The organism is Paenimyroides ummariense (assembly GCF_900115115.1).
GTDB classification, from domain to species: Bacteria; Bacteroidota; Bacteroidia; order Flavobacteriales; family Flavobacteriaceae; genus Flavobacterium; species Flavobacterium ummariense.
Genome location: NZ_FOVI01000021.1, coordinates 1 through 54492 on the forward strand (window position 1 = coordinate 1; position 54492 = coordinate 54492).

The following is a 54492-nucleotide window of genomic DNA, read 5'->3' on the forward strand; positions in this document are numbered from 1 at the left end:
ATAAGCATTGACCTGATGGTTTCTGCCGACCTGCGTAAAATTCCGCTGAAGGAAATTATGGAACTGCCGGACAACCGCATACTGCTGCCTGTTAAGGTGGATCATAATGGAGAGAATATTATTGAGATCATTCCACATAAGGCATCAATGGGATACTTGAGCGGTTATGCAGATCCCGAATATATTGAAAACCTACAAACCATTTCCCTGCCCTTTCTGGGATCGGGTACCTACCGTGCTTTTCCCGTTGAAGGAGATTCAATGCCACCGTACAAGGATGGAGCATTTATTATTGGAAAATATCTTGAAAAACCAAACGAACTGAAAAAAGGAAAAAGCTATCTGTTTGTTACCCGAAGCGAAGGTATTACCTATAAAAGACTGGTAAAAACGGAAGAAGAAACCATTACCGTAGCCGCAGACAATCTTTTTTACGAGCCTTATAGCATACCGCTAGCAGATATTTTTGAGATATGGGAGTATGCCTGCAGTATTTCGACAGAAGAGTTTACAAAAGAGGATTTTAATACGGATCAGCAACAGATTATAGAGTTACTTAAGGAACTGAAAACAGAGATTAAAGGATTGAAATATAAACAGTAAAAAAATTTACCTTTCTTTAAACGTTATATTTATTTAGGATTATTTCAAATACAATTTCCAAAAATAAATTTATATTTTTCATTAATCTTTAACAACGACTTAAAATGTCATTATGAATAGTTTATTTTGATATCAAAGAGTAAATACATTTTACGTTATTAACTAAGAATACTAAAAAAGTAATTTTAACTTCAATTTGATTTCTTTTATTATTTAACATTTAATATATTTACAGCTAAACACTATTAACTTATACCAACAAAATATACACTTTAAGACTCTTAGTATTCAAGATATCTATTTTGTATATCATTGTTATTAAAGACAAAATCTGACTATGGAAGATGAAAAAGTTTTTAAGATACTATCAATCGATGGTGGTGGAATAAAAGGTCTTTACTCAGCTAGAATACTAAGTAAATTTGAAGAAAAATTCAAATGTAGGACATCAGATCATTTCGATATGATTTGCGGTACTTCTACAGGTGGTCTAATTGCTCTTGCATTAACAAGTTTAATTTCTGCTGATGATATTTGTAATTTTTATGAGCAAAAAGGTGAAATTATTTTTCCAAAACATAAAACCATAAAATTCCCTTTTATTGGTAAAATAGATCAAGGTTTTTTAAAGCAAATTGCATTTGGAGGTAAGTTCTCAAGTACTGGTTTAAAAAATTCATTAAATGAGATTTTTGGAAATAGAATAATTGGAGATGCAAATAATCTATTATGCATACCGAGTTACTCTGTAACGGAAGCTAAACCGAAGGTATTTAAGTACGATCACCAAGAAGGTATTTTATCCCGTGACAATAAAGCGAAAATGGTTGATATAGCCTTAGCGACCTCTGCAGCACCTACATACTTTCCAATGGCTGAGTTACAATATTACAATAATGAACAATTTATTGATGGAGGAGTTTGGGCTAACAACCCAACCTTAGTTGGTCTTCTAGAAGCATTAAATTTTTTTGTTGGAAAGAATCAAAAATACAATAGCATTAAAATTCTTTCTTTAAGCAGTTTAAGTATTACAGGTGGCAATACCACTGGTCTAAAAAATGAAAGATCATTTAAAGATTGGGGCTCTGATTTGTTTGAAACATCGATGAATGGTCAGGCTTTTTTCACTGATTTTTTTCTTTCAAAAGTCAAGGAAATTTCTGATATAAATATTGATTATACTCGAATTCCATCGGCGGCCATTTCGAAAGAGCAAGAAAGCATAATACAGCTTGATGTCGCGAATCAGAAAGCTTATAATTTAATGAAGATAAAGGCAGACGATCAAGCACTTTTATTTGAAAAAACAAAAGAAATAGAATATTTTTTTACAACCCCTAAAACATATATAACAAATGGCTGATTTGCATTCCACTTTTACTGAGTTCGACGGAATAATTAAATTAAATTCCACTAAGAAATCATCATTAAGAACCTCAAGAAACTCTATCCGTGAAGATATAAGAAAATATTTTGACGAAAAAAGAGAGGATCATTCAGTAAGTTTCAAAGGTCAAGGCTCTTTTATGATGAACACAACTATTAAGCCAATTTCCAACGAATTTGATTTGGATGATGGAGTTTATATTTTTGGTAAAGAAGAAGACAGACCAACACCCCAAACTGCACACAACTGGATATATGACGCTGTAAAAAATAGAACAAGTTCTGAATCATTAGATAAAAACACATGCGTAAGAGTAATTTATAAAAGTGATTATCATATCGACTTACCTATATATTATAAAGTAGATAAATCTAAAGATGAATATACTTTAGATGATGAAGTTCCTGAATTAGCGCATTTATCTAAAGGTTGGATCAAAAGTGATCCATATGCATTTAAAAAATGGTTTGATGGAGAAGCAAAAAATAAACCTCAGTTAAAAAGAATTGTACGTTACTTGAAATCCTGGTCTGATAAAAAACAAACTGACAATTCAAAATTAATATTCCCAAGTGGAATGATATTTACAATATTAGCTTCAAATTGTTTCATCGAAGATGAAAGAGATGATATTTCTTTATTAGAAACTTTAAAAGCTATTCAAGAAGAAATAGATGATACAAGATTCGACGACGCATACTATGAATGCTATCGCCCAACAGTTGATGAAACAGAGGATTTATTGAACAAATATGCTGCCAAAACAACTAAAGAAAACTTTTTAAATGCTTTAGATTCTTTTATTAAATCTGGAAATCAAGCAATAGAATTAGAATCAAAAAAAGACGCATGTGCTAAGTGGCAGAAGCATCTAGGAGATAGATTCCCATGCTCAACAATAAAAGAAGAATCATCAGATACATCAGCTAGAGTTTTTTCTAATCCTGACCAAATTGGATTTGATCACAAATCTGCGTAAAAGATGATTAAAGAAATACTTAAACTGATTTCCAAAACTGAAGATGCAAAAATCTTAAAAACTGAGAATATTAGTGGCAATAGTTCTATTAAAAGGTACGAGCAGGTTATTTCGGTTGAAACAGAATTATCTTTAAATGATGGTTTAAAAATAATTCTGTTATATATAACTTTAAAAGAACCTTATTCTGTTCATTTGCCAAAGATTTATATCGACGAAAAATCATACGATGAATTAAAATTCATACCTCATATCAACGAGGATTTAAGTATCTGTATTTATGATACAGATACTAATTTTTATTTTGAGCAGAAAAATCTTCCCGAGATCGTAGTTGATTTAATAGCTAAGTCAAAGATCATTTTACGAGGAAAAAACGACGCAAGCTATTTAAAGGAAGAATTTGAAAGAGAGTTTTTAGCTTATTGGAATATTAAATATTCAAACAGAGAAAAGACTTCAGAAACCGGTATATGTTTAATTGATTCTCAACATTTTCAGAATTTAAAAGCAATTAAATTTATAAACAAATTTGGTTTATATGAATACTTAGTATATAACAATGAGAATCATTTTAAGTTATTGGAAAAATATTTAAAAATAAAAGGTGTAAAATATGCTGAAATTCCAGCTTTTGCAGCAACTTTTAAAGAATTAGAACCACCTTACAGTATTACATTCTCAAAATCAGTAAAATATTTAAATGATTTAAATGACTTTAAGTCTAAAATTAATAAACTAAAATTTGGAGAATTTTTAGTAGTTTTTAAGAATGAATATGATGAATTGTTTGGATGGACTTATCCATTTGTAAAAAAGCATATCAATGGTTTTAGAGAATTGTCAAATTGGCAATTTTTGAATTCTAATTTCGGAAAAAATTATTTAGTTAACAGATTGAGCTTTTCCAGTATTTCTCCTAAGAGATTAGATATTCGCACTAGCGGTATAGAAGTGAATCGAGAATTGAAAATTGCTTTGATTGGTATAGGTAGTGTAGGATCAAATCTACTTCATTATTTGACAAAGTATCCTATTTCAAAATATTGCTTGATTGATCCTGATATATTAAAAGTTGAAAATGTATTTAGAAATAAGTTTGGTTTTAATTACATAACTGAATTTAAAGTTGACATAGGAGAGTATGAAATTTTATCAAAGAATCCTTTTACTGAAGTATTAAGTTTTAGAAGAGACATCTGTGCGGTAATAGAAAATGAACCAGATGTCATAGAAGACTATGATTTTAGATTTATTGTATTAGGAATATTAAGAATTGAAAAATATATTCTTCAACATTTAATAAATTTAAAATCAGTGAAACCGATTATATTAATTTGGGTAGAACCATACTTAGCAAGCGGTCAACTAGTATATTTAAAACCTGAAGATTTTGATAAAGGAATTAATCTTATTAGTAATTATCCCTTTCACGTAATTAAAAGCGGTCAAAATATTTCAAAAAAAGAAGGCTCTTGTCAAACAGGATACATGCCATACTCAGATATGCGTCTAAACCTATTTTTAAGCAGCATTAACTCTATATTATATGAAATTTTAGTTGAAAATAATTATAATAAATCTAAAGTTATTTCATGGATTGGTGATACTGAAGAATTAAAAAAAATCAACATTGAAATAAATGATAAATATGATGGAATTAATAAATTTACAATTATAGAAAATGAATTTTAAAAATTATAAAACAATATCTTTAATATCTTTTATTTCGATACTAGCTATAATCTGTAATTTTCTATATTTATGGTTCGATGAATACATATCTAATTTTCCCGAATTAAAAGAAATTTCAAATTATATAGGATTTTTATCAATATTGGGTTTGATGACACTATTTATAGAATTAATAGATAAGTACCTTTGGAAACAATCATTGACAAATGTTATTATTGAAATTCCTAATTTGAATGGTCGCTACAAGGGAACAATGACTTCTTCGTACATTGACCCTTCAACCAATGCTCCAATTGTATTAGATTGTGTAATGGAAATATCACAAACAGCATCATCAATACAAGTACATACCTATATTGGTAAAGATGGTAAACAAACTTCCACATCGGAAACAATATGTGAGGTTTTAAAAAAGAAATCTAATAATTTCTATACCCTTTACTATAATTACGGAAATGTTTCTAATTTGAATGTCGAATTAAATGATCATAAAGGGACAGCATATTTAGATTATTTCAAAGATATTAAATCTCTGAAGGGCAATTACTTTAATGAGAGAAGAAATAGTGGGACAATTATAGTAAAATTTGTCTCTAATGTACTAATAGGAAGGTTTAATGAAGAACTATAAGCTTACAGAAGTTATTGATTTAGTTATTACCGCAAATACTCCTAATTTCACTGGATTAGGTTTAATTATTTACAAAAAATCAGATTGCTTGCCCATAGAATCTATTAATGACGATTGTTTATTGGAAAATAGTCTAGTAGGCATAGAGGATATTGGTAAAAAGTTAATTGAAGTAAGTAAAAAAGATAACATTTGTCATGATGGTTTCCATTTACTAAATGAAAGGTTCGAGCTAACAGCTCTTTGCCATTATTTTTCCACACCCATTTCACAGATAGTTAAACCACTTCGTAAAAAAGGAAGTCGATACAGAACTGCTTTTTATGGATCTTTGCTAGATAATGTATTATGTACAGTCTCTATAAGTTCTTATTTTGAAGTATTTATTTTTATTAATGGTAAGGAATATACACTAGATGAATATAAGATGTTATAATTTTAACTTGAGCATATCACAATCTGTTCTAAAAATTTTTAATAGATATGTTCAGATCCATCCGAAATCACCCGAATCGGGAGGAATATTAACGGGTGAAATATATGATAATATAATAAACCTTTTGAACTGTTCTGAACCTTCCGATTTAGATCAGAGATCAAGATATAATTTTAGTCGTTCGTTTATTGCCGCACAAAAATTTATTAATGAAAAATTTAAGATTTCTAGGGGCAGAGAAATATATTTGGGCGAATGGCACACCCACCCAGAGGATCATCCCTCACCTTCAAACACCGATAGAAAAAACTTTTTAAAAACTATAAAAAATAATCATTTAAATTCAAATGTACATTTTATGATTATTATAGGAAGGTTATCTATTTATATAGAAATTTATATTGATAAAAAATTTGATGAAAAAATAATTGTTACTAGATCTGACCTGTAAGATAAGTACTCAAAACAAAAAGATAATTCAATATCTACAAATTAATAAAATTACAACCTTTTTGGTAAAATGTAAGTAGTGGAATTTGTGAAGCGGTACATTTTGGCAAAGGGGTTGTACCGATTAGACGCAAAAAAGCGTTTCCGACCGCAGGAAGGAATTGCATTTTTGCCGCACGATTTTTCGGATCAGACGACTTTTAAGGGCTGGGATTGAAAATTCTTCAGATTAAGAAAAAAGCCCCTGTTTTCGGTCATTCCATAGCGAAACATAGACCACAATAGTGAACAACCCATTTGAGCTAATGTTGCATTGATATACAAATCCTGTTTTTCCAATGCTTCCGCCAAACTGCAACTTGGCGTATCGTCCGTTTTTTCGGACTGTTTAAGCAGTTCGCCAAATTCATCTGTAACCATTGGCAGGATTGCCACCGGTTCGTACTTCTCGGAGTTTGGTTGTTTGATTTCTCCTATAGTAGATAGTATAACCTGTCCTATCTGTTGGCTATTACCAAAGTCTAACCAATACTTCGGTTCATCTCGGTTGGCTCTGCGTTTGCTCATCGATTTGAGCATTTCAGCAATGTTAAACCTTGCCTGTACATTGTCCACACAAGTGATGTAAATCGTTGCCCTTGCATTTTCGGGTAGTCCACCAAATGCATTGCGTTCAAACTTTTGATTTTCTGCTTTCCAATTTGTACCCATAAACCGATTTACACGGTTTATCAAGGCTACCGATTTATACAATCCTGTTTCACTCGGTGCAAAACGCTGTCTGCCCAAATTGGCTTCCGTAATAATATCATCATCCCACAAACGCACCTGCAACCCTGCGTGTTCCAATTCTGTTAGGCTGTGGCTCATTTCCATTAAGGCGGTCAGCACCTTTGAGCCTGTGCCACCTGCACCAATTAAATTGACTTCAATCGGATTGGTAGGACTTATTAAATAGTTGTCCGTAAAATGAACGGCTGTTTTTACTGTTTCCATTACAATAGATTTTTAAGGGTTTTGTTGTTTGGTTTCAATACTTCTTTTGGAAAGGGTGTCACCGTGTTTACAAGGTCTTTCCATAGGTTTACGCAATTGCCTTTCATCGGGTTATGATTGCCTAACAGATGGCTGAAATAGGAATTAAAAAAGTAATACTCCCAAGCCTGTATAAATTCTTCCACCGAAGTGGATTTTTTAATATCAACACTTACCGTTCCCATACATACTTTACCATCTTCATAGATATTGAAATAAGGCATATGATACAGTTTTGTCTTTTCCGTTGGTCTTCTATCACTTGAAAGAGCAAATACGCTCAAACCGTTTTTACTGGCTTTCCAAAGCATTGACGGTACTTGTGCCTTTCCGTTTGGAATTTGCAGATTATCCACAAAATACATCTGCCTTTTCTGTGCTTTGGTGTACCAAATTACCACACCCTTATCCGCATTAGGATTGATATGTAAAACGTTGGTCGGCAAAATCCCGTTTGATTTCAGAAAGGCTTTGTTATTTTCCTGTTCGGTATTGAGTGCCTTTGCCAATACATTTGCTTCTTTTACCGTCAAAGGGTGGGCATTGATAGGATTACCGTTTTTGTCCATATCAAAATGTTCTACATATACATCGGTATTGCTTCCTTTGGTTTCATAGAATACCAAAGCCGATTTTGGGTGGTACAATGTGCCGAAGTCCTGTGTTATATCGTTAATCGTTTCCATAGTTCCAATTTTTAAAAGGTGTGTAAAATGTCGCTTAGGCTGTGCAGTAATGTAAACAGTCGGTTTTCAAAACAAAGGTTGTTGGCGGTTATATCCCTGCCGTCAAACATTTTTTGGATAATGGGTTCTTCCATTTGTCCGTACTCCTGCATTTCGGTGTTGACCGATTCTATAAGGGTTTCATTGAGCCAACCTTTGTGGTCTGCGTAAAAGGAAATGTACTTTTCCATACCAATAATGTTTTCCATATCTTCTTCAAATGCTTCTCCGTTGGGTTTGGCATTGCGGAATACGTTTTCATTCGGATAGGTCTGATAAAGGACAAAGGCTTCTTTTGCTACGGTCAAGCACTCATTATCAAAATCGTCTTTAGCTTTAAAGCTGTTGATACGCTGTTCAAATACGGTCAGATTAATGCGGTTGTAAATCCGTTGCTCTATATAATCCCCGATATATTCGGCTTGTTTTATCTCGGCAAGATAAACGGCTGTTTGTTCGGTTTGGTCATCCATTTCCACCCAATCGTTCATCATTTCGTACATCCAATACAGATAACTTGCTTCCTGTCTGTAATACGGAATGTCGGCTATGTGATACAGATAAGCACATACGGACAATAGTAAATGGGCGTTTCTTTTCCGTTTATAGTTGTGCAACATTCGGTAAAGCGAAGCAACGGGAATATAAAAAAGGTTTGAGCCTGTATTGTAGCGTTCTTCACTTAGGAAATAGGTATTTTTACTATCCTGTACCAAACGAATTTCTTCCCAATCCAAAACCTTTTGTTTCAATTTTTCTTCCATATCCGACATTGCCAATGCCATATTGTAGGGATAGGGAAATTGTTTGCTCTGCATCGGCTCAATTTGGTAATGCTCTGCCAATTTGGAAAGGGACTGATAAAAATCCCTTTCCGTTTTATCTGATTTCCTGCAAGCCTGTACGATTTTGGTTTCTTTCAGTTTTGGCAGAAAAGTACATTTTAGAAAACCATTGGCAACATTGCTGTTGGTACTGATTTGCGTTTGTCTTTGCGTACTTCGTTCGCGTCTTTTGGCTTTTGCATCCAATTTGCGAACTCGTTTAGTTGGCGGTGTAATTGCCTTTGTCGTTGCTGTTCGGGTATTGTGATAGTTCCCGATAAAATATGTTTGTGCATAGTTCATTGTTTTAAATATTTGGTTTAACCTTTTGTACCCATTACACTCTCAAATTTGTACTCTACTGCATCATCTTTGATTTGAGGTGCAGATACTTTTGCCGTTGTGAGTATCGGGTACATATTGGCGTAAAAATTCATTACGGCTTCCACGCTCCAACGTGGTTCGGGGTCGGTAAGTCTTATTTCCTGTCCTTTATCTTTGAGTATAAACACTCGTTCTAATTGTGTTGCTAATAACATAATGCTTGTTTTAATCGTTAATACTCTGTTTCTTCTTCGGCTGTTTCATCTATGGGATAATCGGCTGTAACTTCTTCCTCCTGGCTCGGTTCGGGTTGTGGTTCTTCCGCTTCCCCGAAAAGACTTGGTGTTTCGAATTTTGCAGACAATGTGGTTTTGCGTTTACGTATCTCGTCCGCTTTTTCGGGGAACTCGGTGATGTCGGGTACTTTCATCCACGCTTCACGGAATTTGCCCTCTTTTTCGAGTTCCTCAACCTTTGCCATTCCCTCTTTAAACTTCTTGTCTTTGGTTTCTTTTTCCTTTTTGGCTTTTTCGGTTTTTTCTTTCTCCATTGCCGATTGCTTTTTGACTTCTTCCATTTGTTTTAGGAATTTTTCCATATCCACCATTACACCCGAAACGGTTTGGATCGGTGCTTTTATCTGCTCAAAAAATCCCTCGTCAAACTCCTGTGGCGTAGCGTTAAATGTCAATGGGGGAATAAGGTTTTTGGCATTATCTCCGCATTGTTCGTTGTTGAGCATTACCGATACAATTAGGTTATTTTCTGCTGCTTTGGAAATGTTCAGTTGTAATACACCTATAAAGTCCAAAGCTTGTATCTGATTGAAAAAATTGGTATTCATCGTCCTGAAATTTTAATTGTTATCTGTTCGTTTTTTGATTGCGGTAAGTTTCTCGTGTATGTCTGTCCAATAGGCTTTTAGTCTTTTGTCGAACTCTGAAAAACTCTTGTCCTCGTGGTGGTATCCTGTATTGCGTTTGGCTACCTTGATAGCCTCTTGTAGGTTAGTTATTTCAATTTCATAACCGTTCAAATCTGTTACTTTCATAGTATCGCCAATTTTCGGGTTAATAGCATTTCCAAAATTTCGCTGTCGCTCTCGTATTCTTCGCCCTCAAAATGGTAATGGTCTGTTTCCTCATTATAGTGGAATTGTTCCAAATCTTCATCGGTCAATGCGGTATCATGCAAAATGCCCTCTGAATAAATGGTTTTTCCGTAAATACCGTTTCCCATTTCTTCATATTCCTGTGTAAACTCCACTCCGTAACGGTCTGCAATCAGCCGTACGGCTTCTGTATTGGGCGACCATTTCGTTTCGTACTGAAAAACACCCTCATCGCCCTCGTTCCAATAAATATTGAAGAAATAACCGCCATTGTCTTCGGTAATAAAGTCGGGCAATTGTCCCTGTTCGCTCGTTTCTTCCTTGTTTTTCATCATTTGAAAAACTTCCTGTATTGCTGTGATTGCTTCGGGTTTCCCCTCGAATACAACCATATTACTACACCAATTTGCCATAATGAATATTTTTAGTAGGCTAACACCGACAAAGGCGGTAGCCTGTGGTTACTTAATTAAGGTTTAGGATTTCCGCACCGTCCAAAGCAAAAGCGGTACATAGTTCAAATGCTTTTTGAGATTTCAATTGAGCTGTTCCACCCATTACAATGCTCTGCAATTTGGCTTCGTCATTTTTGTAATTTCTTACATTCTGATAGTAGCCTGTCACAGCGTTGTACGCTCCGAACAATGTGCCTTTGGTGGTGTCCATTTGTTGGGTATCGCTTAACATCGCATATCGAAAAGCATCGTCAACCACATTTTTGAACACGGTCGAAACTTCATCTTCAGCACCTTTTTTGAGTAGGTCAAGCGTTTCCTTGTTCGGGCAAAGTGCCAATTGGATTAGCTTTTTGACCTCTTGGTCTGTTACTCTTACTTTCGACCAATTATTAAAGATGTTCTCTAATTGGTTGCTCAATGTGTTGGCAAGTCCCATAATCTTGTGGGCATTTTCAATACGCTGTTTTGCTCCCGAAGTATGTTTGATACGGACAACGTTGGTCATACTTCTTAATGAAGCATTGAGCGTGTTTTGGCATACGATACGGATAGGTGTAAAAGCAGCTGTAATACTTCCACTACCATCGTGCGAAGTGGTAAGGAAAATATACTTTTCCGTTACATCATCGCCATTACCTACACGGATATAGTCGGGCAGTTTGGCTGTAATAAAAATGCGTTCTCCGTTGCCCAATGCTCCTGCGGTTTCGTATAGGATGCCCTCACCACCACCTACAATAGCATCAAAGAAATTAAAGGCTTCTCTATTTTGTACTATATGGTAATCCTTACCAACCACGCCCAATACGGCATTGTTATCGGTGCGTATGTTGGCGAAATAGTTAGGTACTTCCAATTCGCTACTGCCTATCTCAATACCGTTAGTGGTTTCGATAATACCCGAACCTTTGGTAAACAAAGGAGATTTTACTACCTCATAATCTAACCCTGCGTGTTTGATAGCTTCTTCGCTTGTCGGGTATTGCTCTACGATTTGCCCTAAACTGTGCCACACTTTTTGTTGCACTGAAAAGAAACTGTGCTTTCCTGTTCTCTCGTTGAAATGAATGTTATGTGCCATTTTGATAAAATTTTGATGTTAAAAAAGAATGAATGATTGTTGTTAAAATGGTAGGTCGTCCTCTGAACCTTGCCCTGCTGTACTGTGGTTTCCTGTTTGTGCTGTAGCCTGTACAGTTTCGGTTCTCTTGCCACCTCCATACAGTTTGATGTTTGAGGTATGGAAATTCAAACCTGCTTTTGGCTCTCCATCCTTCCCTATCCACGCTCTTGTACTTACCCTACCTAAAAGTTCAACTAAAGTTCCTTTTGTAAGTAGACTTGCAACTTTTGCTGAAATCCAATAAGAGCAATCGAAATAAGTTGTCTGCTCTATGTATTCGCCCTGTTTGTTCTTGTAGCTTTGGTTTGTTGCTACTGAAAAATTAACTACTTGTTTGTCCTGTGACGTTGTGCGTACTTCCGCATCTCTTGTCAGTCTTCCGATAATGTTCATAATCGTCCTGTTTTAAAAGTTTTACATTTTGTTATGTTCGCTTTTCTCGTTTTCTGCTTCCTGTTGTGGTTTGCTCGGCTTCGCTTCGCATAATTTTTTCCAAAAGAAAAACCGGAAAAAAGAAAGCAGACTATCAAGGTGGTCAAAGGGAAAGCCAAAAGGAAACGGAATAATTGGAGGGTACCTTTAGGGAGGAAACCGTTTATGCCGTAGTCTTTTGGCAGGATTTAAGCGTGGGATGACCACCATACTTTGGCTGCCTTTTTATCGGTTGACTATGGAAAATAGGAACTTCTGTATTTTCATATAATCGTAGGACTTTGAAGTCCTTATATAAAAACTTTGAAAAAGAAGTTTGGAAGTATTGAGAAACTCTTTTTTAATGTTTTATAAAGATAAAACCTAAAGATCTTTTACACAGAATGATCTTGAGAATGACGGTAAATGTGCTGTGGTTTTTATCCAACTTAAATTTATGTCATCGGACTTTCAAGCCATGAAAGGTAAATTACCGCACAGCACTTCCACTTATCTTCTTTCAGCACCATATTGGAATAAATTGTATTGTAGAATTGATTTAAAATGGAAGAGCATATAACAAAAGAAGATTTGAGACAGTTTCGATTACTCTTGTTGAACGATATAGAAAATTTGATTGCAAGTAAAAAACAAGGATATACATCCAAGATAGAAGAGGATCCGGAATGGATACGCAGTAAATCAATCCGTCAAATTTTGAATATATCTCCGGCAACTTTACAAAACCTGAGAATCAGTGGAAAAATAGAATTTAGAAAAGTATTGGGTTCCTACTATTATAAAAAGGAAGATGTACTTACGCTTTTTAATAAGTAAGGATATGATCGTAAAAAATTACAACCATATTTTTGAATTTATGGAGAAAGATATTAGGATTAACGTCTGGCATCTCGCATTAATTCTTGCAATAGTGCGTTTAGCAGATCTACAAGAAAATTTTACTAACATACGGGTAAGTAGATCTGTGCTTATGAGATTATCACACATTCGGACGTTCCCTACCTATCACAAATATTTAAAAGAATTACAGGACTTCGGGTATATAACCTACTCCCCTTCTTACCATCCAGGATTCAGAAGTACTATTACACTAAACATTGGAAAATAAACAATCTATTTAAGTGGGAAAATAAATAAATCTTGTTCTTGATCAACATTGATTAATTGCTTTTGAAATAAAAAAGCAATTTAAAGATGATAACAGTAAAAAAAACTTCAATTTCAACTATCTGATTATTAAACAAAAGAAAGAAAACTTCACTTTTTTTAAAAAAAAACGTTCTAAAAGCTTGGTTCGTTTTAAAAAGCCTCCTATATTTGCACCGTTGAAAATAACAAAAGCATAAGCTTTAAAGGTTCAACAAAAGTAATTAATTAAGAATTAAAATACAATATCTTAATTATAAGTTCTAAAATATTTTGCAGATATTAAATAGAAATTTTCAAATCTATTCCGTATTCAAGAATATAAATGATATTTCGGATTTTAAAGTATAAATTATTTTGTGGCAAATTCGTGGCAATCTTAATTTAAAAACTTCAAAACCCTTACAATATATAATACTAAAGGAGAGAGTTCAAATACCTCTTTCTCCGCTACAATGGCCAGGGGAGATACTCAAGCGGCCAACGAGGACGGACTGTAAATCCGTTGGGAAACCTTCGCAGGTTCGAATCCTGCTCTCCCCACAAAAAGCTATCTATTTTAGATAGCTTTTTTTATTGTATCTAGTTTTATAATAAAACCAAACTCCGACAAACAATATAATTAAATAATAAACTTGGAATCATAAATAAAGGATATACTCCCCTTAATTACTGAACTTCTTGAACACTGCTCCAAATAATATTTACCTCACTTAAAGTAGCCATTACTGGCAAAATATATCTAATTATAAACGACTGAATTTTTTTATACCTTATTTTATCGTACGAACTAAATTCATCTACATTTCTTGATACAGGTGAATATTGAAAAAAGTAGTGAAAAATTAATATTGAAGAAGACAGGAATGGAAAAATAAAAGTTCTATTTTTAAATTCCTTATCATTAAAAAGTGAATCACCCAAAGAAGACACAATGCCTATTAAAAATAAATCAGACATTTTTTATTTTCTTTTACAATAAGTGCATTAAAAAAATGTAATATCTTGATTGTATTATATAAAAAAAGCAACTCAAATGAGTTGCTTTTGTGACGATGGCAGGATTCAAACCTGCAACCTTCTGAGCCGTAATCAGATGCGCTATTCAGTTGCGCCACATCGCCATGATGTTAAAAATTATTTTTTTTGTGACGATGGCAGGATTCAAACCTGCAACCTTCTGAGCCGTAATCAGATGCGCTATTCAGTTGCGCCACATCGCCTTGTTATTTTTATAACGGTGCAAATATAGTGGGTTTTTAATACACAAACCAAACATTTTAATGCTTTTTTTGAATAAAATAAGATTGCGGTTTATAAGTTATTTGTTTTTAATAACTTGTGATTATTAAAAAATTAGTTTGCCTGCGTTTAAAACTTAAAATATCTTTGAGGTTTAATTATATCAACAGAATAAAGTGTTTTCATATCTGCAATTTTTAGTAAAATCTACCAATCAGCATGGGGTTCATTCTCCTTTTGTCTATAACTATATTACTAAAGGATTGTACAATGCAAAAAAAAATCTGCAAGTATCAAACAAAACAAATCAATGGTTACTACACTCAATACAATACTTTCAACCAAATGCTGTTTATATTTCAGATAATGCATTGTTAGATGGTATCAAAGATGTATCAGTAGAAACAACTGTTGCCTTATCAAACGCAGATTTAATTTTAGATCACTACACATTAGAAAATCACGCACGAATAGTTCAAACAATAAACAGCATGAACAATTCACAACTTTTATTGATTGCTTCGTACAAAAAATATCCTAAATCTTTTTTTAATGAATTAAGAAAGAATCCTGAAATTACATTGGTTGTCGATTTTTACTATGGTTGTTTAATATCAAAACGTACCGAACAGCCAAAACAAAACTTCTTTATACGCTATTAAAAGTAGGTTCGTTTATTCATACGTGCATCAATACTGTTATCGCCCGGACCAACAATAAGCAAAAACACAAAACCAATCAAATATAAAAAGCCTAATTCGGCATCACCAAAAATCTGCCATCCGTGAGTGCCTATAGCTACCAACATGGTTACTATTAACGGAATTAAAGCAACGCGGGTATATAAGCCAAATATTAGTAATATCGAACATAAAATCTCTACAGTAATTGCTAAAATTAAAGATATTTGCGAACCTAAACCTAAAAAATCATAAAACTGCGTCTTTAATACTTCTAAATTAACAATCTTAATCCATCCGTGGTTTGCAATCATCAATCCGCCTAAACATAAACGAAACAACAACAGCCCAAAACTTAAGGTTTTAGGTGATATTTTCGTAGTACTTAATTTCATAATTTATCTTTTCTTTTTAATAACAATTACCAATTTAGCTAATTAATATTAAACGCACAACTTATTTTTTTAGTGTATATTTACGGAAACATTATTTATGAAGGTTTATACTAAAACAGGCGATAAAGGTACCACCGCATTATTTGGAGGATCGCGCGTACCAAAATATCATATTCGTATTGAAAGCTACGGAACGGTAGACGAGTTGAATTCGTACATTGGTTTAATTCGCGACCAGGAAATCAATACTATATATAAAGATCAATTAATTCGTATTCAGGACAGATTGTTCACTTTAGGTGCCATTTTGGCTACCGATCCTGAAAAAGCAATTTTAAAAAACGGTAAAGAACGATTGAATATCCCTAAAATTACCGAAGAAGATGTTGCCTTTTTAGAGAAAGCTATTGATGAAATGGAAACAAATCTGCCGCAAATGACGCATTTTGTTTTGCCTGGCGGACATACAACCGTGTCATATTGTCATATTGCACGCTGTGTTTGTCGTAGAGCTGAGCGCTTATCTACCCATTTAAATGACATAGAACCTACCGATGAAATGGTTTTGAAGTATTTAAACCGACTTTCTGACTATTTATTTGTGTTGGCACGAAAGTTGACTTTTGATTTGAACGCCGAAGAGGTAAAATGGATACCCGAAAAACAATAATAAGGTATCTTAACATAACAAACGTTCTTTATTTAGAAAGATTTAATGAAAAAAAAATTGCTTTTTTCATTATAAAATTTATTTTTGCACATAATTACTAAAAATATCAAAGATGTATTGGACATTAGAATTAGCATCGTATTTAAGTGATGCCCCATGGCCAGCTACCAAAGATGAGCTTATAGATTACGCCATCAGAACTGGTGCACCTTTAGAAGTTGTAGAAAACTTACAATCGATCGAAGATGAAGGTGAGATCTATGAATCAATGGAAGAAATTTGGCCAGATTATCCTTCAGATGAAGACTATCTTTGGAACGAGGATGAATATTAGAAATACATAGCAAAAAAAGTCTCGGTTAACAAGAGGCTTTTTTTTGTAACCACATATCACGGAATATTAATTTAAAATCAAACTTATTTATGAGTATCATAAATAGTATCTTAAAGGCGTTTGTGGGCGATAAATCACAGAAAGACGTAAAGTCCATCCGCCCTATTGTAGATAAAATCAACCAGTATTACAGTTCATTCGAGAATTTATCGAACGATGAGTTAAGAGAAAAAACTATTTCTTTTAAAGAAAAAATAAAGCAGGCACGTTTTGGTCAGGATTCTAAAATTGCTTCGTACCGCGAAGAATTAGAGAAAACTACTGACATTGACAAACGCGAAACAATTTATGCTTCTATCGATACTTTAGAGAAAGAGGCTTATACCCTATCGGAAAAAGCTTTGTTCGATATTTTACCAGAAGCTTTTGCAGTGGTTAAAGAAACCGCACGTCGTTTCACAAACAACAATGAATTGGTGGTTACTGCTACAGAACAAGACAAATTGTTTGCACAAACTAAAGGTCACGTTCGTATCGAAGGCGATAAAGCAATCTGGTCTAACACATGGGAAGTTGCCGGCAAAATGTTAAGCTGGAACATGGTTCATTATGATGTGCAGATGATTGGTGGAACAGTAATTCACCAAGGAAAAATTGCCGAAATGCAAACGGGTGAAGGTAAAACATTGGTATCAACCTCTCCTATTTATCTTAACGCATTGGCTGGAAACGGCGTACACGTTGTAACGGTGAACGACTACCTTGCAAAACGTGACTGCCAGTGGAATGCCCCTTTGTTTGAATTCCACGGATTAACTGTTGATTGTATCGATAATCACCAACCAAACTCATCGGGTCGTCGTGATGCGTATCAGGCAGATATTACTTACGGAACAAACAACGAATTCGGTTTTGATTATTTGCGTGATAACATGGCACATACGCCGGAAGAATTGGTTCAACGCAAGCACAATTTCGCAATTGTAGATGAGGTGGATTCTGTTTTGGTTGATGATGCTCGTACACCATTAATTATCTCAGGTCCGGTTCCAATGGGCGATCGTCATGAATTTTTAGAATTAAAACCTAAAGTAGATTCATTGGTAGCACAACAGCGCCAGTTATCAAATCAGTTTTTAACCGAAGCCAAACGTTTAATAAAAGCGGGTGACACCAAACAAGGTGGTTTCAATTTACTAAGATCATACCGTGCATTGCCTAAAAATAAAGCGTTAATCAAGTTTTTGTCTGAAGAAGGTGTAAAACAAATTCTTCAAAAAACCGAAAATCATTTTATGCAGGACAACAACCGCGAAATGAAAAAGGTAGACGAAGGCTTATTGTTCGTAATTAACGAAAAAAACAATCAGGTAGAATTAACAGATAACGGTATCAAAGCATTATCGCAAGGAATGGATGAAAATTTCTTTATTCTACCAGATATCGGAACAGAAATTGCCAAAATTGAAAAATTAAACATTTCTGCAGAAGAAATGTCAGAGAAAAAAGAAATTTTATTCCAAGATTTCGGAGTAAAATCAGAACGTATCCACACATTAACCCAGTTATTAAAAGCATACGCGTTGTTTGAAAAAGATTCGGAATACGTTGTGGTTGATAACAAAGTAATGATTGTTGACGAGCAAACCGGTCGTATTATGGATGGTCGTCGTTATTCAGACGGATTACACCAAGCGATCGAAGCGAAAGAAAACGTAAAAATCGAAGCTGCTACCCAAACATTTGCAACCGTTACCCTACAGAATTATTTCCGTATGTACAGCAAATTGGCAGGTATGACAGGTACTGCCATTACAGAAGCAGGCGAATTTTGGGAAATTTATAAATTAGATGTTGTTGAAATTCCAACCAACCGCCCAATGGCACGCGAAGACCGTGAAGATAAAATTTATCGTTCAATCCGTGAAAAATTCAATGCGGTTATTGATGATGTTGTGGAATTATCACAAGCTGGTCGTCCGGTATTAATTGGTACAACATCGGTAGAAAACTCAGAATTATTAAGCCGTATGTTAAAAATGCGCGGAATAAAACACAACGTTTTAAATGCAAAACTACACAAACAAGAGGCACAAATTGTAGAAGAAGCAGGAAATCCGGGGGTTGTTACCATTGCAACAAACATGGCTGGTCGTGGTACCGATATCAAGTTAACCCAAGAAGTTAAAGATGCAGGTGGTTTGGCAATTATTGGTACAGAACGCCACGATTCTCGTCGAGTTGACCGTCAGTTACGTGGTCGTGCAGGTCGTCAAGGAGATGTTGGGTCTTCGCAATTCTATGTTTCTTTAGAAGATAATTTAATGCGTTTGTTTGGGTCAGAGCGTGTTGCGAAGATTATGGACGGTATGGGCTTAAAAGAAGGTGAAGTAATTCAGCACCCTTGGATGACCAAATCGATCGAACGAGCACAAAAACGAGTAGAAGAAAACAACTTTGGTGTACGTAAACGTTTGTTGGAATATGATGATGTTATGAATGCACAACGTGAAGTTGTTTACAAACGCCGCCGTCACGCATTACACGGAGATCGTTTAAAAGTAGATATCGCCAACATGATGTTCGATTTATGTGATTATTTGGTTGAAGGAAACAAAATAGGAAACGATTTTAAAAATTTCGAATACGATTTAATTAAAATATTCGGAATGGAATCTCCTATTACAGTTGATGAATTCAACAAATTAAGTGATGCCGAACTTACAGATAAATTGTACGAAGCCGCTTATAAAAAATACGTTGCCAAATGCGATGAAAGTGCCGTTGAAGCATTTAAAGTAATTAAAAACGTACACGAAAATGGTGGTTACGAGCGTATGGTTGTTCCGTTTACCGATGGAATTAAAACCATAAACGTAGTTACCGATTTAAACAAAGCGTTTGAAACAGAAGGAAAAACGTTAATTAACGATTTCGAGAAAAACATTGTTCTTTCTATTGTTGACGAAGCTTGGAAAAAGCACTTACGCAAAATGGACGAATTAAAACAATCTGTTCAGTTAGCCGTACACGAACAAAAAGATCCTTTATTGGTTTATAAGTTCGAAGCTTTTAACTTGTTTAAAGATACTATGCAAAGCATTAATAAAGATGTAATTTCGTTCTTAATGAAAGGTGACTTACCAAAACAACCTGAACAAGAACAAAACAATGAACCACAAATTAGAACAAACGGTTCGTTTACAATCTAAATAAAAAAGTAAAAACTCCAACTTAACGGTTGGAGTTTTTTAATTTAAATAAATATCACTAAACAATTTTTTATTATTAATCTCTTTAAAATAATTATCAAAAAACAGATCTAAAATTTCTTTTCTAATTATTTCTAAATTCTCATATTTCAGTAAAACAGATGTTTGAAAAAGAAATTCATTTAGCTTTGTTTCTTCATTAATATTATAAAATATCAATCTTCCATATTTATAATTTTCATCTTCTTTAACTACTTCTATTGCAATAGATAATTCATTAATCAGCTTAGTTTTTAAGTTTGTTTCAAGAAATTTATAGCTGTAATAGTAGCTTAAAGATTTATCATTTATAATAAGAAATTCTTTACCATAACAATTCCAAATTAAATATCTTACAGGAAAAACTATTAATACAAATGTGAATATAATTGCAGCAGTAATAAACTCTGAATTGTTATTTTCATCTTTTGAACTACTAATTGTTAAATAAAAAATTACAATAAAACATAACAATATAAATAAAGACAAAACCAATTTTCCAATTAGTTTTGTCTTTACAGTAAATTCTAAATACAAATTTACGCCATCATATCTTTTAGAAAAGATGTTTTGCATTTCATATTTAATTTTTACCTAGTTACCGCTAAAGTATCCGTTACAGGTGTATCAATAATAGGAATTACTGTTTCGTTTACCGGAATGATAAACTCCGTAATCCATTCATTTGATTTTTGTGTGGTTAAAATCGATGTTTTATAGATTGATATCGGTTTGATATCGGCACGTTGCGTTAAATTTTTAGCTGCAATTTCTTTTTTAACTTCTGTCCAAGCTTTATCGCTGTGCATATAATCACCGGTTAAAACCGTTTTGTAGCCGTGAAAAGCTGGTAGTTTTTCGCAAACAATGTCGCTACCTTCTGCTGTGCTGAAAAAGTTTTTAATAGGTAAGCAAACCGAATAACGCACGTTTCCTGAAAGCACATTAATATTTTCAAACACTGTAAACGGAGATCCGTAAGGTTCTAATTCAAAGTTTTTGGCAAAATTACTCATGTGTTCCATGCTCTGGAAAATTTTATCACCTAAATTTTCAATGTTCGATTCTACTGTCTGTTTTATATAGAACATCTCCGAAATCATTGTGATACCTTCATTCTTAATCGAGAATTTTTTAAGACTTTCTGTAATGTTTTTATCAATCTTGGTTAGACCTTCTTCAAAAGTTGGAGCGATCATACTTTCTGGTGTTCCCTGAAAAAATAATTTGAATTTTTCACTGAAAGATAAATTTCCTTTTACTTTCCAACCAATCGTTGTTTTTCCGTTTACTTCATCAAAATACATCTTGGTATCATAATTGTTACCCGAAATATTCATTTTTAAGAAAACGGTATCGTTAGGAATTGATTTTGTAATAAAAGCTTCGTTTCCGTTCCATGTAACTTTTGCGTCTTTTCCTTTATAAATAGAATCTAATTTAAATGCGCTTGCGTTATCGTTCCACGGATTCCAATCACCAAAATTCTGTAAATTATCAACATATCTAAACAATCGCTGGTTAGATAATTCTGTTTTTTTACTTACACTAAATTCATATTCACTTTTACCGGTTGCAATATAAACGGTTAAAAAAACTATTGCCAACGCAGCAATAATGAAGATGTACTTTAAAATTTTCATAGAATTTTAATCTTTTAAGGTGACTTTAATTACGAACAGCAATGCTATAAACAATAAAAAAGTAAACAAAACCCATAAACTGCCTTTGTAATAAACTTTGTGCATTTTTAAATCTTTGCGATACATAATAATCATTATTATTACAAAAACTATTACAAATAAAAGTGCAAAGATAAGCTGGCCTTGTGAAAACATACTTTTTTATACAAATATAACCAAATTAAGTGCATAAAAAAAGCTTGCAAACGCAAGCTTCTTCATTATATTTTAACAGTCCAGTTAAATGGATCGTCTGCTAATTTATTCTGTAGTTTTGTTAAAGCATTTTTAAGCTGTAAGGCATAGGATTCTTCATCTGCCATTTCTGGTAACTGATAGTATTGATCTTTGTAAGAAAAACCTTCGATCTGGTTAACAACAGCTGCTGTTCCTGCTCCGAAAATTTCTTTCAACGTACCATTTTTAGCAGCGTTTAATATAGTGTCAACCTGTACAGATTCAATTTTAATATCGTACCCTAAAGATTCACCCAACTGAATCAAACTTTTACGGGTAACACCGTCTAAAATACGATCCGATGTTGGCGCAGTGAACAACGTATCGTTAATTCTAAAGAAAACGTTCATTGTACCGGCTTCTTCTAAATGCGTATGGTTAGAATCTGTCCAGATTACTTGATTAAAACCTGCTTCTTGAGCTAATTTTGTAGGATAAAACTGTGCTGAATAGTTACCTGCAGCTTTTGCAGCACCAATACCGCCATTTGCGGCACGACTGTAATAATCGGCAATTTGAACTTTAATTTTACCCGCATAATAAGATTTTGCAGGTGATAAAAGAATACAGAATAAAAATTCGTTCGATGGGCTTGCAATCACACCGCTTTCAGTAGCAATCATAAACGGACGGATATATAAAGAATTTCCTAAACCTTTACGCACCCACTCTTTTTCAACTTTAATCAATTCTTTTAAACCACCAATAAAACGGGTTTCATCAATTGCTGGCATTGCCAAACGGATCGCCGATTTATTAAAACGTTCAAAATTTTGATCCGGTCTAAACATCCAAATATCGTTGTTCTCTTCTTTATAAGCTTTCATTCCTTCAAAAATTGCTTGTCCGTAATGAAAAACTCTTGCCGAAGGATCTAACGTAATTGGTGCATAAGGCTTAATTTCCAAAGTACCCCATTCACCGTTTTTATACTCACAAACTAACATATGGTCTGTAAACTTTTCTCCAAATTTCACATTTTCAAAATCAAAAGTATCGATTTTAGAAGCAGCTACTTTAGTTAGTTTTAAGTTGTTTAAAATGTTTGAATCCATTTTTACTTTTACTATTTAAAATTTGTTATGTTGTTTTAAACTTTACAAATTTAGAAAAAAAAATTCGTTACAAATAGTTTGAATTATGTAATTTACAACAAAAACCCATTATTACTATAAATATTTTAATTTTATTAAGTTTTGATAAATTAGCTGAAATAAAGTTAATTAGCCTGTTTTTAGTTTACTATTTTTATATTTGTAAAAATTTATTTTAAAGCATGAAAAAAATAGTATTTGTTTTCGCAGCGGCATCGTTAATGATTGCCTGCAATAAGAAAGAAACCGTAACTACAGATAAAGTTGAAAATACAACTGAAACCGCAATGAACTATCAAGTTTTTGGTGACAGTATTACTAAAGACAACGCAATTACAAAAGAGGAAATGTTGGCTAAATACGAAAGTATGAAACCAACTGATACCTTGGATGTTAAGTTTACATCTGAAATTAAAAATACCTGCAAGAAAAAAGGTTGTTGGATGACTTTAAATTTAGCTAATGAAAAAGAAGTTTTTGTAAAGTTTAAAGATTATGCATTCTTTGTGCCTAAAGAAGGTGCAGAAAACCATACGGCAATTGTTTCTGGTAAAGCGTTTATCGAAGAAACATCGGTAGATCAGTTAAAGCACGAAGCAAAAGATGCGGGTAAAACACAAGCCGAAATCGATCAAATTACAAAGCCATCTAAAAACTATCGTTTCATGGCAGACGGTGTTTTAATTGCAGCTGCTAAATAATGAAAAAAGTACTGTTAATTTTTTTAACCGTTGCTTTTGCCACAAGTTGTCAGCAAAAAAATGATACGAACAAAGCTGTAACAGTTAAAGACACTGTTGCTGATGCTAAATTTCAAATGTACGAAATGTCTGAAATGGCGGCTTTAATGGAACAAATGTATGCTTACAATACGCAGCTTAAAGAACGTATTAAAACAAATCAGGATTTAGGCAGTTATCCTGTGGCTTTTGATAAATTGCATACTGCTGTTTTAACAGAAGCTTCGGATCGTGATCCATTTTTTAACGATCAGGCAATAAAATTTATCGAAGCTCAAAAAGCTATATATACCGACCCTGTTCAAGCAAAAGACAATTTCAATAAAATGGTGAACCAGTGTTTAGAATGTCATTCTAAAAAATGTGGCGGACCTATTCCAAGAATCAAAAAACTGATCATTCCGTAAATGGATCGTGAAATTATAGTTACCGAAGACGGTTCGCATTCTTTATTTGTTAAAGATATGGGTGAAACTTTTCATTCCAAACACGGAGCCGTTCAGGAATCTGCCCACGTTTACATTAAAAACGGTATTGAATTAATCAACAAAGAAACCATTCATGTTTTAGAATATGGTTTTGGCACCGGATTGAATACTTTGCTTACGTTAGAATTTGCGGTAAACCATAATAAAAAAATTGTTTACGAAAGTATTGAAGCTTATCCGCTCACTGCAAATGAATTTAATTTATTGAATTATAATGATTTTGTAAAAACACCGGTTACGCTTCAACAATTGCATGAAATTCCAGTTGATACAAACGAAAAGGTAACCGAACATTTTAGTCTGCTGAAACATTTCTGTAAGATCGAAAATTTCACAACAAATAATAAATTTGATATTGTTTATTTTGATGTTTTCGGATTTGATTATCAAAGCGAATTATGGTCGGCAGAAATTTTACAAAAAGCCTATGATTTTTTAAATACAGACGGAATTTTTGTAACCTACGCCTGTAAAGGGATAGTTAATAGAAGACTAAAAGAAATAGGCTTCAAAGTTCACAAAACCGCCGGACCACCTGGAAAACGTGAGATGATTATTGCTGTTAAAAAAATCTAAAATTTTAATAAAACTAATTGCTTTTGGTTTATATTTATATAAAATTACAGATTATGACAGAACGATTAAATCACACCATAAAAATTTTAGAAAAAGTAAGTTTCAGTAAAGATTTGTTTCTAAAAGAGATTACCAAAGCAATTGAATTTCTGCTTCCGTTTGAAATTGACAAATTAAAAGAATGGATTGCAGATTTCACTAAAAACAAAAGCGATTTAGAAGACATTATAGTAATCTTATAAAACAAAAAGGATGGAGTAATTTCCATCCTTTTCTTTTTTCTATCTATTTAATTTTGGACTTATAATTGCAATATCCTGAAAAGCAATCGCTCCTTTTACAACTCCTGAAATTGTTTGACGTAACGCATCAACAATATGAATTTTTAATTCGTTTTTAGGAAAAATCAAACTAACCTCGCGTGATGGTTTCGGATCGGCAAATTCAATGATATTCTTTTTATCGTTTTCGCTTAAATTCAACGTGTGCAGATAAGGCAACAACGTTACCCCTAACCCTTCGTTAGCCAAACCAATCAAGGTTTCAAAACTACCCGAAGTCAATTCAAAATTCTGTGATTGATCCAATTTTGAAGCCTTGCAAATGTTTAAAATTCCGTTGGTAAAGCAATGTCCGTCCTGCAAAAGCAAAATATCGTTTACGTTTAAATCATTCGGAGATAATTCGGTCAATCCATTTCTGAATTCAGCAGGAAAATACCCCACAAAAGGTTCATAATAAAGCACAATTTCCTTTAAATCACTTTCATTTAAAGGTGTTGCGGCAATAGCAGCATCTAACTGTCCTTTCTGTAACCTGTTGATAATTTCGTCTGTAGTATGTTCTTCAACAATTAAATTTATTTTCGGATATTTTCTAATGAAATTCTTTAGAAACATGGGCAGCAACGTAGGCATAATGGTTGGAATGATTCCAATTTTAAAATCGCCCCCAATAAAACCTTTCTGCTGTTCAACGATATCTTTAATTCTGTCGGCTTCGTTAACAATGCTCTTTGCCTGCTCAACAATTTTTTTACCAACTTCGGTTAACTGAATCGGTTTTTTATTGCGATCAAAAATTCTAATTTCCAATTCTTCCTCAAGTTTCTGAATCTGCATACTTAACGTAGGCTGTGTAACAAAACACTTTTCTGCCGCAATGGTAAAATTTAAATGCTCTGCAACGGCAAGCACATAATTTAGTTGGGTAATGGTCATTTTTAAAAGATTTTAACTATTGAAAAATTGATACTATCAATAGAACTTATACAAATATCGGTTAATTATTTGTAAATTTGATAGTAGAATTTTAAAAATAAGGTTATGAATATTTTAGGCTTACCACAGAAACAGACAAAAGAAAATATTGAATTGTTGAATGTTTTATTGTCGAACTTTCAAGTTTATTATCAAAATTTACGCGGCTTGCATTGGAACATCCGCGGGAAACGTTTTTTTGAACTTCATGTAAAATTTGAAGAATTGTACAATCAGGCACAGTTAAGAATTGATGAAATCGCCGAGCGTGTTTTAACTTTAGGCGGAACTCCTTTTCATACATTCGACGATTACTTGAAAAACAATTCGTTGAAAGTTGCAAAAGATATTACTAATGATGAAGAAGCGGTTGAAGTGATTGTAAAATCGTTAGCTTCTTTATTGACTATAGAACGTGAAATTTTGGAAAAAGCCGGCGAAATTAACGATGAAGGAACCAATTCTATGATGAGCGATTTAATTACCGAACAAGAAAAAGACATCTGGATGATGCAGGCTTTTTTGGGATAATTTGAGTATAAAAAAAGCTGAACAAATGTTCAGCTTTTTGTGTATTTAGAATAAACAATTACTTCTTAATTATTCAACATTACCGGCATAACAAGCATTGTAACTGTTTCACCTTCGTCTAAACCATCGATCGGAGTTAAAATTCCGGCGCGGTTTGGTAACGACATTTCCAATTGTATTTCGTCTGACTGTAGGTTGGTTAACATTTCACTTAAAAAACGTGAATTAAAACCAATTTGCATATCATCACCTTTATAATCACATGTTAAACGCTCGTCTGCTTTGTTTGAGTAGTCAATATCTTCTGCTGAAATGTTTAATTCAGTTCCTGCAATTTTTAAACGAATCTGGTGCGTTGTTTTGTTAGCGTAAATAGCCACACGACGAACCGAGCTTAAAAACTGTGTACGAGAAATAATCAGTTTGTTTGGGTTTTCTTTTGGAATTACCGCTTCGTAATTTGGATATTTTCCATCGATCAATCTACAGATCAACGTATAATTATCAAAACTAAACATTGCGTTAGAATCGTTGTATTCAATAGAAACCGCAGCATCTGATGTCGCTAAAATATTCTTTAAAATATTCAACGGTTTTTTAGGCATAATAAAGTTTGCTTCTGCAGAACTTGTAACATCGGTTCTTGAATATTTAACCAATTTATGCGCATCGGTTGCAACAAAAATCACTCCTGTTGGTGCAAACTGAAAATAAACACCAGACATTACCGGACGCAAATCATCGTTACCGGCAGCAAAAATGGTTTTACTGATTGCGGTATGTAATATTTCGGCACCAATTTCAGCTTTCGACGGATCTTCTAACATTTCTGCCTTTGGAAATTCCTCGCCTGGTAAATATGCTAAAACGTATTTTCCTAAATCAGAACTAATTTCAATAGTACTGTTGTCTTTCACTGTGAAAGTTAACGGTTGTTCAGGAAACGTTTTTAAGGTTTCTAATAACAAACGTGCCGGAACTGCAATAGATCCTTCACTGGTTGATTCAATCTCTAAAGCAGCCGTCATGGTTGTTTCCAAATCAGACGCAGATACTTTTAATTGATTTTGATCAAGTTCAAATAAGAAATTATCAAGAATATGTAAGGTGTTGTTACTGTTGATAACGCTTCCTAAAACTTGTAATTGTTTCAATAGATACGAGCTCGATACAATAAATTTCATCCGTTTATTTTTATTTATGCCTTCTTGGCAGGTTTTTACAAATATATTTCTTTTAAAGCGAAAAATAAAACTTTATTTTAAGCAACTATTTTGTGTATTTCTTTTTGCGTAAAAAAGTAAAAACAAAACCGAAAACAGCCAATACAGCCAATGGTAAAACCACAATTATTATTTGTATGTAGTTGTAATCGGTGTACACTTTTTCTTTGTCAAGCAAGGCTAATTTTACTTCTTTGGTTCTTAAATTAATCAATCCGTTATCGTCTAACAGATAATTGACAGCATTTACAAGAAATTCTTTGTTTCCGTACAAAGTGTTTGTCCATTTATCGTAACCTAATTCCATTGGCTGAAAACCCTGATCTAATTGGTTTCTAACGATATCACCATCAGAAATTACAATCATTTTTGTCGGTTTTCCTTCGGTAAGATAATTGTCTGTTTTAAATGGAACGATTCTGTTTTTAAATACCGATGTAAAATTTCCTTCTAACAAAACAGCCAGCGGAAACGATTGCATTTTTACGGTTTTAGGATCAATTTTTTCCTGAATAGTTTTAGATAAACTCACAATACTTGGCGTTCCCACCTTAACAGAATAAGGCGATGACGATAATAATACCGTTTTTTTGATGTTGTTTTTCAACGTATCGATACTATTTGCAAAATCGAATTTTACTACATCGATATTATTGACGATTGGATGGGTTGATCCGCTAACAACATACGGAGCGAATTTCCAGTTGAACGTTTCATAAACGGTTTCGCTGCCTTGCTGACCAACTGCCAGTTTTATTGGCGATCCCATTTCATCTTTAACCAAATCGGGATTTACACGCACGCCGTATTTAAACAACATTTCGCCTAAACTTTGATCTTTTGGATACGCCAGCATTTCACTGGTTGAGTTGTACAAACTGTCCATATCTGCCTGAACCTGATCCAACATCCAAATTGATTTTCCGCCGTTCATAACAAACTGATCCAACACCTGAATTTGATTTTCGTTGAATTCTTTTGTAGGTTTTGCAATGATAGCCAAATCGTATGCCTGCAAATCTTTTAAGGTTTTCTGAGGATTTGTCGCAACGCTGTCTAACGTAAAAGGTGCTATGAAATAACTGTCTTTTAAGGTGCGGAGAAAGTCGGCAATGTAAACATCATTTGGTTCGCCAATTCCTTTTATAATCGCTATTTTTTTAGATTTTTCGGTATTAACCTTATGAATTGCTTCGGTAATCGCGTATTCTAAATGTTGAACAGACGATGCAATTTTATCTTCGGTTGTAGCCGTCATGGCATTTTTAAGCAACTGAATTTTCGCACGATTTTCGCCTTTTATAGCAACTGCCCACGGAAAAACCATTTCTTGTGACTGCTTGCCTTTATCATTTACCGAAATATTGATCGGTTTCATTCCGTTTACAAAAAGATTTTCAGCCATTTTTGCAGCTTCGTTTTCAGCTGATAACGGATCAATAAATAAGAAATTAACATTGCTGTTATACGCATTAAATTCTTCTAACAACTGTTTGCTTTCGGTTTGTAATTTGCGTAATTCGGCAGGAAAATTTCCTTCTAAATAAACATCAATAAAAATAGGTTCGGTTACGTTGCCCAATACATTTTTGGTAGCTTCTGAAAGCGTATATCTTTTATCTGAAGTTAGATCAAACCTATGAAAAACATAGCTTCCAACAATATTCAAAACAATTAATACTGCTGCAATGCCTAAAAACGATTGTATACTTTTTTGCTTTTTCATTATTTACGCACGTTTTTTAGGTTAAACACAGTTGCTATTAAAAAGAAAACGGTTAACGAAATAAAATAGATTAAATCTCGGGTATCAATAACACCGCGACTTATACTTTTAAAATGATAACTTATTCCAAATTTTTCTATGATTGTTGCCGATGATTTGAACAATTCTGCCAATTGATCGAACCCTAAATAAAGTACAAAACAGATAATTACCGCTAAAATAAACGCCACAATTTGATTGTCTGATAACGACGAACAGAAAATTCCGATGCTGGTGTAAGCTGCAATTAAGAATAGCAAGCCCAAGTACGAACCTAATGTGCTGCCTAAATCCATATTGCCAGCCGGCATTCCGTACGGATTTAAAATGATTATGTATAAAACCGTTGGTAAAATTGCCAGCACAACCAATAAAAACGCGCCTAAAAATTTACCGGTAACAATTTGGTTTAAACTCAATGGTTTGGTTACCAATAGTTCAATAGTTCCTTGTTTACGCTCGTCTGAAATACTTTTCATAGTAATTGCAGGAATTAACAAAAGCAAAACCAAAGGTGCCAATTGAAAAAACGGAGTTAAATCGTTATAACCGCTTTGTAAAATATTGTATTGCCCGTCTACAATCCAAAGGAAAATTCCATTTAAAATTAAGAAGACAGCAATAACCAGATAACCTGTTAACGAACCAAAAAACGATTTGATTTCTCGTAGTAATATTGCTTTCATATTATGGTAACGATTCTAATTTATCAACACTCCACGCTTGGGGTTTATCATTAAAAAAGGCTTTTGTGTATGCCCAAACACTTTTAAAAAGATCCGAATTTCGGTAAGTTTCCAAATCGCTTTCTTCGTTCCAAACAGAATATGTGAAAAAGATACTTGGATTGTTTTTATCTTGATAAAGCTCTAAAAAATTGTTTCCGGGAAAATTTCTTATATCGTTTTTAACACTATGAAAGTTATCTAAAAACAACGGAATTTTCTCTTCATGAAAACTCATTTTAACTATTCTAATAAACATATATCTTAAAGTATTATTCGGTAAATTCTATAATAACAGTGTCTCGGTACGATACACCAAAAAGGGTTTTCGCATTTCCTACATTCTCATAATCAGATTTGTAGATAGACATTTGTAAAAAATCTAAATCATTAAAAATAAACAACATATCGCCTTCGTATTCGCGCAGCGTTTTACTTTCAGTATTAAAATCAGCGTAAAACTCATTTATCCTATTAATGCGATATTTTACGGCATTAATCACGTATTTTCGACCGTTTCTAACGCGTTCAAACAATTCCTTCGAAATATTGGTAACGGCATTTCCGTAGTGATCCATATAAATAACAGATCCCCGAATCGAATTTTCGTCATCGGCAATTTTCGGACGTAATTCCACCAAAAGCTCGCAATCGTTATAGTTAATTTTTGTACCTAAACTGCTGCAAGATACATTTTTAAACAATTCATTAGCAACATAAGTGTATAATGAAACCGTATCGTTACAAAAATCAGGAATTTTTAAATCAACAATTTCCGTTTCGTCGTCGGCAGTTGCTAATAAAGTGATGGTGCCGTTGTTTGCTGTTAAAAAAAAGTGATCGTTAAATTTAGTAAGTAAAAATGAGGTTTGGTCGAACATTTCGGCCTCTACCAAAACCATGTGCAAACTACCTTTAGGAAAATTGCTGTAAGCCCCAAATAAAACGTAACTGGCATTGGCTATATTGTATAAATCAATGCAATGCGAAACATCAACTATTTGCGCCTGCGGTATTTCGGTTAATATTTTACCTTTTACCGAAGCAACAAAATGATCTTTAATACCGTAATCTGTAGTTAACGTAATTATTGACATTAATTTATTTTATTAGTGTTCTTTTTTAATGTTTTTTTGATTAGATTTGAGATATACAAAACTAATTTTTTTTAATTAAATCTAATAGCTTTTGAACGAAAGAATCATAGAACTAGAACATATTACACCAAAAGATTTTTGGGGTGCACAAGATATTCATTTAGAAACCATTAAAAAACTGTATCCAAAGTTAAAAATTGTGGCTCGTGGAACTACCATGAAAATTTTTGGAGAGGCTGAAATATTAGACCAGTTTCAATCGCGTTTTGAACGTATCTTAAAGTATTACGAAAAATACAACCAACTAAACGAAAACATTATTGAACGATTGATTTTAGACGATGTTCCGCAACGAATGGACAAATCTGACGAAATTTTGGTGCACGGTTTAGGTGGAAAATTAATTAAAGCAACCACACCCAACCAGCAAAAGTTGGTCGATTTAGTTTTTAAAAACGATATGGTTTTTGCCATTGGTCCCGCAGGAACTGGTAAAACCTACACCGGTGTTGCATTAGCTGTTAAAGCGTTGAAGGAAAAACAGGTAAAGCGCATTATTTTAACTCGCCCTGCAGTTGAAGCCGGCGAAAATTTAGGCTTTTTACCGGGCGATATGAAAGAAAAGTTAGATCCGTACATGCAACCTTTATATGATGCTTTGCGCGATATGTTGCCGCCAACCACGTTAGAAGATTATTTGTTAAAAGGAATTATTCAGATTGCACCTTTAGCTTTTATGCGTGGACGAACGTTGGATAATGCCTTCGTAATTTTAGACGAAGCTCAAAATACCACTCACAGCCAAATGAAGATGTTTTTAACGCGTATGGGTAAAAATGCCAAATTTATTATTACGGGCGATCCTGGTCAGGTTGATTTACCACGAAAAGTAACATCGGGCTTACGTGAGGCTTTACGTATTTTAGAAGGTGTAGAAGGTATTGGTTTTGTGTTTTTAGACGATAAAGATATTGTACGCCACCGCTTGGTTAAGAAAATTGTGGAAGCTTACAAAAAAGTTGAAACAGCGAACGAATTTGCATCGCACCAAAATTATTATCAGAACAATCAAAATACAGAAAATCCGACAAGTTAGTCGGATTTTTTTTTTCAAAAAAATTTATCAAATATAATTGTTATATTATTATGATATTCAGACCTCACAGGTTTCTAAAACCTGTGAGGTCTACAATTATAAATAGGTTTTAATCTTAAATCAACTTCATTAAAACATTCGAATCTATACCTTCGTGCGATTCATGATAAACCACTTTACCATCTTTAATCAACAAAACTTGCGGTGATTGATGCGTAATTCCAGAATCATCGGCAATTTTGTTTGATATATCTCTGTAAACAATTAAATCTAAATAATACACGTCAATAGCGTCGTGCATTAAAAAATCACTTTCAAAATTCTTTAGCGCCATTTTACTGATGATACAACGCGTACTGTGTTTAAAAATCAACTGAAATTTATGGTGCGATGCTTCTTTTATTTCTTCTAATTGATTTACGTTTTCTAAAACCTTCCAATTCATTTTTGTAACTTTAATACTCAAATATACGCCAATTTATCATATTTAATCTATCTGTAAAAACCTTAATTAGTGTCATTTTGTCGTAATAATTACAATTAAAACACTTAAAATAAGACAAATAGTCATAAAAAAGTATTTGGAACATCATTTGAAAATAAGCTAACAACAACACAACATAAAAAAAAAAATATGAATTTAAATAATTTTACAATAAAATCGCAAGAAGTACTACAACAGGCTCAAGTTTTGGTACAGACCTTTGGTCAACAACAAATAGAAAACGAGCATCTTTTAAAAGCAATTTTAGAAGTCGATGAAAACGTAACGCCTTTCATTCTAAAGAAAGTCGGAATTAATATCGATCAGTTAAAATCGCAAAACGATCAAATTATAGAATCGTTTCCTAGAGTTGAAGGTGCGCAGATTGGTTTATCACGTTCGGCAGGAAATGCTTTGAACGAAGCACAAGTCATCGCAAAAAAAATGAACGATGAATATGTATCAATTGAACATTTGTTTCTGGCAATTTTAAAATCGAACAGTAAAATTGCATCGTTCCTAAAAACCAGCGGAGCTACCGAAAAGCAAATCGAAGCTGCAATTAGCGAACTGCGAAAAGGTGAACGCGTAACATCGGCATCGGCAGAAGACACCTACAATTCACTAAACAAATACGCCAAAAATTTAAACGAATTGGCGAATAGTGGAAAGTTGGATCCTGTTATTGGGCGCGATGAAGAAATTAGACGCGTGTTGCAGATTTTAACCCGCCGATCTAAAAACAACCCCATGTTGATTGGTGAACCGGGCGTTGGTAAAACCGCAATTGCCGAAGGTTTGGCGCACAGAATTGTTCAGGGCGATGTACCTGAAAATCTGAAAGACAAAATTGTTTTTTCGTTAGACATGGGTGCGTTGATTGCAGGAGCAAAGTATAAAGGTGAGTTTGAAGAACGCTTGAAATCGGTTGTGAAAGAAGTAACATCGTCTGAAGGAAATATTATTCTTTTTATAGATGAAATTCACACGCTTGTTGGTGCAGGTGGTGGCGAAGGTGCTATGGATGCGGCAAATATTTTAAAACCGGCTTTGGCTCGTGGCGAATTAAGAGCGATTGGTGCTACGACTTTAGACGAGTATCAAAAATATTTCGAGAAAGATAAAGCGTTAGAACGTCGTTTTCAAAAGGTAATCATCGAAGAACCCGATACCGAAAGTGCCATTTCTATTCTACGTGGAATTAAAGAAAAGTATGAAACACATCATAAAGTACGTATTAAAGACGAAGCAATTATTGGGGCGGTTGAATTGTCGCAACGTTATATTTCGAACCGATTTTTACCAGACAAAGCAATCGATTTAATGGACGAAGCGGCATCGAAAATTCGTATGGAAATCAATTCAAAACCAGAAGAATTAGATGTTTTAGACCGAAAAATCATGCAGTTGGAAATTGAAATTGAAGCGATTAAACGCGAAAATGACGAAGCAAAACTGAAAGTTTTAGGTATTGATCTGGCAAATTTGAAAGAAGAACGCAATCAGATTTTTTCTAAATGGAAATCAGAAAAAGATGTGGTTGACAACATTCAGAATGCCAAATTAGAAATCGAAGAATATAAATTAGAAGCCGAGCGCGCCGAACGTAATGGAGATTATGGTAAAGTTGCCGAAATTCGTTACGGAAAAATTCAGGATGCGGAAAACCGTTTGGCTGAATTTCAAAAACAGTTAGATGAAAATCAAAAAGGAACTTCGCTAATCAAAGAAGAAGTTACTTACGAAGATATTGCCGAAGTTGTTGCAAAATGGACAGGTGTTCCTGTGACCAAAATGCTGCAAAGCGACCGCGAAAAACTTTTGAATTTAGAAAACGAATTACATAAACGCGTGGTTGGTCAGGAAGAAGCAATTGAAGCAATTTCAGACGCTGTTCGTAGAAGTCGTTCGGGCTTGCAAGATCCAAAAAAACCAATCGGATCGTTCTTATTTTTGGGAACTACCGGAGTTGGTAAAACCGAGCTGGCAAAAGCGTTGGCTGAATATTTGTTCGATGACGAAAATGCTATGACCCGTATTGATATGAGTGAGTATTCTGAACGCCACAGTGTGAGTCGTTTGGTTGGTGCACCTCCTGGATACGTTGGTTACGATGAAGGTGGACAGTTGACAGAAGCTGTGAGAAGAAGACCTTATTCGGTTATTTTGTTAGATGAAATTGAAAAAGCGCATCCCGATACTTTTAACGTATTGTTGCAGGTTTTAGATGAAGGACGATTAACCGATAACAAAGGTCGTTTGGCAGATTTTAAAAATACCATTATTATTATGACATCGAACATGGGGAGCCATATCATTCAGGAACAGTTTGATAAAAACCCGATTGAAGAAGCTACCGAAAATGCAAAATCCGAAGTATTGAATCAATTAAAAACAATGGTTCGTCCGGAATTTTTAAACCGTATCGATGAAATCATCATGTTCACGCCGCTTACAAAAGGTAACATTGAGCAAATTGTATCGTTCCAGTTAAAAAGTGTGTTTAAAATGCTGGCTCAACAACACATTACTATGGATGCAACCCCTGAAGCTATCAATTATTTAGCTAAAAAAGGATTTGATCCGCATTTTGGTGCTCGTCCGGTAAAACGTGTGATACAGCGCGAAGTTTTAAACCAGCTTTCAAAAGAAATTCTTTCGGGAAGCATTAAAACCGATAGTATCATCCTCCTGGATAGTTTTGAAGATAAATTGGTTTTTAGAAACCAAGACTAACAACAGCATAACAATTAAGCGTCTTAAAAATATTTTAAGACGCTTTTATATTTTATTGAATCAATTTTTGTAAATTGGAAATAAAAAATTATGGAACAAAGACATGTAGAAATTTTTGCCGGAAGCGCCATTATGGCAATGGCTGTAAAGCATACGTTAGATGAAAACAACATTTCGTATGTAGAACGAAACGATATAGAATCTGCAATTACCGCCGGGTTCGGGTCTGCCGATAAAGCTGTACACATTTTTGTGTTTGAAGACGATGAAGAAAAAGCACGTTACGCTTTAGTAGAAGCTAATTTTGATGATATTGACGAAGTTGGCGATTTAATTGATGATGAAAACGAAGAATAAAAAAGCTGTTCAAATGAACAGCTTTTTTATTTTAATTAGCGAACTAATTTTTTGTATTTGATACGTGTTGGTGCTACGTCACCTAAACGTTTTTTACGGTTTTCTTCGTATTCAGAGAAAGATCCTTCAAAGAAATAAACTTCAGAATCTCCTTCAAAAGCTAAAATGTGTGTACAAACACGGTCTAAAAACCAACGGTCGTGCGATATAATTACGGCACAGCCTGCAAAATTCTCTAAACCTTCTTCTAAAGCACGTAACGTATTAATATCCAAATCGTTGGTAGGCTCATCTAACAACAAAACGTTTCCTTCTTCTTTCAAAGTCATTGCCAAGTGCAAACGGTTACGCTCACCACCAGATAATGCTGAAACTTTTTTGTTTTGATCTGATCCTGCAAAGTTAAAGCGCGATAAATAAGCACGTGCATTTACTTGGCGACCACCCATCATGATTAATTCTTGGCCTTCGGCAAAATTATCATAGATTGATTTTTCTGTATCGATATTTTTATGCGATTGATCAACATAAGCAATTTTCACGGTATCACCAACCACAAATTCACCAGAATCGGCTTTTTGTTCGTCCATAATCATACGGAAAATAGTAGATTTACCTGCACCGTTTGGTCCGATAATTCCAACAATACCCGCTTGCGGAAGCGTAAAGTTTAAATTATCGTACAAAATTTTATCTCCGAATGCTTTTGCAACACCTTTGGCTTCAATAACATTTGTACCTAAACGTGGTCCGTTTGGAATATATATTTCCAGTTTTTCTTCTAATTGTTTTTGATCTTCGTTCAGCAAGCGGTCGTAATTCTGTAAACGCGCCTTTTGCTTTGTTTGACGACCTTTTGCTCCCTGACGAACCCAATCTAACTCACGTTCTAAGGTTTTTCTACGTTTCGATGCCGTTTTTTCTTCCTGCTCTAAACGTTTTGCTTTTTGATCTAACCAAGAAGAGTAGTTTCCTTTCCATGGAATACCTTCTCCCCTATCCAATTCTAAAATCCATCCGGCAACATTATCCAAGAAATAACGGTCGTGCGTTACAGCAATGATTGTTCCTTTATATTGTTGCAAATGTTGTTCTAACCAATGAACCGATTCTGCATCTAAGTGGTTGGTTGGCTCATCTAACAATAAAACATCTGGTTCTTGCAACAACAAACGACACAAAGCAACACGACGGCGTTCACCACCCGAAAGTACAGAAATTGGTGTGTCTGGCTCAGGGCAACGAAGTGCATCCATAGCAACTTCTAACTTATTATCTAATTCCCATCCGCCAACTGCATCAATTTTATCCTGTAAATCTGCCTGGCGATCCATTAATTTCTGCATTTTATCTGCATCTTCATAAACCTCTGGCAAACCAAACATATCATTAATTTTGTTGAACTCGTCTAAAATAGCCACAACTTCTGCCATTCCTTCGCGAACAACTTCAATCACGGTTTTGGTTTCATCTAACTGCGGTTCCTGTTCTAAATAACCAACGGTATAACCCGGTGCAAAAACTACATCTCCTTGATAATTTTTATCGGCACCTGCAATAATTTTAAGTAACGATGATTTTCCTGAACCATTTAAACCTAAAATTCCAATTTTAGCTCCGTAAAAAAAGCTTAAATAAATATCTTTAAGCACTGTTTTGTTTGTCGATGAGTAAGTTTTACTCACTTTCGACATTGAAAAGATTACTTTTTTATCGTCTGACATAATTATTTTTAGTATATTTTTAGATACACATCAAAAATACCACTTAAAATTGTATTAATAAAAATTTATTTGATTGCAGATAAAAATCTGTTTTGTATTTTTGAATAAAAATAAAAATATGGAATTTACAGAGAACTTTAGAAAATCGAATAATTTTAGAATTAACGGTCAAATGCTTTATATAACAGATGCAAATGGTCATGAATTGGAACTTTTTGTAGGCGAAGAAATTGAAGCTGCAAGATGGAGCGATGAAGGCAGATTGCTTGTTGTGTTAAAAAGCGGAGCAGTTAGATCGTACGAAAACGAGGTGAATTATATTAAAATATAAAAACAGAACTTTTAAAAGTTCTGTTTTTTTAATGTTATTTTTTGGTTAAGTTTTTATAAATTCGGATTTTTGCTGTGCAATTTGGTAAAAATTATGAATAAAACTAAAAATACACTTAACCTTTTTATCCAACGATTCCTTTTATTGGTAATTATTTATCAATTAATCCGAGTAGGATTTTATCTTTACAACCAATCTTTTTTTCCTGAAATAAACAGTAAAGTCTTTATTGGCGGGCTTTTATTTGACTTGTCAGCCTTGGGTTATATCAATCTGCTTTTTGCTATTCTTCATTTAATTCCCGGAAAATTTCAGCAAAATAAAACGTACCAAAAGTTCCTTTTCACAAGTTTCTTTTTAGTGAACGGAATTTTTATGTGTATGAATTTTATCGATTATGAATATTTTAGGTTTGTAGGCAGACGAAGTTCTTTTAGTATGATTACAGCCGAAGGAATGACTAACGAAATTGGCGGATTAATTGTTTCTTATTTTGTAGATTACTGGCAAATTCCGCTTTTTATGGCAACAACTTTAATCCTTTTTTGGTTTTTGCTTAAAAGAATAAAATTTCAAAACATAAAAAGTTCTTCCACTTTAAAATCTTCTGTTACACTTTTCTTGATTTTAGGTTTATTGTTTGCCGCCGGACGAGGAGTTGGTCGCAAACCCCTTAGAATTGTAGATGCTTCTAAATACGGTCCAATAGGAACTTCGGCTTTAGTTCTCAACACACCGTTTACGGTTATGAAGACACTTAGCAAAAAAGAAAACCTTAAAGAAAAACACTATTTTGATGATAAAGAAGCCGCAGCCATTTTTAATCCTATTCAAACCTTTAATTACGAAACGGCAAACAAAAAAAATGTTGTTTTGCTGATATTAGAAAGTTTTGGAAGAGAAAATATCCAACGCGGACAAACGCCTTTTCTGGACTCGCTAATTACAAAGAGTTATTTTTTTGAAAACGGATTTGCCAACGGAAAATTATCAATTGATGCAGTTCCTTCAACTATTTCAAGTGTTCCAAGTTTAATGAACAAAAGTTTTATTTCATCGAGTTATGCAGTAAATAATATTTACGGATTACCTAAAATATTAAAAGATAACGGCTACAACACGTCATTTTTTCACGGTGCTTTTAATGGCAGTCAAAACTTTGACCAATACGCTGCTGTTGCCGGTTTTGATAAGTATTATGGTAAAAACGAATACAAAGGTCCGGAGTCTTTCGATGGAAAATGGGGCGTTTTCGATGAAGATTTTTTACAATTCTTTGCCAAAGAATTAACCTCTTTTAAACAACCGTTTTTTACCACGTTATTTACCATTTCATCGCACGCACCTTTTACAATTCCTAAAAAATACAAAGGAAAATTTCCAAAGGGAACAACCGAAATCCACGAATCTATTGCTTATTCAGATTTTGCCTTGAAAAAATTCTTTGAATCTGCTAAAAAAATGCCTTGGTATAACAATACCATTTTTGTAATTACTTCAGATCACACTTCGTCAACCGGCGAAGAACCAAAATACAAAAACAATGTAGGCAAATTCCGGATCCCGATTTTATTTTATGTACCGGGTAACGAAACAATGGTTGGAATTAACGAAAAGAATTTTCAGCAAATTGATATTTTGCCAAGCTTAATGGATTATTTACAATTGAATACCAAAATTATAAGCTACGGAAAATCATATCAATCAACTCAAGATTTCGTTGTAAATTATTTAGACAATGTTTATAATTTAGAAATGGGTGATTTTTATTTAGCTTTCGATGGAACTAAAACATTAGGGCTTTATAACTGGAAAAAAGATCCGTTGCTAAAAACAAATCTGACCGATAAAGAACCTAAAACGAAAGAAAAAATGGAACGTTTTATAAAAGCGTATATTCAATCTTTTAATCACAGAGTTTCAAAAAATGAATTAACGATTCAGTAACCCGATTATTTTTTTTAGTTTTGTAACAACAACAGATAAAATATGAAGATTTTAATAATTCAACATAAGATGATTGGCGACGTGCTTATTACTTCTTTGTTGTGCGAAAATCTCAAAAAAGCTTTTCCTAATGTGGTTGTTCATTACTTAATAAACAGTAACACATTGCCTGTTCTTGAAAACAATCCGTATATTGACCAATTGATTGTTTTTAACGAAAACGAAACTAAAGGTTTATTAAAACTGATTCGTTTTAGCAAAAAAATCAATAAAAACACGTACGATGTTGTTATTGATGCTTACTCTAAAATGCAAAGCTGGATAAATGTTTTTATAAACAATGCACCTAAAAAAATTTCGTATAAAAAGCCTTTCAGAACGTTTTTATATACCAATAATGTAATTAAACACAGCCAACCAAAATCGCACTTGGGTTTGGCAATTGAACATCGTTTAGCATTGTTAAAACCTTTAGGGATTGAAAAACCTTTAGTAACAGAACCCAAATTATATTTAACCGAAAAAGAAGTTGAAAAAGCTCGAAAAAGCTTAAAAGAACATTTAGTAAATACTGACAGAAAAACCGTAATGATTAGCTTACTGGGGTCAGATCCTACCAAAACCTATCCGTTGGAAAAAATGGCACAAATGGTCGATTTTTTAGGATTGAATTACAATGTTAATATTTTGTTTAATTATTTTCCATCGCAAAAAAATCAAGCAAAAGAAGTTTATAATCAATTATCAGCCAAAACACAATCTAACATTTATTTTGATTTATTGGGCGGCGATTTACGTTCGTTTATAGCTTTGGCAAATGAATGTGATTTGATTATTGGTAACGATGGTGGAGCAATTAATATGACAAAGGCTTTAGCAAAAAAATCGTTTATTGTTTTTTCGCCTTGGATTGATAAAAACGTTTGGGCAACATTTGAAGACGGAATTAATCATACAAGTGTTCATTTAAAAGATTATTTTCCCGAAAAACTAGCAAATTTATCTAACAAAAAAATTAAAAAACAGGTAGCTGCTTATTACGCCCTTTTTGAGTTTGATTTATTTAAAGAAAAGTTAAGAAAATTTCTTGATTTACATTTAAAATAATAGATTTGTTACAATAAAGCATTCATTAAAAACAACATCCCTTGAGTACAAAGATTTCTGCATTAATCATCACTTTAAACGAAGCAAAAAATATCAAACAATTGATACATAATCTTGATTTTGCCGATGAAATTGTTGTAGTTGATTCTTTTAGTACCGATGACACTTTGGCTATTTTAAAAGAATTTTCTAATATAAAAGTGTATCAACATACATTTCAAGATTTTTCTTCTCAAAGAAATATTGCCTTAAAATACGCTGCACACAACTGGATTTTGTTTATTGATGCCGATGAAAGAATTTCTGAAAACCTTAGAAACGAAATCTTAAAAACCGTTTCTTTAAATGAAACCAAACAAGGATATTATTTTAAACGTAAGTTTTATTTTTTAGATCGGCCTATGGGGTTTTCGGGTTTAAGAACCGATAAAAATTTACGTCTTTTTAAAAAAGAAGGTGCACAATACCGCGGTTTGGTTCACGAAAAATTAAACATTGCCAATACCGGAACATTACAAAATTACTTAACGCATTATTCTTACAGCAGTTATGGGCATTTTAAAGATAAAGTTGTTTATTATAACAAACTTAAAGCCTTAGAAAAAATAAAAAAAGGCGTAAAACCCTCTGTTTTTATGTCTATTTTTCATCCTGTTTATACTTTTTTAAACCGTTATTTTTTTCGTTTAGGAATTTTAGACGGCAAAAAAGGATACATTATCTCTAAAATTTACGCACAGGCAATTAACGAACGTTATAAAGAAATGTTTAGATTGATGAAAGAACAAGCTAAGTAGATAAAAGAAAATAGACAAAAGATAAAAGACTTAATATTTGTTGTTTATTTTTTTTTACCACAGATATAATTTTATAGATTAAAGTTTATAATAATTAAATTTTCTCAGATTTTGAATGCTTTACTTGTAATAAAGCATAAAAATTTGTGCAGCTGTGAAAATTATATAATACACTACGCTTTTTTAGTTACTTACTGTAGTTTAAAAAATTACTTTTTCCAAAATTTAATACGCTTTTTAAGCTTTTGTTTTCGGTGGAATTTCATTTGAAATTCACTTGTTAAGTTCCATAGCAAATTAAAAATTTCTTGTTCACTTTTTTGGGTGTACAATTTCGCATATTCGTTTGCCATAACAGCAATCATTTCTTTCTTAGGCGTTAATCGGCGTAAATTATACATGCGCTGTTCAAACGACATTCCGTCATGAAACTGCATTCTGTTTAAATCGACCAAATAAAACGAATACGAATTGTCTGCATTTATTTTTATCAGTGTATTTCCTGGCGAATGATCTTTAAACTCCACTCCTGCTTCATGCAATTTGTAACAAAAAACGGTAAAAGCACGTAAAATAGCCTCATGATTTTCCAAATCAGGATTTTGAACTAAATCTCTGTAAGTATATTCTGTAACAATATGCTCGCAAACGTAAAAGCTTTTTCCTAGACCAATTCCTTTATTAAATTCAGCAAATGCAATGGGTTGCGGAGTTCCAATACCACTTTTCAATAATCGTAATGCATAATTATATGAACGTTTAGCTTTAGAATCGCGAATAAATCTATATACAAACGAATTAAGTAAATTAGGCTTTTTAAAAGCTTTAATATTCAGCAATTGATCGTTTAAACGAAAAATTTTAATAGTATTTCGGCTTCCTTTGACTAACAATTCTCCATCAACATCAAAATTTAAAATAAAATTTTTAATATCAGACTGGTTGTTTTTTAAAGTTTGGTTAATTATAAACTTCATTCTAATTTTAATATTATGTTTACAAAAATAACGATTATAGCAATGTATTTGGTTTATTATTTAACAAATCTTATCAAGTGCCAACATATACCCTTTCGTTTATATAATAAATACCTATATTTGTATAAAAATGTTATTGCTTAATGAAAAATGACACAAAGAAAGTAGTTATTTTAATTCCTATATATAGAACGTTTTTTAATGATTTCGAAATAAAATCATTAAAAAGTGTCAATCAACATCTTAAAAGTTTTCCTATTATCTTTATTGCTCCTAAATCTTTAGATATTAATTTTCTTAAAGAATATGAAATTCAATTTGAATATGAAATTTATAGATTTGAAGATCAATTTTTTAAATCAATTGAGGGCTATAATCAATTATTACTTTCATCGCATTTTTATGAAGCTTTTTTAGATTATGAATATATGCTTATCTGCCAAACCGATGCGTATGTTTTTAAAAACGAATTGTCTTTTTGGATTTCAAAAGGATTTGATTACATTGGTGCTCCCTGGCTAGACAGTAAAAAAATATTATTTAATCATGAATCAAGATCGGTTTTTAATAAAATAAAGAAAAAAATTGGGTTAAAACAAAGATTATACAATCATATAAATCAAGTTGGTAACGGAGGTTTCTCTTTAAGAAAAACTTTTAAATTTCATGAAATTTCAATTAGTGAATCTAAAAATATAAACTATTTTTTAGAACATAAAGAAAAAGAAAATTATCATATAGAAGATGTTTTTTGGTCATTGTATGTTCCACAAAAACATTCGTTTTTAAAACCTGATTATAAAACAGCTTTACGTTTTTGTGTAGACAGAAAACCTGAAATTGCTTTTGGTTATTTAAATAGCGAATTACCTTTTGCTTGCCATGGATTTAATAAAAAGGGCGTTGTAAAATTTTGGTCTAAATACATATCATGAAAATTTTAAATGTAACATCAATTGTAGAATGGCGCGGAGGTGACGCTCAAATGTTCACCATATATAATCTTTTAAAAAAGTATGATGAATTAGATCAGTATATTTTGTGTCCTGAAAATTCTGTTTTGTATAAAAAAGCCTTAAATGACAAAGCACAGGTAATTGCGTACACAAAAAAAAACAAAGTTTTTTCGTTAATAAAACCAATTATAAAATGTGTAAAAAAATTCAATATTGATATTTTACACATTCATGATTCAAGTGCGCTATCTGCTGCAATCATAGCCAAAATGCTCGTAAAAAAAGATTTAAAAATTATTTACAGCCGCAAGAGAAACAATACTATTAAAAATAATTTTTTCAAAAAACTGAAATATGACAATAAATATATTTTCAAAATAGTTTCCGTTTCCAAAGCTGTTGAAAAAATTTTTGTAGATATAAATATTCCTAAAGAGAAACTGTTGACAATTTATGATGCAATTAATGTTTCGGAATTTGCCAATAAAAGCAAAACAGGTTTAATTCATAAAGAATTAAATTTTCCCGAAGAACTTAAAATTATAGGAAATATATCTTCTTTAGCAAAGCAAAAAGATTTGGTTACTTTTATTAATACCGCTGAAAAAGTAATCGAAAAAAATTCAAACGTGCGGTTCGTTATTCTTGGAACCGGACCTGAAGAACAAATTTTAAAAGAATTAGTACAAACAAAACAATTACAAAACATTATCTATTTTTTAGGTTTTAAAACAAATGTTGCCGATTATTTAAAAGAATTTGATATTTTATTAATGACGTCGATTACCGAAGGATTGCCTTTAACTATTTACGAAGCTTTTGCATCAAAAATTCCAATTGTTTCAACAAAAGCAGGTGGAATTCCAGAAGTTGTAAAAGATGGAATTAATGGTTACTTAACAGAGATTGGAGATGCAGATCTTTTAGCAGAAAAATGTTTATTGTTGCTAGAACAACCTGATACCGCAAATAAATTCAAAAAATATTCATTCGATTTAGTTACATCGCAGTTTGATTTAAAAAATTTAGAAGAAAATTATTATAACTTTTATACTAATTTGTAATTTATGAAAATAACAATTGTAGCATTTGATCTTTGGGGTTTTAATAAAAAAATCGCAGAAAAATTATCAGAACAAAACCACACTGTTACTTTTTTAGATATAAATTCAGAAGCATTTAAGTATTATTATAAAAGCAAATGGCATCGTGTAGGTAATTTTCTGAATAAAGTTTTTTGTGGTAAAAATGTAAAAAAAGATTACCGCAACAGAACCTTAATTAAAATGATAAATGAATTGCCTAATCAAGATTATACTTTAATTGTAAACGCAATTTTATTTAGAAAAGATATTTTAGCTTTATTACGATCTAAAACAAATAAATTTATTGCATATAATTACGATTCATTGACAAGAATGCCGTTGCCTGAAAATCATGATACGCTGTTTGACAATATTTTTTCATTCGATGTTAACGATGTTGCTGATAATAACAATTTATCATTGCTTACAAACTATATTTATTTAGATAAGCATATAAATCCTAAACCCAAAAACAAGGCTTTTATGATCTTATCTAAATCACACGAGCGTGAAGTGGTGTTAAGTAAAATAGCAGATATTTTTGATAGCAAAAATTTAAACTACGAATTTATTGTTGCAAATCCTGCAACTAAAAAAGTGAATAAAAAAATTCATTTAATAGAGCACCATATAAAATTAGATATTGTTGAAGGAAAAATGAAAGATGCCGAAATATTAATTGATTTGGTTAGACAAAATCAAACGGGGTTAAGTTTCAGATTTTTTGAAGCAATGGCTTTACACAAGAAAGTTATAACTAATAACCAAACAATAAAACAATACGATTTTTACAACGAAATTAACATTTTAGTCATTGATAATGAAAACATTATAATTCCTGATACTTTTTTAAATTCTAAATATCAACCATTACCCGAAGAGCTTTACAAAAAATATACTGTAGAAAATTGGATATCTACCGCTTTTAATTTTTAAATATTTACCCATGAAGCAAAACTTATTGTTTTTTGCACCCAACCATTTTGATATAGATATAGCCATTTTAAATCAGTTAGAAAAAATGGATCAATATAATGTGATTAAAATTGATCCTAAAAGTTATCAATACAAAAACACGTTTGAGCAAATTTTTAATTTTTTTGGAAAAATATTCGTAAATAAAACATTAAAAAAAGATTGGAAAGCAAAACAACAATTACAACATATTAATCAACAAAAAAAATATGATGTTTGTTTAATTTTCAGACCTGATTTACTGCATCCTAAAGTTTTAAAGTTTATTCAAGAAAACATTAAATCGCGTAAAGTAGTATATTGGGATAGCTTTGATAAAATTCCGAAATTAAAAGAAACAGTGTCCTATTTTAATGAATATTACAGTTTTGAAGAAGAAGATTGCATTAAATATAATTTTACAAAAATTTCTAACTTTTACATACACAAAAGTTCTAATACAACACCAACTTACGATGCTTTCTTTTTTGCATCAAAAGATGCACGTTTAAATAATGTAATAAAGTTGATTACCTATTTAAGACAGAAAAATTGGAATGCCAAAGCTTTAATTGTTGCAAAAAAAACTAAATCGAAATCTAAACCAATAAAAGTTGAAGGAGTTACAATAACGGAAAACAGTACACCTTTTTCCCAGATTTACCAATATGCCGATAATACTAAAGTGGTTATAGATATTTCACACCCAAACCAAAAAGGTTTATCAATGCGGCCGTATGAATGTTTAGGTTTAGAACGAAAACTGATAACCAATAATTCTGAAATCATGAAATATGATTTCTATAATCCAGACAATATATTTATTATAAACGATTTTGATAATTTAAACATTCCAAACTCTTTTTTAAACAATCCTTACCAAAAGTTACCTAAAGCCGTTGCCGAGAAATATCATATTAGTAATTGGTTAAACTTTATTTTAAAATAACTATTAAAAATGCCAAAAAAAATTTTATTTGTTTTACACGAAGATTCACAAACCGGAGCTCCAAATGCTTTATTATCGTTTTTAAACTATTTGCACACGCATTACAAAAATGAATTTGTAATAGATATTTATGTATTAAGTTATTTTGGCGGAATTGAAAAAGAGTTAAAAGAAATTAGTCGCAATTTTTATATTAACAAGAAAAAAAAGACTTTTTTTGGCAAAATAGCTAAACTGTTAAACACTAACATTCACAGTATTTTAAAAAAAAACAAGTACGATTTAGTTTACGGAAACACTATTGTTACTTTAAATTTATTAAGCAGTTTAAAACAACATAATAACAAAATTAAAACGTTATTATATGTACATGAAAGTAAGTTTTTAACCAATATTTATTTAGATAAACAAAAAGCAGCCAATCAATTTAAAAATATAAACCACGTTTTTGCAGTATCGCAGGCTACCGTTACTAATTTGGTTGAAAATTATAAGGTTCTGCCAGAGAAATGTTCAATTATTTACCCAACAATTCCAGAAGAATCGTTCATTAAAGATTTAAATTTCGAAAAAAAATTTAATACAAACGAATTAACTCTGGTAACAATAGGTCATCCAAATCTTACTAAAGGAACCGATTTAATTCCGCAAATTGCCCACCTTTTAAAAGAAAAAAATCAAAATCTACAATTTAAAATTTATATTGTGGGCATTCTTAATAATAATGAATATTTAAAAGCAATTCAGTTAGATATTGATAAACTTCAACTAACAAATTTTATCGAATTAGTTCCACATACACCAACACCATTAAATTATTTAGATGTTGCACATATTTATTTAATACCTTCAAGAGAAGATGCGTTTTCTTTAATGGCTATGCACGCTGCTAGGTTTAAAAAACCAACAATAATGTTTAGAAATGCAGTTGGTGCATCAGAAGTATTAAATGATGACTGTATTTTTTATGCCAATTATTTAGATATTCATGATTTTGTTAACCAAATAGAAACAATAATTAATAACCCAACCTTAGCTAAACAAAAAACAAGTAACGCTCTGGAGGCTTACAATGAGTATTTAAAAGCTGCAAAAAGTAATCAATTACATTATCAAGCACTAAAAAGTATATTAAATAATTAGCTTGGTACACATTATATTTTTGCAATTTTCGTTATATTTATTAAAATTAATCAAAAATGAAATTCCTATATAACATCATACTTATTGTTTGTTTGGTAAGCCTTGCTTCGTGTCGTGACGATTTTAATTTTGAACCTGCAACTGGTTCCGAACTAACATTTTCTAAAGATACCGTTTATTTGGATACTATTTTTTCGAATATCGGATCAAGTACTTACAATTTAAAGGTTTACAACAACAGCAACAAAGACATTAAAATTCCGTCGATTAGATTGGGTAAGGGCGATAATTCAAATTTCCGATTAATGGTTGATGGAATGCCCGGAAAAAGTTTCGAAAACATTGAACTATTGGCAAAAGACAGTATGTTTATCTTTGTTGAAACAACGGTTGATATCAAACAGCAAACCAACGGAAAAGAGTTTTTATATACCGATGAAATTTTGTTTCAAGCAGGAAATAATCAACAAAAAATAGATTTAGTAACCTTAGTTAAAGATGCTGTTTTTCTATATCCGCAAAAATTTCAAAATGGTTCTTACGAAAGCATTACAATAAATGACGATCAAATTTACGGTTTCTTTCTTGATGAAAATGATGCTACAAACGGCAACGAATTAGAATGGAATAACGATAAACCCTATGTTATCTACGGATATGCAGCTGTTCCACCTAATAAAACATTGAATATTTCTACAGGTACAGAAATTCATTTTCACAGAAATTCTGCTTTGGTTTCATTCCCAACATCAACTATAAATGCAGAAGGATCAATCGAAACTCCTATTTTATTTCAAGGCGATCGTTTAGAACCAAATTTTGAAGATACTCCGGGGCAATGGTCTGGAATTTTAATCGGTCAGAATAGTAATGTCAATATTAAAAATACCATCATAAAAAATGCGGTTAACGGTTTGTTGATCAACGCGAATAACGGAACAGCTTCGTTAGAGAATCTTCAAATATACAATTGTGAAGAAGCCGCACTTTTATTAGCTACAGCAAATGTTACGGGCAGTAATATTGTAACAAATAATTGCGGTGTGGCAGGCTTGGTTATTGCAAATGGCGGAACGTATGATTTTACGCATTGTACGTTTGCAAATTATTGGAGTCGACAAAATCAAACGGCTGTTATAATGAATAATGGCGACGGAACGAATGCTTTTGCGTTAAATGCGCACTTTAAAAATAGCATTATTTATGGCAATGCAAGCGAATCGTTATTGATGATTCCGGCAAATAAAGAAAGTAATTTTACCTTTAAATTTGAATATTCGTTAGTGAAATTTCAAAACTCGGCAAATAGGTTCGACACTACCAGTTTTCCGTATAATTTTAGCAATACAGCCAATTTTAATAATTGTTTACTTGCAAAGAATTTCAACGAACATCAACCTTATTTTCTAAATACATCTAAAAACGAACTGATGATTACCGATAAAGCGACATCATTAATCAATTACGGAAATCCGTTTTTTGCACAGCAGGCAGCACAAGATTTATTAGGAAAAAGCAGGTTAACATCGGCAGATTTAGGGGCTTATCAACACGTAAGTTCTTCGGTAGATTAAATTGCTAATCTAAATTTTTAGTAGTAATTTTGTTCTTTATTTTCAAATAACACAACAACAAACTTTTTAACGATGATTCAATTTTTTGAAAATGCGTCTGGTACGGTTTACGCTGTACAAACTTTCATTCCGTTAAACACAGAAGATGTAGCTAAATTAAATTGGCTTTTTGGCAATGCTACACAAATAGAAACTCCTTCAATAACTCAAAATTTCGTTGGTCCGCGTGCCGCAATGATTACTCCTTGGAGTACAAATGCTGTAGAAATTACGCAGAATATGGGCATTAACGGAATCATTCGTATTGAAGAATTCCAGAAAGCACAAGAAGATTTCAACGATTTCGATCCGATGATTTCTCAAAAATACGATTCTTTAACGCAAGACATGTTTACGGTAAATATCGACCCGCAACCTGTTTTAGAAATTGAAGATATTGCTGCTTACAACCAACAAGAAGGTTTGGCATTAAGCAATGAAGAAGTTGATTATTTAAACAAAGTTGCTTCAAAAATAGGAAGAAAGTTAACCGATTCTGAAGTATTCGGATTTTCACAGGTAAATTCAGAACATTGTCGTCATAAAATTTTTAATGGCACTTTTGTAATTGATGGTGAAGAACAACCAACTTCGTTATTCAAATTAATTAAAAGTACATCTGAAACCAATCCAAACGGAATTGTTTCGGCATATAAAGATAATGTGGCTTTTGTAAAAGGTCCACGCGTAACTCAATTTGCTCCGAATTCTGCCGATAAACCTGATTTCTATACAGAAAAAGACTTTGATTCGGTAATTTCATTAAAAGCAGAAACGCACAACTTCCCTACTACGGTTGAACCATTTAATGGTGCAGCAACAGGTTCAGGTGGAGAAATTCGCGATCGTTTGGCAGGTGGACAAGGTTCGTTGCCATTGGCAGGAACCGCGATTTACATGACGTCTTATTCACGTTTGGTTGATGATCGTGAGTGGGAAAATGGCATGAAAGAGCGTAATTGGTTGTACCAAACTCCGATGGATATTTTAATTAAAGCATCAAACGGAGCTTCAGATTTTGGAAACAAATTCGGACAGCCGTTAATTACAGGTTCTGTTTTAACTTTTGAACATGAAGAAAATAACCGCAAGATTGGTTATGATAAAGTAATTATGCAAGCGGGTGGTATCGGTTACGGTAAAGAAAGTCAGGCTAAAAAACACGAGCCTAAAGAAGGCGATCAAATAGTAATTTTAGGTGGTGAAAACTACCGTATTGGTATGGGTGGTGCAGCTGTTTCTTCTGCAGATACAGGTGCTTTTGGATCTGGTATCGAATTAAATGCCATTCAACGTTCAAACCCTGAAATGCAAAAACGTGCTGCGAATGCGGTTCGTGGTATGGTTGAAGCCGATATTAACCCAATCGTGTCTATTCACGATCACGGTGCGGGCGGACACTTAAACTGTTTGTCTGAATTGGTAGAAAATACCGGCGGATTAATCGATTTAGATAAATTACCAGTGGGCGATCCCACGTTATCAGCAAAAGAAATTATTGGTAATGAATCTCAAGAACGTATGGGATTGGTTATTGGTAAAAATGATATTGATACCTTAAAACGTGTTGCAGACCGTGAGCGTTCGCCAATGTACAATGTGGGTGAAGTTACTAACAACCACCGTTTTACTTTTGAATCGGCTACAAATGGAGCAAAACCAATGGATTTTGCTTTAGAAGATATGTTTGGTTCTTCTCCAAAAACAATTATGAATGACGAAACCGTTGTTTATAATTATGCAGATTTAGAATATGAAAAAGAAGAAGTTTACAACTACTTAAACCAAGTTTTACAGTTAGAATCTGTTGCTTGTAAAGACTGGTTAACCAATAAGGTTGACCGTTGCGTTGGTGGTCGTGTAGCTAAACAGCAATGTGTTGGTACGTTACAGTTGCCTTTGAACAATGTTGGTGTTATGGCACTTGATTTTAAAGGAAAAGAAGGTATCGCAACAACCGTTGGGCACTCGCCTATCACTGCTTTAGTTGATCCGGTTGCAGGAAGTAGAAATGCGATTGGTGAAGCGTTATCGAACATTATTTTTGCTCCAATAAAAGACGGTTTAAGCGGAATTTCGTTATCTGCAAACTGGATGTGGGCTTGTAATAACAAAGGTGAAGATGCACGTTTGTATCAAGCTGTTAAAGGTTGTGCTGACTTTGCCATTGAATTAGGAATTAATATCCCAACAGGAAAAGATTCTCTTTCAATGAAACAAAAATATCCAGAAGGTGATGTTATTGCTCCGGGAACGGTAATTATTTCGGCAGCAGGAAACTGTTCAGATATTAAAAAAGTGGTTGAACCGGTTTTATCAAAAGGCGCAGGATCAATTTATTACATCAATTTATCTAAAGATAAACTTAAATTGGGTGGATCAGCTTTTGCACAGATTTTAAACAAAATCGGTAACGATGTTCCAACCATAACAGATGCTGCTTATTTCAAAAAAGCATTCAATACTATTCAAGATTTAATTAACGATAATCAAATTGCTGCTGGTCACGATGTTGGTTCGGGTGGATTAATCACTACGTTGTTAGAAATGTGTTTTGCAGGCTATAATTTAGATGCGGACATTGATTTAACAGGTTTGAACGAACCAGATATCATTAAAGCTTTGTTTAACGAGAACATTGCGGTTGTTTTACAGGCACAGAACGATGTAGCTTTTGAAAACAAAATGTCGTTAAACGGTATCGAGTTTGTAAAAATCGGCGTTCCTTCTGAAGGGCACGATTTAAAAGTATTCTTTGGTAAAGAATTGTATGTATTCAACATCAACGAATTACGCGATACTTGGTTCATCACTTCGTATTATTTAGATAAAAAACAATCTAAAAACGGAATGGCGCGTGAGCGTTTAATGAACTACAAAAATCAACCTTTACGTTTTAATTTCCCTTTCCATTTTAATGGTGCGAAACCTGTGATCGATTCGACGGTTGCTAAACCAAAAGCAGCAATTATTCGTGAAAAAGGATCAAATTCTGAAAGAGAAATGGCTAATGCTATGTTTTTAGCCGGTTTTGATGTAAAAGATGTTCATATGACCGATTTAATTTCTGGTCGCGAAACATTAGAAGACATTCAGTTTATTGGTGCTGTTGGTGGATTCTCGAATTCAGATGTTTTAGGTTCGGCAAAAGGTTGGGCTGGTGCATTTATGTACAACGAAAAGGCAAATACCGCATTAAAGAATTTCTTTGCTCGCCCTGATACCATGTCGGTTGGTATTTGTAACGGTTGCCAGTTGTTTATGGAGTTGGAATTGATCAATCCAGATCATGAAGTGCATGGAAAAATGCATCATAATACTTCGCAAAAACACGAATCTAACTTCGTTTCGGTAAAAGTTCAAGACAATAATTCCATTATGTTGTCAACTTTGGCAGGAACAACCTTAGGAGTTTGGATATCGCATGGTGAAGGTAAATTTAACTTGCCAAACAGTGAAGATCAATACAATATTGTTGCTAAATATGCGTACGATGCGTATCCGGCAAATCCAAACGGATCTGATTATAACACGGCAATGATGTGCGATAAAACAGGAAGACACTTGGTTACCATGCCACATATAGAACGTTCTGTTTTCCCTTGGAACTGGGCAAATTATCCGGCTGGAAGAAAAGATGAAGTTTCTCCGTGGGTTGAAGCTTTTGTGAATGCACGCAAATGGTGCGAAACAAACAAAAAATAATATAAAAGCACCTAATTTTAGGTGCTTTTGTTCATTTAAAGATTATTTATGAAAAACATACTTGTAAAATCTCTTTTTATTGTTGGATTGATTTTGACAATTTCTTGTAAAAAGGAAGCGAATCAAACGGATACATCTACAAATGATACCATTATTCAATTTAAAGAAATTCCTTTTGATATTGATGGTCAGCAAAACGAATTGTCTTTTATAAACAATAAGCAGGTTACCTTATTTGCTTCAACAGATACCGTAAAAAGTCAGATTAAAACGATTGAAAATTCGCCCTCTCAAAGAATTTTCCTAGTAAATGAATCAGATGAGTTTTACGAAGTAAATTACTTTTCGTACGGAAACAATCCGTTAAGTTACAATGGTTTTGTAAAGAAAAAGCACTTTAAAATGAAAGATGAATTTTCACTGCAATCTGTTGATTTAAACGAAATTCGATACAGTAATTTAAACGGTGATTATGACGATCAATCAAAATCGTTTGAAAAATACGGCACTGTAAAATTGATTAACAAACAGAGTTATCTACAAAACAGACGAAAGGGAAATACTACTTTTATTTTTTCGAAAAATAACATCGAAACAAATAGTCAAAAAGGTGTTTATTCATTCAGAACAAATTCCGGCGAACAAGTTGAAATTCCGATTAAAAACATAGACGAAGAAACCGGACAGGAAAGTATTGCAACATCTTTAGGTTTCTCTCCTATTCTACAATCGTATGTTTTCAGAGTTAATGAAGATAATGAAACTTTATATTCTTTCTACAGCAAACGAAATGCACAGGAAGAAGTTCAATATAAAAGCACATTGCCGGTTTACCATAAAGAATCGCAACAATTTGCCGAATTAATAAATGACAATGATGCGGGCTGTTTGCTTATAATTTCAGGTTTAGATAATAATTTCCGTTTTAAAGAAAAATTGCTGGCAAACTTTACAAACTTTAAAATAGTTCCAAATACTTTATATTGGATTAATGAAAAAAGTGTGATTGTTGAAGCTGTTCATACAAACCAAACTAACAATCCATCAAAATCTGAATATTTGCTGATAGAATTTAGTTTATAAAAAAAGAAGGTGTCTAAAAAGGTCACCTTCTTTTGTTTATAACGATTTTTTTATAATATCTATTTTTATTAAGCAGCGAGAAGTTCAAGACTTCTCA

The 54492-nt window shown here is 32.9% G+C and carries 56 protein-coding genes and 3 tRNA genes; 33 read left to right on the plus strand and 26 right to left on the minus strand.

Annotated elements, in window-relative coordinates; translation table 11 throughout:
- From BM253_RS13010 to BM253_RS13040, 7 genes are all read left to right on the plus strand, one after another.
- Positions 1 to 603 (plus strand): S24 family peptidase (locus BM253_RS13010; protein WP_091525144.1); only part of this gene is annotated, 603 nt, incomplete at its 5' end.
- Between the two features lie 337 nt (positions 604 to 940).
- On the plus strand, positions 941 to 1969 hold the full coding sequence (locus BM253_RS13015) for a CBASS cGAMP-activated phospholipase (RefSeq protein WP_091525148.1): 1029 nt from the start codon (positions 941 to 943) through the stop codon (positions 1967 to 1969).
- On the plus strand, positions 1962 to 2972 hold the full coding sequence (locus BM253_RS13020; RefSeq protein WP_091525150.1) for a CBASS cGAMP synthase: 1011 nt from the start codon (positions 1962 to 1964) through the stop codon (positions 2970 to 2972). The genes BM253_RS13015 and BM253_RS13020 overlap by 8 nt, the downstream gene beginning before the upstream one ends.
- A gap of 3 nt (positions 2973 to 2975) precedes the next feature.
- The gene (locus tag BM253_RS13025) at positions 2976 to 4667 is read left to right on the plus strand and encodes an E2/UBC family protein (protein ID WP_091525153.1); all 1692 of its coding nucleotides are present in this window, start codon (positions 2976 to 2978) and stop codon (positions 4665 to 4667) included.
- Positions 4657 to 5298 (plus strand): Cap15 family cyclic dinucleotide receptor domain-containing protein, encoded by a 642-nt coding sequence (locus BM253_RS13030; protein WP_091525156.1) that lies wholly within the window; start codon positions 4657 to 4659, stop codon positions 5296 to 5298. The genes BM253_RS13025 and BM253_RS13030 overlap by 11 nt, the downstream gene beginning before the upstream one ends.
- Positions 5285 to 5734 carry a hypothetical protein gene (locus tag BM253_RS13035; protein ID WP_091525162.1) on the plus strand — a complete coding sequence of 150 codons (450 nt, stop codon included), beginning with the start codon at positions 5285 to 5287 and terminating at the stop codon, positions 5732 to 5734. The genes BM253_RS13030 and BM253_RS13035 overlap by 14 nt, the downstream gene beginning before the upstream one ends.
- A gap of 7 nt (positions 5735 to 5741) precedes the next feature.
- Positions 5742 to 6185, plus strand: a complete 444-nt coding sequence (locus BM253_RS13040) for a Mov34/MPN/PAD-1 family protein (RefSeq protein ID WP_177205787.1) — start codon at positions 5742 to 5744, stop codon at positions 6183 to 6185.
- A gap of 188 nt (positions 6186 to 6373) precedes the next feature.
- Here BM253_RS13040 and BM253_RS13045 read toward each other — a convergent pair whose 3' ends face one another.
- From BM253_RS13045 to BM253_RS13085, 9 genes are read right to left on the minus strand one after another with little or no spacing between them, the layout of a single operon-like run.
- A complete protein-coding gene (locus tag BM253_RS13045; RefSeq protein ID WP_091525169.1) occupies positions 6374 to 7180 on the minus strand; it encodes a PRTRC system ThiF family protein in 807 nt (268 codons plus the stop codon).
- A complete protein-coding gene (locus BM253_RS13050) occupies positions 7180 to 7905 on the minus strand; it encodes a PRTRC system protein B (RefSeq protein ID WP_177205788.1) in 726 nt (241 codons plus the stop codon). Before BM253_RS13050 ends, BM253_RS13045 begins: the two co-directional genes overlap by 1 nt.
- Positions 7906 to 7916: 11 nt before the next feature.
- Complete coding sequence (locus tag BM253_RS13055) at positions 7917 to 9071, minus strand: hypothetical protein (protein ID WP_091525173.1); 1155 nt, start codon at positions 9069 to 9071, stop codon at positions 7917 to 7919.
- A gap of 17 nt (positions 9072 to 9088) precedes the next feature.
- Positions 9089 to 9307: a PRTRC system protein C gene (locus tag BM253_RS13060; protein ID WP_091525177.1), complete on the minus strand. Its 219-nt coding sequence runs from the start codon at positions 9305 to 9307 to the stop codon at positions 9089 to 9091.
- Positions 9308 to 9324: 17 nt separating this feature from the next.
- Entirely contained in the window at positions 9325 to 9936 is a 612-nt protein-coding gene (locus tag BM253_RS13065) for a PRTRC system protein E (RefSeq protein ID WP_091525181.1), read from the minus strand.
- Positions 9937 to 9948: 12 nt separating this feature from the next.
- The gene (locus BM253_RS13070; RefSeq protein WP_091525184.1) at positions 9949 to 10143 is read right to left on the minus strand and encodes a hypothetical protein; all 195 of its coding nucleotides are present in this window, start codon (positions 10141 to 10143) and stop codon (positions 9949 to 9951) included.
- On the minus strand, positions 10140 to 10616 hold the full coding sequence (locus tag BM253_RS13075) for a DUF1281 family ferredoxin-like fold protein (RefSeq protein WP_091525187.1): 477 nt from the start codon (positions 10614 to 10616) through the stop codon (positions 10140 to 10142). Before BM253_RS13075 ends, BM253_RS13070 begins: the two co-directional genes overlap by 4 nt.
- A gap of 52 nt (positions 10617 to 10668) precedes the next feature.
- A complete protein-coding gene (locus tag BM253_RS13080; RefSeq protein ID WP_091525190.1) occupies positions 10669 to 11742 on the minus strand; it encodes a DUF932 domain-containing protein in 1074 nt (357 codons plus the stop codon).
- Positions 11743 to 11784: 42 nt separating this feature from the next.
- On the minus strand, positions 11785 to 12177 hold the full coding sequence (locus BM253_RS13085) for a single-stranded DNA-binding protein (protein WP_091525194.1): 393 nt from the start codon (positions 12175 to 12177) through the stop codon (positions 11785 to 11787).
- Between the two features lie 582 nt (positions 12178 to 12759).
- On the opposite strand from BM253_RS13085, the gene BM253_RS13090 reads away from it, so the two are divergent.
- Both BM253_RS13090 and BM253_RS13100 read left to right on the plus strand, forming a co-directional pair.
- Complete coding sequence (locus tag BM253_RS13090) at positions 12760 to 13032, plus strand: helix-turn-helix domain-containing protein (RefSeq protein WP_091525197.1); 273 nt, start codon at positions 12760 to 12762, stop codon at positions 13030 to 13032.
- A gap of 792 nt (positions 13033 to 13824) precedes the next feature.
- Positions 13825 to 13905: transfer RNA gene (locus BM253_RS13100), tRNA-Tyr, on the plus strand.
- A gap of 126 nt (positions 13906 to 14031) precedes the next feature.
- Here the strand turns inward: BM253_RS13100 and BM253_RS13105 are convergent.
- The 3 genes from BM253_RS13105 to BM253_RS13115 all read right to left on the minus strand — a co-directional run bounded on the left by BM253_RS13105 (position 14032) and on the right by BM253_RS13115 (position 14585).
- Complete coding sequence (locus BM253_RS13105; RefSeq protein WP_091525203.1) at positions 14032 to 14322, minus strand: hypothetical protein; 291 nt, start codon at positions 14320 to 14322, stop codon at positions 14032 to 14034.
- Positions 14323 to 14412: 90 nt separating this feature from the next.
- A tRNA-Arg gene (locus BM253_RS13110) sits at positions 14413 to 14486 on the minus strand.
- Positions 14487 to 14511: 25 nt separating this feature from the next.
- Positions 14512 to 14585, minus strand: a tRNA-Arg gene (locus tag BM253_RS13115).
- A gap of 195 nt (positions 14586 to 14780) precedes the next feature.
- Between BM253_RS13115 and BM253_RS13120 the strand changes: the two genes are divergently transcribed.
- Complete coding sequence (locus tag BM253_RS13120) at positions 14781 to 15266, plus strand: hypothetical protein (RefSeq protein ID WP_091525207.1); 486 nt, start codon at positions 14781 to 14783, stop codon at positions 15264 to 15266.
- Here the strand turns inward: BM253_RS13120 and BM253_RS13125 are convergent.
- Positions 15263 to 15679 (minus strand): DoxX family protein, encoded by a 417-nt coding sequence (locus BM253_RS13125; RefSeq protein ID WP_091525210.1) that lies wholly within the window; start codon positions 15677 to 15679, stop codon positions 15263 to 15265. The two genes, BM253_RS13120 and BM253_RS13125, sit on opposite strands and share 4 nt — an antisense overlap.
- Before the next feature lie 97 nt (positions 15680 to 15776).
- Between BM253_RS13125 and BM253_RS13130 the strand changes: the two genes are divergently transcribed.
- The 3 genes from BM253_RS13130 (at position 15777) to secA (ending at position 19895) form a co-directional block, all read left to right on the plus strand.
- Positions 15777 to 16349 (plus strand): cob(I)yrinic acid a,c-diamide adenosyltransferase, encoded by a 573-nt coding sequence (locus BM253_RS13130; RefSeq protein ID WP_091525213.1) that lies wholly within the window; start codon positions 15777 to 15779, stop codon positions 16347 to 16349.
- Positions 16350 to 16461: 112 nt separating this feature from the next.
- Positions 16462 to 16683: a DUF2795 domain-containing protein gene (locus BM253_RS13135; protein ID WP_014166495.1), complete on the plus strand. Its 222-nt coding sequence runs from the start codon at positions 16462 to 16464 to the stop codon at positions 16681 to 16683.
- A gap of 89 nt (positions 16684 to 16772) precedes the next feature.
- A complete protein-coding gene (secA, locus tag BM253_RS13140) occupies positions 16773 to 19895 on the plus strand; it encodes a preprotein translocase subunit SecA (RefSeq protein ID WP_091525215.1) in 3123 nt (1040 codons plus the stop codon).
- 39 nt (positions 19896 to 19934) lie between these two features.
- Here secA and BM253_RS13145 read toward each other — a convergent pair whose 3' ends face one another.
- The 4 genes from BM253_RS13145 to BM253_RS13160 all read right to left on the minus strand — a co-directional run bounded on the left by BM253_RS13145 (position 19935) and on the right by BM253_RS13160 (position 22908).
- On the minus strand, positions 19935 to 20510 hold the full coding sequence (locus tag BM253_RS13145) for a hypothetical protein (protein WP_091525217.1): 576 nt from the start codon (positions 20508 to 20510) through the stop codon (positions 19935 to 19937).
- A gap of 14 nt (positions 20511 to 20524) precedes the next feature.
- Positions 20525 to 21577: a hypothetical protein gene (locus BM253_RS13150; protein ID WP_091525218.1), complete on the minus strand. Its 1053-nt coding sequence runs from the start codon at positions 21575 to 21577 to the stop codon at positions 20525 to 20527.
- 6 nt (positions 21578 to 21583) lie between these two features.
- Entirely contained in the window at positions 21584 to 21772 is a 189-nt protein-coding gene (locus BM253_RS17550; RefSeq protein WP_091525220.1) for a hypothetical protein, read from the minus strand.
- 65 nt (positions 21773 to 21837) lie between these two features.
- Entirely contained in the window at positions 21838 to 22908 is a 1071-nt protein-coding gene (locus BM253_RS13160; RefSeq protein ID WP_091525222.1) for a branched-chain amino acid aminotransferase, read from the minus strand.
- 221 nt (positions 22909 to 23129) lie between these two features.
- Between BM253_RS13160 and BM253_RS13165 the strand changes: the two genes are divergently transcribed.
- Genes BM253_RS13165 through BM253_RS13180 form a run of 4 tightly spaced genes read left to right on the plus strand, consistent with a single transcriptional unit; the run spans position 23130 to position 24993 of the window.
- Positions 23130 to 23648, plus strand: coding sequence for a DUF4920 domain-containing protein (locus tag BM253_RS13165; RefSeq protein ID WP_091525224.1), 519 nt, complete (start codon positions 23130 to 23132; stop codon positions 23646 to 23648).
- Positions 23648 to 24094 (plus strand): hypothetical protein, encoded by a 447-nt coding sequence (locus BM253_RS13170; protein WP_091525226.1) that lies wholly within the window; start codon positions 23648 to 23650, stop codon positions 24092 to 24094. Before BM253_RS13165 ends, BM253_RS13170 begins: the two co-directional genes overlap by 1 nt.
- Positions 24095 to 24751, plus strand: a complete 657-nt coding sequence (mnmD, locus tag BM253_RS13175) for a tRNA (5-methylaminomethyl-2-thiouridine)(34)-methyltransferase MnmC2 (protein WP_091525228.1) — start codon at positions 24095 to 24097, stop codon at positions 24749 to 24751.
- A gap of 53 nt (positions 24752 to 24804) precedes the next feature.
- Complete coding sequence (locus BM253_RS13180; protein ID WP_091525230.1) at positions 24805 to 24993, plus strand: hypothetical protein; 189 nt, start codon at positions 24805 to 24807, stop codon at positions 24991 to 24993.
- Positions 24994 to 25032: 39 nt separating this feature from the next.
- On the opposite strand, the gene BM253_RS13185 is transcribed toward BM253_RS13180, so the two are convergent.
- Entirely contained in the window at positions 25033 to 25971 is a 939-nt protein-coding gene (locus BM253_RS13185; protein WP_091525232.1) for a LysR family transcriptional regulator, read from the minus strand.
- Positions 25972 to 26076: 105 nt separating this feature from the next.
- Between BM253_RS13185 and BM253_RS13190 the strand changes: the two genes are divergently transcribed.
- Positions 26077 to 26541: a Dps family protein gene (locus BM253_RS13190; RefSeq protein ID WP_091525234.1), complete on the plus strand. Its 465-nt coding sequence runs from the start codon at positions 26077 to 26079 to the stop codon at positions 26539 to 26541.
- Between the two features lie 65 nt (positions 26542 to 26606).
- Here the strand turns inward: BM253_RS13190 and dnaN are convergent, their stop codons facing one another.
- From dnaN to BM253_RS13215, 5 genes are all read right to left on the minus strand, one after another.
- Positions 26607 to 27725: a DNA polymerase III subunit beta gene (dnaN, locus tag BM253_RS13195; RefSeq protein ID WP_091525236.1), complete on the minus strand. Its 1119-nt coding sequence runs from the start codon at positions 27723 to 27725 to the stop codon at positions 26607 to 26609.
- 85 nt (positions 27726 to 27810) lie between these two features.
- Positions 27811 to 29490, minus strand: coding sequence for a gliding motility-associated ABC transporter substrate-binding protein GldG (gldG, locus tag BM253_RS13200; protein WP_091525237.1), 1680 nt, complete (start codon positions 29488 to 29490; stop codon positions 27811 to 27813).
- Positions 29490 to 30215, minus strand: a complete 726-nt coding sequence (gene gldF, locus BM253_RS13205; RefSeq protein ID WP_091525239.1) for a gliding motility-associated ABC transporter permease subunit GldF — start codon at positions 30213 to 30215, stop codon at positions 29490 to 29492. The genes gldG and gldF overlap by 1 nt, the downstream gene beginning before the upstream one ends.
- A 1-nt stretch (position 30216) precedes the next feature.
- On the minus strand, positions 30217 to 30513 hold the full coding sequence (locus BM253_RS13210) for a putative quinol monooxygenase (RefSeq protein ID WP_091525240.1): 297 nt from the start codon (positions 30511 to 30513) through the stop codon (positions 30217 to 30219).
- Positions 30514 to 30526: 13 nt separating this feature from the next.
- Complete coding sequence (locus BM253_RS13215) at positions 30527 to 31351, minus strand: SAM hydrolase/SAM-dependent halogenase family protein (RefSeq protein WP_091525242.1); 825 nt, start codon at positions 31349 to 31351, stop codon at positions 30527 to 30529.
- A 91-nt stretch (positions 31352 to 31442) separates the two neighbouring features.
- On the opposite strand from BM253_RS13215, the gene BM253_RS13220 reads away from it, so the two are divergent.
- Positions 31443 to 32447 (plus strand): PhoH family protein, encoded by a 1005-nt coding sequence (locus BM253_RS13220; RefSeq protein ID WP_091525244.1) that lies wholly within the window; start codon positions 31443 to 31445, stop codon positions 32445 to 32447.
- Between the two features lie 115 nt (positions 32448 to 32562).
- Here BM253_RS13220 and ytxJ read toward each other — a convergent pair whose 3' ends face one another.
- Positions 32563 to 32892, minus strand: coding sequence for a bacillithiol system redox-active protein YtxJ (gene ytxJ, locus BM253_RS13225; RefSeq protein ID WP_091525246.1), 330 nt, complete (start codon positions 32890 to 32892; stop codon positions 32563 to 32565).
- Between the two features lie 189 nt (positions 32893 to 33081).
- Between ytxJ and clpB the strand changes: the two genes are divergently transcribed.
- Both clpB and BM253_RS13235 read left to right on the plus strand, forming a co-directional pair.
- On the plus strand, positions 33082 to 35667 hold the full coding sequence (gene clpB / locus BM253_RS13230) for an ATP-dependent chaperone ClpB (protein ID WP_091525248.1): 2586 nt from the start codon (positions 33082 to 33084) through the stop codon (positions 35665 to 35667).
- Positions 35668 to 35757: 90 nt separating this feature from the next.
- Positions 35758 to 36024, plus strand: a complete 267-nt coding sequence (locus BM253_RS13235; RefSeq protein ID WP_091525250.1) for a putative signal transducing protein — start codon at positions 35758 to 35760, stop codon at positions 36022 to 36024.
- Positions 36025 to 36059: 35 nt separating this feature from the next.
- Here BM253_RS13235 and ettA read toward each other — a convergent pair whose 3' ends face one another.
- A complete protein-coding gene (ettA, locus tag BM253_RS13240; RefSeq protein WP_091525252.1) occupies positions 36060 to 37748 on the minus strand; it encodes an energy-dependent translational throttle protein EttA in 1689 nt (562 codons plus the stop codon).
- Positions 37749 to 37866: 118 nt separating this feature from the next.
- Here ettA and BM253_RS13245 point away from each other — a divergent pair, with 118 nt between their 5' ends.
- From BM253_RS13245 to BM253_RS13260, 4 genes are all read left to right on the plus strand, one after another.
- Entirely contained in the window at positions 37867 to 38079 is a 213-nt protein-coding gene (locus BM253_RS13245) for a hypothetical protein (protein ID WP_091525254.1), read from the plus strand.
- Positions 38080 to 38172: 93 nt separating this feature from the next.
- Positions 38173 to 40026, plus strand: coding sequence for an LTA synthase family protein (locus BM253_RS13250; protein ID WP_091525256.1), 1854 nt, complete (start codon positions 38173 to 38175; stop codon positions 40024 to 40026).
- Positions 40027 to 40068: 42 nt separating this feature from the next.
- The gene (locus tag BM253_RS13255; RefSeq protein WP_091525258.1) at positions 40069 to 41133 is read left to right on the plus strand and encodes a glycosyltransferase family 9 protein; all 1065 of its coding nucleotides are present in this window, start codon (positions 40069 to 40071) and stop codon (positions 41131 to 41133) included.
- A gap of 41 nt (positions 41134 to 41174) precedes the next feature.
- Positions 41175 to 41930, plus strand: a complete 756-nt coding sequence (locus BM253_RS13260) for a glycosyltransferase family 2 protein (protein WP_091525260.1) — start codon at positions 41175 to 41177, stop codon at positions 41928 to 41930.
- A gap of 209 nt (positions 41931 to 42139) precedes the next feature.
- On the opposite strand, the gene BM253_RS13265 is transcribed toward BM253_RS13260, so the two are convergent.
- Positions 42140 to 42907: a lipopolysaccharide kinase InaA family protein gene (locus tag BM253_RS13265; protein ID WP_091525262.1), complete on the minus strand. Its 768-nt coding sequence runs from the start codon at positions 42905 to 42907 to the stop codon at positions 42140 to 42142.
- 143 nt (positions 42908 to 43050) lie between these two features.
- Here BM253_RS13265 and BM253_RS13270 point away from each other — a divergent pair, with 143 nt between their 5' ends.
- The 8 genes from BM253_RS13270 to BM253_RS13305 all read left to right on the plus strand — a co-directional run bounded on the left by BM253_RS13270 (position 43051) and on the right by BM253_RS13305 (position 54395).
- Positions 43051 to 43842, plus strand: a complete 792-nt coding sequence (locus tag BM253_RS13270; protein WP_091525264.1) for a DUF5672 family protein — start codon at positions 43051 to 43053, stop codon at positions 43840 to 43842.
- Complete coding sequence (locus BM253_RS13275; protein WP_091525266.1) at positions 43839 to 44927, plus strand: glycosyltransferase; 1089 nt, start codon at positions 43839 to 43841, stop codon at positions 44925 to 44927. The genes BM253_RS13270 and BM253_RS13275 overlap by 4 nt, the downstream gene beginning before the upstream one ends.
- Positions 44928 to 44930: 3 nt before the next feature.
- On the plus strand, positions 44931 to 45884 hold the full coding sequence (locus BM253_RS13280) for a WaaS/CpsH family glycosyltransferase (protein ID WP_091525268.1): 954 nt from the start codon (positions 44931 to 44933) through the stop codon (positions 45882 to 45884).
- A gap of 10 nt (positions 45885 to 45894) precedes the next feature.
- A complete protein-coding gene (locus BM253_RS13285; RefSeq protein ID WP_091525270.1) occupies positions 45895 to 46851 on the plus strand; it encodes a WaaS/CpsH family glycosyltransferase in 957 nt (318 codons plus the stop codon).
- Positions 46852 to 46860: 9 nt separating this feature from the next.
- Positions 46861 to 47994, plus strand: coding sequence for a glycosyltransferase family 4 protein (locus tag BM253_RS13290; RefSeq protein WP_091525272.1), 1134 nt, complete (start codon positions 46861 to 46863; stop codon positions 47992 to 47994).
- Positions 47995 to 48050: 56 nt separating this feature from the next.
- Complete coding sequence (locus BM253_RS13295) at positions 48051 to 49568, plus strand: hypothetical protein (RefSeq protein WP_091525274.1); 1518 nt, start codon at positions 48051 to 48053, stop codon at positions 49566 to 49568.
- A gap of 72 nt (positions 49569 to 49640) precedes the next feature.
- Complete coding sequence (gene purL / locus BM253_RS13300; protein WP_091525276.1) at positions 49641 to 53312, plus strand: phosphoribosylformylglycinamidine synthase; 3672 nt, start codon at positions 49641 to 49643, stop codon at positions 53310 to 53312.
- A gap of 48 nt (positions 53313 to 53360) precedes the next feature.
- Positions 53361 to 54395, plus strand: coding sequence for a hypothetical protein (locus tag BM253_RS13305; RefSeq protein WP_091525278.1), 1035 nt, complete (start codon positions 53361 to 53363; stop codon positions 54393 to 54395).
- Positions 54396 to 54492 lie beyond the last annotated feature (97 nt).

Coding starts and splice junctions, on each gene's coding strand:
- BM253_RS13270 (WP_091525264.1), top strand. CDS start 43,051: ATGAAAAATGACACAAAGAAAGTAGTTATTTTAATTCCTATATATAGA.
- BM253_RS13170 (WP_091525226.1), top strand. CDS start 23,648: ATGAAAAAAGTACTGTTAATTTTTTTAACCGTTGCTTTTGCCACAAGT.
- BM253_RS13015 (WP_091525148.1), top strand. CDS start 941: ATGGAAGATGAAAAAGTTTTTAAGATACTATCAATCGATGGTGGTGGA.
- BM253_RS13070 (WP_091525184.1), bottom strand. CDS start 10,143: ATGAAAGTAACAGATTTGAACGGTTATGAAATTGAAATAACTAACCTA.
- BM253_RS13245 (WP_091525254.1), top strand. CDS start 37,867: ATGGAATTTACAGAGAACTTTAGAAAATCGAATAATTTTAGAATTAAC.
- BM253_RS13055 (WP_091525173.1), bottom strand. CDS start 9,071: ATGAACTATGCACAAACATATTTTATCGGGAACTATCACAATACCCGA.
- BM253_RS13125 (WP_091525210.1), bottom strand. CDS start 15,679: ATGAAATTAAGTACTACGAAAATATCACCTAAAACCTTAAGTTTTGGG.
- clpB (WP_091525248.1), top strand. CDS start 33,082: ATGAATTTAAATAATTTTACAATAAAATCGCAAGAAGTACTACAACAG.
- BM253_RS13290 (WP_091525272.1), top strand. CDS start 46,861: ATGCCAAAAAAAATTTTATTTGTTTTACACGAAGATTCACAAACCGGA.
- purL (WP_091525276.1), top strand. CDS start 49,641: ATGATTCAATTTTTTGAAAATGCGTCTGGTACGGTTTACGCTGTACAA.
- gldG (WP_091525237.1), bottom strand. CDS start 29,490: ATGAAAAAGCAAAAAAGTATACAATCGTTTTTAGGCATTGCAGCAGTA.
- BM253_RS13075 (WP_091525187.1), bottom strand. CDS start 10,616: ATGGCAAATTGGTGTAGTAATATGGTTGTATTCGAGGGGAAACCCGAA.
- ettA (WP_091525252.1), bottom strand. CDS start 37,748: ATGTCAGACGATAAAAAAGTAATCTTTTCAATGTCGAAAGTGAGTAAA.
- BM253_RS13130 (WP_091525213.1), top strand. CDS start 15,777: ATGAAGGTTTATACTAAAACAGGCGATAAAGGTACCACCGCATTATTT.
- BM253_RS13065 (WP_091525181.1), bottom strand. CDS start 9,936: ATGAATACCAATTTTTTCAATCAGATACAAGCTTTGGACTTTATAGGT.
- BM253_RS13030 (WP_091525156.1), top strand. CDS start 4,657: ATGAATTTTAAAAATTATAAAACAATATCTTTAATATCTTTTATTTCG.
- secA (WP_091525215.1), top strand. CDS start 16,773: ATGAGTATCATAAATAGTATCTTAAAGGCGTTTGTGGGCGATAAATCA.
- BM253_RS13210 (WP_091525240.1), bottom strand. CDS start 30,513: ATGTTTATTAGAATAGTTAAAATGAGTTTTCATGAAGAGAAAATTCCG.
- BM253_RS13085 (WP_091525194.1), bottom strand. CDS start 12,177: ATGAACATTATCGGAAGACTGACAAGAGATGCGGAAGTACGCACAACG.
- BM253_RS13020 (WP_091525150.1), top strand. CDS start 1,962: ATGGCTGATTTGCATTCCACTTTTACTGAGTTCGACGGAATAATTAAA.
- BM253_RS13035 (WP_091525162.1), top strand. CDS start 5,285: ATGAAGAACTATAAGCTTACAGAAGTTATTGATTTAGTTATTACCGCA.
- BM253_RS13045 (WP_091525169.1), bottom strand. CDS start 7,180: ATGGAAACAGTAAAAACAGCCGTTCATTTTACGGACAACTATTTAATA.
- BM253_RS13305 (WP_091525278.1), top strand. CDS start 53,361: ATGAAAAACATACTTGTAAAATCTCTTTTTATTGTTGGATTGATTTTG.
- BM253_RS13050 (WP_177205788.1), bottom strand. CDS start 7,905: ATGGAAACGATTAACGATATAACACAGGACTTCGGCACATTGTACCAC.
- BM253_RS13295 (WP_091525274.1), top strand. CDS start 48,051: ATGAAATTCCTATATAACATCATACTTATTGTTTGTTTGGTAAGCCTT.
- BM253_RS13105 (WP_091525203.1), bottom strand. CDS start 14,322: ATGTCTGATTTATTTTTAATAGGCATTGTGTCTTCTTTGGGTGATTCA.
- BM253_RS13250 (WP_091525256.1), top strand. CDS start 38,173: ATGAATAAAACTAAAAATACACTTAACCTTTTTATCCAACGATTCCTT.
- BM253_RS13165 (WP_091525224.1), top strand. CDS start 23,130: ATGAAAAAAATAGTATTTGTTTTCGCAGCGGCATCGTTAATGATTGCC.
- mnmD (WP_091525228.1), top strand. CDS start 24,095: ATGGATCGTGAAATTATAGTTACCGAAGACGGTTCGCATTCTTTATTT.
- BM253_RS17550 (WP_091525220.1), bottom strand. CDS start 21,772: ATGTTTTCACAAGGCCAGCTTATCTTTGCACTTTTATTTGTAATAGTT.
- ytxJ (WP_091525246.1), bottom strand. CDS start 32,892: ATGAATTGGAAGGTTTTAGAAAACGTAAATCAATTAGAAGAAATAAAA.
- BM253_RS13215 (WP_091525242.1), bottom strand. CDS start 31,351: ATGTCAATAATTACGTTAACTACAGATTACGGTATTAAAGATCATTTT.
- BM253_RS13255 (WP_091525258.1), top strand. CDS start 40,069: ATGAAGATTTTAATAATTCAACATAAGATGATTGGCGACGTGCTTATT.
- gldF (WP_091525239.1), bottom strand. CDS start 30,215: ATGAAAGCAATATTACTACGAGAAATCAAATCGTTTTTTGGTTCGTTA.
- BM253_RS13060 (WP_091525177.1), bottom strand. CDS start 9,307: ATGTTATTAGCAACACAATTAGAACGAGTGTTTATACTCAAAGATAAA.
- BM253_RS13190 (WP_091525234.1), top strand. CDS start 26,077: ATGAATATTTTAGGCTTACCACAGAAACAGACAAAAGAAAATATTGAA.
- BM253_RS13135 (WP_014166495.1), top strand. CDS start 16,462: ATGTATTGGACATTAGAATTAGCATCGTATTTAAGTGATGCCCCATGG.
- BM253_RS13275 (WP_091525266.1), top strand. CDS start 43,839: ATGAAAATTTTAAATGTAACATCAATTGTAGAATGGCGCGGAGGTGAC.
- BM253_RS13235 (WP_091525250.1), top strand. CDS start 35,758: ATGGAACAAAGACATGTAGAAATTTTTGCCGGAAGCGCCATTATGGCA.
- BM253_RS13160 (WP_091525222.1), bottom strand. CDS start 22,908: ATGGATTCAAACATTTTAAACAACTTAAAACTAACTAAAGTAGCTGCT.
- BM253_RS13285 (WP_091525270.1), top strand. CDS start 45,895: ATGAAGCAAAACTTATTGTTTTTTGCACCCAACCATTTTGATATAGAT.
- BM253_RS13280 (WP_091525268.1), top strand. CDS start 44,931: ATGAAAATAACAATTGTAGCATTTGATCTTTGGGGTTTTAATAAAAAA.
- BM253_RS13185 (WP_091525232.1), bottom strand. CDS start 25,971: ATGACCATTACCCAACTAAATTATGTGCTTGCCGTTGCAGAGCATTTA.
- BM253_RS13180 (WP_091525230.1), top strand. CDS start 24,805: ATGACAGAACGATTAAATCACACCATAAAAATTTTAGAAAAAGTAAGT.
- dnaN (WP_091525236.1), bottom strand. CDS start 27,725: ATGAAATTTATTGTATCGAGCTCGTATCTATTGAAACAATTACAAGTT.
- BM253_RS13265 (WP_091525262.1), bottom strand. CDS start 42,907: ATGAAGTTTATAATTAACCAAACTTTAAAAAACAACCAGTCTGATATT.
- BM253_RS13145 (WP_091525217.1), bottom strand. CDS start 20,510: ATGCAAAACATCTTTTCTAAAAGATATGATGGCGTAAATTTGTATTTA.
- BM253_RS13080 (WP_091525190.1), bottom strand. CDS start 11,742: ATGGCACATAACATTCATTTCAACGAGAGAACAGGAAAGCACAGTTTC.
- BM253_RS13025 (WP_091525153.1), top strand. CDS start 2,976: ATGATTAAAGAAATACTTAAACTGATTTCCAAAACTGAAGATGCAAAA.
- BM253_RS13150 (WP_091525218.1), bottom strand. CDS start 21,577: ATGAAAATTTTAAAGTACATCTTCATTATTGCTGCGTTGGCAATAGTT.
- BM253_RS13090 (WP_091525197.1), top strand. CDS start 12,760: ATGGAAGAGCATATAACAAAAGAAGATTTGAGACAGTTTCGATTACTC.